The 57,671-nt window shown below is 36.9% G+C and carries 48 protein-coding genes, 1 tRNA gene and 1 other RNA gene (2 of these 50 cut by a window edge); 21 read left to right on the top strand and 29 right to left on the bottom strand.

Annotation, left to right across the window (positions count from 1 at the left end; genetic code table 11):
- The 3 genes from dnaB to ACGH6P_RS07865 form a co-directional block, all read right to left on the bottom strand.
- Positions 1–1,107, bottom strand: the 5' portion of a protein-coding gene (gene dnaB / locus ACGH6P_RS07875; RefSeq protein WP_411597208.1) for a replicative DNA helicase. 303 nt of this gene lie to the left of the window's left edge; 1,107 of the gene's 1,410 nt are visible here — the first part of the coding sequence; the start codon lies at positions 1,105–1,107; its stop codon lies beyond the left edge, outside the window.
- 62 nt (positions 1,108–1,169) lie between these two features.
- Positions 1,170–1,961: a tRNA pseudouridine(38-40) synthase TruA gene (gene truA, locus ACGH6P_RS07870; RefSeq protein ID WP_411597197.1), complete on the bottom strand. Its 792-nt coding sequence runs from the start codon at positions 1,959–1,961 to the stop codon at positions 1,170–1,172.
- Positions 1,948–2,967, bottom strand: a complete 1,020-nt coding sequence (locus tag ACGH6P_RS07865; RefSeq protein ID WP_267350513.1) for an aspartate-semialdehyde dehydrogenase — start codon at positions 2,965–2,967, stop codon at positions 1,948–1,950. The genes truA and ACGH6P_RS07865 overlap by 14 nt, the downstream gene beginning before the upstream one ends.
- Positions 2,968–3,144: 177 nt before the next feature.
- Between ACGH6P_RS07865 and ACGH6P_RS07860 the strand changes: the two genes are divergently transcribed.
- On the top strand, positions 3,145–4,194 hold the full coding sequence (locus ACGH6P_RS07860) for a LacI family DNA-binding transcriptional regulator (protein ID WP_411597196.1): 1,050 nt from the start codon (positions 3,145–3,147) through the stop codon (positions 4,192–4,194).
- 71 nt (positions 4,195–4,265) lie between these two features.
- Here the strand turns inward: ACGH6P_RS07860 and truB are convergent, their stop codons facing one another.
- From truB to ACGH6P_RS07805, 11 genes are all read right to left on the bottom strand, one after another.
- Positions 4,266–5,180, bottom strand: a complete 915-nt coding sequence (truB, locus tag ACGH6P_RS07855; protein WP_411597195.1) for a tRNA pseudouridine(55) synthase TruB — start codon at positions 5,178–5,180, stop codon at positions 4,266–4,268.
- A 67-nt stretch (positions 5,181–5,247) separates the two neighbouring features.
- Positions 5,248–5,625, bottom strand: a complete 378-nt coding sequence (rbfA, locus tag ACGH6P_RS07850) for a 30S ribosome-binding factor RbfA (RefSeq protein ID WP_065559531.1) — start codon at positions 5,623–5,625, stop codon at positions 5,248–5,250.
- A 69-nt stretch (positions 5,626–5,694) separates the two neighbouring features.
- A complete protein-coding gene (infB, locus tag ACGH6P_RS07845) occupies positions 5,695–8,361 on the bottom strand; it encodes a translation initiation factor IF-2 (protein ID WP_411589987.1) in 2,667 nt (888 codons plus the stop codon).
- 17 nt (positions 8,362–8,378) lie between these two features.
- Positions 8,379–9,854: a transcription termination factor NusA gene (gene nusA, locus ACGH6P_RS07840; protein WP_065559533.1), complete on the bottom strand. Its 1,476-nt coding sequence runs from the start codon at positions 9,852–9,854 to the stop codon at positions 8,379–8,381.
- Between the two features lie 16 nt (positions 9,855–9,870).
- Positions 9,871–10,332: a ribosome maturation factor RimP gene (gene rimP, locus ACGH6P_RS07835; protein WP_065559534.1), complete on the bottom strand. Its 462-nt coding sequence runs from the start codon at positions 10,330–10,332 to the stop codon at positions 9,871–9,873.
- A gap of 189 nt (positions 10,333–10,521) precedes the next feature.
- Positions 10,522–10,598: transfer RNA gene (locus ACGH6P_RS07830), tRNA-Met, on the bottom strand.
- A 236-nt stretch (positions 10,599–10,834) separates the two neighbouring features.
- A complete protein-coding gene (gene trpA, locus ACGH6P_RS07825) occupies positions 10,835–11,641 on the bottom strand; it encodes a tryptophan synthase subunit alpha (RefSeq protein WP_411597193.1) in 807 nt (268 codons plus the stop codon).
- Positions 11,638–12,831, bottom strand: coding sequence for a tryptophan synthase subunit beta (trpB, locus tag ACGH6P_RS07820; protein WP_267379270.1), 1,194 nt, complete (start codon positions 12,829–12,831; stop codon positions 11,638–11,640). The genes trpA and trpB overlap by 4 nt, the downstream gene beginning before the upstream one ends.
- Before the next feature lie 22 nt (positions 12,832–12,853).
- Positions 12,854–14,236, bottom strand: a complete 1,383-nt coding sequence (gene trpCF, locus ACGH6P_RS07815; RefSeq protein ID WP_411597191.1) for a bifunctional indole-3-glycerol-phosphate synthase TrpC/phosphoribosylanthranilate isomerase TrpF — start codon at positions 14,234–14,236, stop codon at positions 12,854–12,856.
- A gap of 13 nt (positions 14,237–14,249) precedes the next feature.
- On the bottom strand, positions 14,250–15,881 hold the full coding sequence (gene trpD, locus ACGH6P_RS07810; protein ID WP_411597190.1) for a bifunctional anthranilate synthase glutamate amidotransferase component TrpG/anthranilate phosphoribosyltransferase TrpD: 1,632 nt from the start codon (positions 15,879–15,881) through the stop codon (positions 14,250–14,252).
- Complete coding sequence (locus ACGH6P_RS07805) at positions 15,881–17,443, bottom strand: anthranilate synthase component 1 (protein WP_411597189.1); 1,563 nt, start codon at positions 17,441–17,443, stop codon at positions 15,881–15,883. The genes trpD and ACGH6P_RS07805 overlap by 1 nt, the downstream gene beginning before the upstream one ends.
- Positions 17,444–17,804: 361 nt before the next feature.
- On the opposite strand from ACGH6P_RS07805, the gene ACGH6P_RS07800 reads away from it, so the two are divergent.
- On the top strand, positions 17,805–18,722 hold the full coding sequence (locus ACGH6P_RS07800; RefSeq protein WP_065559539.1) for an SPFH domain-containing protein: 918 nt from the start codon (positions 17,805–17,807) through the stop codon (positions 18,720–18,722).
- 95 nt (positions 18,723–18,817) lie between these two features.
- Positions 18,818–19,279 carry an NfeD family protein gene (locus ACGH6P_RS07795; RefSeq protein ID WP_411597188.1) on the top strand — a complete coding sequence of 154 codons (462 nt, stop codon included), beginning with the start codon at positions 18,818–18,820 and terminating at the stop codon, positions 19,277–19,279.
- A gap of 507 nt (positions 19,280–19,786) precedes the next feature.
- Here ACGH6P_RS07795 and ACGH6P_RS07790 read toward each other — a convergent pair.
- The 6 genes from ACGH6P_RS07790 to dapD all read right to left on the bottom strand — a co-directional run bounded on the left by ACGH6P_RS07790 (position 19,787) and on the right by dapD (position 28,614).
- The gene (locus ACGH6P_RS07790; RefSeq protein WP_411597187.1) at positions 19,787–21,937 is read right to left on the bottom strand and encodes a carbon starvation CstA family protein; all 2,151 of its coding nucleotides are present in this window, start codon (positions 21,935–21,937) and stop codon (positions 19,787–19,789) included.
- A 291-nt stretch (positions 21,938–22,228) separates the two neighbouring features.
- Positions 22,229–22,948 carry a two-component system response regulator BtsR gene (gene btsR / locus ACGH6P_RS07785; RefSeq protein WP_411597186.1) on the bottom strand — a complete coding sequence of 240 codons (720 nt, stop codon included), beginning with the start codon at positions 22,946–22,948 and terminating at the stop codon, positions 22,229–22,231.
- Positions 22,948–24,642 (bottom strand): sensor histidine kinase, encoded by a 1,695-nt coding sequence (locus ACGH6P_RS07780; protein WP_267361046.1) that lies wholly within the window; start codon positions 24,640–24,642, stop codon positions 22,948–22,950. The genes btsR and ACGH6P_RS07780 overlap by 1 nt, the downstream gene beginning before the upstream one ends.
- A gap of 54 nt (positions 24,643–24,696) precedes the next feature.
- Positions 24,697–26,970 (bottom strand): beta-glucosidase BglX, encoded by a 2,274-nt coding sequence (gene bglX / locus ACGH6P_RS07775; RefSeq protein ID WP_411597207.1) that lies wholly within the window; start codon positions 26,968–26,970, stop codon positions 24,697–24,699.
- 225 nt (positions 26,971–27,195) lie between these two features.
- Entirely contained in the window at positions 27,196–27,687 is a 492-nt protein-coding gene (locus ACGH6P_RS07770) for a YajQ family cyclic di-GMP-binding protein (RefSeq protein WP_267350533.1), read from the bottom strand.
- A gap of 102 nt (positions 27,688–27,789) precedes the next feature.
- The gene (dapD, locus tag ACGH6P_RS07765; RefSeq protein ID WP_411597185.1) at positions 27,790–28,614 is read right to left on the bottom strand and encodes a 2,3,4,5-tetrahydropyridine-2,6-dicarboxylate N-succinyltransferase; all 825 of its coding nucleotides are present in this window, start codon (positions 28,612–28,614) and stop codon (positions 27,790–27,792) included.
- Positions 28,615–28,833: 219 nt separating this feature from the next.
- Between dapD and ACGH6P_RS07760 the strand changes: the two genes are divergently transcribed.
- From ACGH6P_RS07760 to ACGH6P_RS07745, 4 genes are read left to right on the top strand one after another with little or no spacing between them, the layout of a single operon-like run.
- Positions 28,834–29,313 (top strand): prepilin-type N-terminal cleavage/methylation domain-containing protein, encoded by a 480-nt coding sequence (locus ACGH6P_RS07760; RefSeq protein ID WP_411590001.1) that lies wholly within the window; start codon positions 28,834–28,836, stop codon positions 29,311–29,313.
- Positions 29,307–29,867, top strand: coding sequence for a prepilin peptidase-dependent protein (locus ACGH6P_RS07755; protein WP_267350539.1), 561 nt, complete (start codon positions 29,307–29,309; stop codon positions 29,865–29,867). The genes ACGH6P_RS07760 and ACGH6P_RS07755 overlap by 7 nt, the downstream gene beginning before the upstream one ends.
- Entirely contained in the window at positions 29,854–30,285 is a 432-nt protein-coding gene (locus tag ACGH6P_RS07750) for a DUF2509 family protein (protein WP_267350541.1), read from the top strand. Before ACGH6P_RS07755 ends, ACGH6P_RS07750 begins: the two co-directional genes overlap by 14 nt.
- On the top strand, positions 30,272–30,598 hold the full coding sequence (locus ACGH6P_RS07745; protein ID WP_411597184.1) for a prepilin-type N-terminal cleavage/methylation domain-containing protein: 327 nt from the start codon (positions 30,272–30,274) through the stop codon (positions 30,596–30,598). Before ACGH6P_RS07750 ends, ACGH6P_RS07745 begins: the two co-directional genes overlap by 14 nt.
- A 3-nt stretch (positions 30,599–30,601) precedes the next feature.
- Here ACGH6P_RS07745 and ACGH6P_RS07740 read toward each other — a convergent pair whose 3' ends face one another.
- On the bottom strand, positions 30,602–31,357 hold the full coding sequence (locus ACGH6P_RS07740; RefSeq protein WP_411597183.1) for an alpha/beta fold hydrolase: 756 nt from the start codon (positions 31,355–31,357) through the stop codon (positions 30,602–30,604).
- A gap of 130 nt (positions 31,358–31,487) precedes the next feature.
- Here ACGH6P_RS07740 and ACGH6P_RS07735 point away from each other — a divergent pair, with 130 nt between their 5' ends.
- The 14 genes from ACGH6P_RS07735 to ACGH6P_RS07670 all read left to right on the top strand — a co-directional run bounded on the left by ACGH6P_RS07735 (position 31,488) and on the right by ACGH6P_RS07670 (position 47,049).
- Positions 31,488–33,431: an exoribonuclease II gene (locus ACGH6P_RS07735; protein WP_411597182.1), complete on the top strand. Its 1,944-nt coding sequence runs from the start codon at positions 31,488–31,490 to the stop codon at positions 33,429–33,431.
- A gap of 228 nt (positions 33,432–33,659) precedes the next feature.
- Complete coding sequence (locus tag ACGH6P_RS07730; protein ID WP_065559551.1) at positions 33,660–33,896, top strand: YecH family metal-binding protein; 237 nt, start codon at positions 33,660–33,662, stop codon at positions 33,894–33,896.
- A 150-nt stretch (positions 33,897–34,046) separates the two neighbouring features.
- On the top strand, positions 34,047–34,712 hold the full coding sequence (locus ACGH6P_RS07725; RefSeq protein WP_267361060.1) for a hypothetical protein: 666 nt from the start codon (positions 34,047–34,049) through the stop codon (positions 34,710–34,712).
- Between the two features lie 18 nt (positions 34,713–34,730).
- Entirely contained in the window at positions 34,731–36,293 is a 1,563-nt protein-coding gene (locus ACGH6P_RS07720; protein WP_411597180.1) for a glucan biosynthesis protein G, read from the top strand.
- Between the two features lie 10 nt (positions 36,294–36,303).
- Positions 36,304–38,661, top strand: coding sequence for a glucans biosynthesis glucosyltransferase MdoH (mdoH, locus tag ACGH6P_RS07715; protein ID WP_411597179.1), 2,358 nt, complete (start codon positions 36,304–36,306; stop codon positions 38,659–38,661).
- A 62-nt stretch (positions 38,662–38,723) separates the two neighbouring features.
- A complete protein-coding gene (gene epmA, locus ACGH6P_RS07710; RefSeq protein ID WP_267361064.1) occupies positions 38,724–39,698 on the top strand; it encodes an elongation factor P--(R)-beta-lysine ligase in 975 nt (324 codons plus the stop codon).
- Positions 39,699–39,700: 2 nt separating this feature from the next.
- A complete protein-coding gene (rmuC, locus tag ACGH6P_RS07705; protein WP_411597178.1) occupies positions 39,701–41,068 on the top strand; it encodes a DNA recombination protein RmuC in 1,368 nt (455 codons plus the stop codon).
- A gap of 130 nt (positions 41,069–41,198) precedes the next feature.
- Positions 41,199–41,444: an exodeoxyribonuclease VII small subunit gene (xseB, locus tag ACGH6P_RS07700; RefSeq protein ID WP_065559557.1), complete on the top strand. Its 246-nt coding sequence runs from the start codon at positions 41,199–41,201 to the stop codon at positions 41,442–41,444.
- Positions 41,434–42,306, top strand: coding sequence for a (2E,6E)-farnesyl diphosphate synthase (gene ispA, locus ACGH6P_RS07695; protein WP_411597176.1), 873 nt, complete (start codon positions 41,434–41,436; stop codon positions 42,304–42,306). Before xseB ends, ispA begins: the two co-directional genes overlap by 11 nt.
- A 15-nt stretch (positions 42,307–42,321) precedes the next feature.
- Entirely contained in the window at positions 42,322–44,184 is a 1,863-nt protein-coding gene (dxs, locus tag ACGH6P_RS07690; protein ID WP_411590082.1) for a 1-deoxy-D-xylulose-5-phosphate synthase, read from the top strand.
- Positions 44,185–44,191: 7 nt separating this feature from the next.
- Complete coding sequence (zapA, locus tag ACGH6P_RS07685; protein WP_065559560.1) at positions 44,192–44,485, top strand: cell division protein ZapA; 294 nt, start codon at positions 44,192–44,194, stop codon at positions 44,483–44,485.
- Between the two features lie 56 nt (positions 44,486–44,541).
- A non-coding RNA gene (gene ssrS / locus ACGH6P_RS07680) (6S RNA) lies at positions 44,542–44,724 on the top strand.
- 24 nt (positions 44,725–44,748) lie between these two features.
- Positions 44,749–45,294, top strand: a complete 546-nt coding sequence (locus ACGH6P_RS07675; protein WP_267379226.1) for a 5-formyltetrahydrofolate cyclo-ligase — start codon at positions 44,749–44,751, stop codon at positions 45,292–45,294.
- Positions 45,295–45,588: 294 nt separating this feature from the next.
- Complete coding sequence (locus tag ACGH6P_RS07670; protein WP_411597175.1) at positions 45,589–47,049, top strand: catalase; 1,461 nt, start codon at positions 45,589–45,591, stop codon at positions 47,047–47,049.
- A gap of 270 nt (positions 47,050–47,319) precedes the next feature.
- Here ACGH6P_RS07670 and rlmB read toward each other — a convergent pair whose 3' ends face one another.
- From rlmB to lepA, 8 genes are all read right to left on the bottom strand, one after another.
- A complete protein-coding gene (gene rlmB, locus ACGH6P_RS07665; RefSeq protein WP_411597174.1) occupies positions 47,320–48,072 on the bottom strand; it encodes a 23S rRNA (guanosine(2251)-2'-O)-methyltransferase RlmB in 753 nt (250 codons plus the stop codon).
- On the bottom strand, positions 48,073–50,502 hold the full coding sequence (gene rnr / locus ACGH6P_RS07660; RefSeq protein ID WP_411597173.1) for a ribonuclease R: 2,430 nt from the start codon (positions 50,500–50,502) through the stop codon (positions 48,073–48,075). It abuts the gene before it with no gap.
- A gap of 199 nt (positions 50,503–50,701) precedes the next feature.
- Entirely contained in the window at positions 50,702–51,994 is a 1,293-nt protein-coding gene (gene purD, locus ACGH6P_RS07655) for a phosphoribosylamine--glycine ligase (protein ID WP_411597172.1), read from the bottom strand.
- 45 nt (positions 51,995–52,039) lie between these two features.
- Positions 52,040–53,632, bottom strand: coding sequence for a bifunctional phosphoribosylaminoimidazolecarboxamide formyltransferase/IMP cyclohydrolase (gene purH / locus ACGH6P_RS07650; protein ID WP_411597171.1), 1,593 nt, complete (start codon positions 53,630–53,632; stop codon positions 52,040–52,042).
- A 384-nt stretch (positions 53,633–54,016) separates the two neighbouring features.
- Positions 54,017–54,922, bottom strand: a complete 906-nt coding sequence (gene era, locus ACGH6P_RS07645) for a GTPase Era (protein WP_411597170.1) — start codon at positions 54,920–54,922, stop codon at positions 54,017–54,019.
- Positions 54,919–55,599 (bottom strand): ribonuclease III, encoded by a 681-nt coding sequence (gene rnc, locus ACGH6P_RS07640; RefSeq protein WP_267350575.1) that lies wholly within the window; start codon positions 55,597–55,599, stop codon positions 54,919–54,921. Before rnc ends, era begins: the two co-directional genes overlap by 4 nt.
- Before the next feature lie 5 nt (positions 55,600–55,604).
- Positions 55,605–56,606, bottom strand: coding sequence for a signal peptidase I (gene lepB / locus ACGH6P_RS07635; RefSeq protein ID WP_411597169.1), 1,002 nt, complete (start codon positions 56,604–56,606; stop codon positions 55,605–55,607).
- Between the two features lie 20 nt (positions 56,607–56,626).
- A protein-coding gene (gene lepA / locus ACGH6P_RS07630; RefSeq protein WP_065559570.1) for a translation elongation factor 4 crosses the window boundary here: on the bottom strand, positions 56,627–57,671 show its 3' portion. The gene runs 752 nt beyond the window's last position; the window shows 1,045 of its 1,797 coding nt (coding positions 753–1,797); the start codon falls outside the window, past its right edge; the stop codon is at positions 56,627–56,629.

Here is a 57,671-nt window from a genome sequence, read left to right as displayed (position 1 = left end):
TTTTGCTAATGCTTTTAATGATCGTGATATTTCAGCAATTTCCAACGTTCGATTTTCAGACATATTCGGTACACGCATCAGCTGTAGATAATCGACCATGATCATACTTAACCCTTTATGTTCCCGATAAATACGTCTGGCACGTGAACGTAATTCCATTGGCGTTAATCCGGAAGAGTCATCGATATAAATATTTTTCTTTTCAAGCAAAATACCCATGGTACTTGAAATACGAGCCCAATCATCATCTTGTAATTGACCAGTACGAATACGTGTTTGGTCTACTCGAGAAAGTGAAGCGAGCATACGCATCATAATTTGTTCTGAAGGCATTTCTAAACTGAATATTAATACCGGTTTTTCTTGCATCATTGCTGCATTTTCACACAAATTCATGGCGAAAGTTGTTTTTCCCATAGAAGGACGTGCGGCAATAATGATTAAATCTGAACGTTGCAAGCCAGCCGTCTTTTTGTCTAAATCAAGAAAACCTGTAGAAACACCAGTCACACCATCATGTGGGCGCTGGAACAGTTCTTCGATTTTAGCAACCGTCGCTTCCAGCACTTCAGTTATGCTTTTTGGCCCCTCTCCTTGCTTGGTACGGCTTTCAGCAATTTGAAAGATTTTACTTTCAGCTAAATCCAATATTTCACTACTGTCTCGCCCTTCTGTCGCATAACAGTTATCTGCAATCTCATTTGATGCGCTGATAAGTTCACGTAATATAGCTTGTTGCCGAATAATATCACTATATGCCACAACATTGATGGCGCTCGGGGTGTTTTTTGATAATTCAGCTAAATAAGCAAATCCCCCCACGTCAGCAAGCAAATCCTTACTTTCTAAACTTTCTGAAAGCGTAATTAAATCTATTGGTGTTCCTTTACCCACTAAAATATGCATTTCAGCGAAGATAAGTTGATGATGACGTGAATAAAAATCCCGTTCGGTTATCATTTCAGCAACGACATCCCAACGCTGATTATCCAGCATTAAACTACCGAGAACAGCTTGCTCTGCCTCTATGGAATGGGGAGGCAACTTTAAGCTATGTAGTTTTGCGTTTTTCGCATTTTGATTATTACCGTCTTTATTGGTAATGATTTCATCAGTATTCATTAGATTCATCTTTTTTAATTTGATTCATATTTAAGCTTATCATTTAGCTAGCTCAAAAATAAGGGGCCTAATGCAAGATTGGGTATTTGATATTCTAGTGGATAATCCACCTGAACTAAATACAAACCTTCCGGTTTTGCTGTTGCTGCCGCCCGTGTTCTATCTTTAGCTTTCAATAAATCATCAATCCATTGCGGCTTTTGATTTTCAGCGCCAACTTCTAGCAAACTGCCGACGATATTCCTTACCATATGATGTACGAACGCATTCGCTTTTATATCCACAATCACATAGTCACCCTGTCTGGTTACACTAATTTGATGAATGTTTCGCCAAGGCGTTAACGACTGACATTGTGCAGCTCTAAATGATGAAAAGTCGTTTTCTCCTAACAGATATTGTGCAGCTTCATGCATGAGCTTTTCATTAAGGGGTAAATAGTAATGCGTAACCCCTTTTGATAAAATTGCAGGACGGTAACGGTGATTATAAATCACATAACGATAACGTCGAGCAGTTGCGCTAAATCTTGCATGAAAACTTTCCGCAACAGGTTGAGACCACCGCACCGCAATATTTGATGGTAAGTGGGAATTGACCCCCATTGTCCAAGCACTGTAAGATCGTTGTGCTTTTGTTTCAAAGTGAATAACTTGTCCTGTTGCATGGACCCCCGCATCCGTTCGACCTGCACAAAAAACCGTAATAGGCTCATCGGCGATAACCGATAAAGCAGACTCTAATCTTTCTTGGACTGAATCAACGGATTGTTGGCGTTGCCAACCAAAATATCCACTGCCATCATATTCAATACCCAGTGCAATTTTAGAGGTAGTCATTAATCAGCATCTCAAGCGTCTGGATGAGCATTATTCCACCTAAATAGCGAATATTATCAGCAACCGACCAAAATTGGATTTGTTCATAATGACCAAAACTATGCCTTAAATTGGATAATTTAATCGTCAAATTAGATTCTGATTCGGCATTAACTTCAGTAACAGGAGTTGAAAGCGTATCCCCTTGTAATTCAACACCATATTCGCTAAAACGTGCCATATCTAATTCAATCGGTAAACTGCTAGAAACATTTACCGCTTGAGCAAGTCCATAAAATACCGGAACAATAACAGATTCAATCGATATTGGTAGCTGATAATTATTGATAACTTTACGAATCTGATTTATCAGTGATTTTTCACCGTATGATGAATTATCAGATTCATGTGAAATAGGCAACAGATTGAAAGCAAGCTGTTTGTCGAATAAGTCATTATCAACAGGCATACCATTTAATAATCGAGCACTTTGACCAGCCAGTTCTTCAACGCCTGGTTTGCCATACATTGAAGAGGGAATGAAACTTGTTACATGCAAATTAGTGAGTAACTCGATATCCGTTAAAGGTGCAACACAGCGAAGTAATTGAGAAACGGGGGCACTGGCTACCGCAATAATGTTTTCGTTACGGTATTCAGCTAAAACATGATTGTTCACTTGTGGCACAATCAGTGGAATATGATCTTGATCAGCAAAGTAGCCACTTGCATCAATCACAATGCATCCTGCTTGTGCTGCTTGTTGAGCATATTTTTCACTGGTTTTCGCACCCGCGACAAAAAAAGCAAAATGGCATTGACTAAAGTCCATTTGAGCACTATCAATAACCGTTAAATTTTTACCTGCAAATCGAATAATCTCGCCAGCACTGTTATCACTGCCGACTAGGTAGAGATTATCAATTTCAATACTATGATTTTTTTGAGTATACTCTTGCAGTAACTCAATGAGCGCAGAACCTACTTGTCCTGTCGCACCAACAATGGCAATATTCCATGCTGACATATATAAACCCAATCAATAAAATTTATCGAAGATTATAACATTATATTTGTGAGGATAGCTGAAAAAAAAGAGCTATTAATTTTGGAAGCGAGATCGACAAATTCATTTTTTATCCGTTACACATTATAAAATTATGATTAAAGTGATGCACCATGTTACACGTTAAAATCTTATTTTATGAATAAAGTTACTTTAGCTGTGATTGCCCAAAAGGCAAATTTATCAATTGCGTCCGTGTCAAGAGTATTAAACACGCCCAATTTAACTTCTGCATTAACACAATCACGTGTTTATAAAGCAATTGAGGAGTTGGGGATTGATACACCCTTTAATACTAAACCCTATCATGTAGAGTGTGAAACGCAAAAAATTTTAATTATTGATAATCAATTATTCTCGCAAAGCTTAATCAATATTGGTTTAGAAAGTGGTTTAAAAGAAGCGGGATACCAATTTTTTTATTTACGCTTCGCCTATTCCAGCCCAAATGATATTCATCATTTAATTCGATATGCAACCCAAAACATTTTTGATGGTATCGTGATCATTAATGATGCTCCCTATTTAGATATCCTCAAAAACTACAAATCCACCTTACCACCTATTATTTTAGTTAACCATTTTTCGCTTGATTTTAATTGCGTTTATTTCGATCACTTGACCATAGCCTATAATATTACTCAATATTTAGTGCATCAAATACATAAAAAAATCGCAGTTATCATCAATGACAGTCATAAAAAGAGTTCAACTCTTTTTTTACAAGGTTATCAGCAAGCCCTTCTGAGGTCTAACATTAAGTTTGATCCTAATTACCTAATTCATCATTGCTTTAGTTATGAGCAAGGGCGATCGGCTATCAAAAAATTAATAGAAAGTAACAAACCACCCACTGCGATTATTTGCTCGGATAATATTCATTTAAATTATTTGGATGAACAATATTATGATCAAAAAAATTCTCAACACCCTTTTGCTGCGGTACTGGGAATATTGCATCAAGTGAATCAAAGCAAGGAGCAGCTAACGACCCCTATCGCTATTACTTATATTAATCATTCAAAAGATCGTCAATATAATGAATTAGATCAGCTTAGCCGAATTTATAAACCTTTAGCTAAAATGGGAAGAAAATCAGCCCGTTTACTTTGTGACATACTCAAACAAAAAACTGCATCAACTTTGCAATACCACCTTGTTGAAACAGAATCCCTATTTATTAACTAGTCTATAATTAAACATCGTCGCTATTATTAATAGTAGCAGAACGTTTATTTCTGTTGGATTCTGTTTTATGACTATGATGATATCAATCGTTTTGGTGAGAGTTTATTTTTTATCTGAACGCCCGCCCCGATAAATGTTTGATCTTGATAAATCCTGACTAACGTTTCTTGAGGTGAAGTTATCTCATCCTTAATGACCGTATCTATTTCTATCGTTCGACCTAATAAAATATGCTTACCTTGTTGTTCAGTGAGTGTGACCTTTGGGTACGCATTCATTGGGCTATCTACTGGCATTAACAAAGTATCTTTATCAGCTAAATTGTGTAGTGCATCTAAAGTTACCATTTGTTGAATGGGATAATTAGAAACTTGCAGACGTCTTAAATAAATGACATGTGCACCACAACCCAGTAATTCTCCTAAATCATCAATAATCGTTCGAATATACGTTCCCTTAGAGCAATGTATTTCTAAAGTTAATTCATGAGTATTGGCATCAAATTGGATAAATTGATTTTCGTAAACGGTAATGGGTCTTGCTTCTCGTTCAATGACAATGCCTTGCCGAGCATATTCATAAAGTGGTTTACCTTGGTGCTTTAATGCCGAAAACATGGTTGGCACTTGTAAAATATCCCCACGAAAATGCGTTAACGCTTCATCAATTTGTGATTGAGTAATATTGACAGGTTTAGAACAGATGATTTGACCGTCTGCATCTGACGTATCTGTTCGTTCACCTAGTTTAGCAATAACTTGATATCGTTTATCAGAATCTAACAAATATTGAGAAAATTTGGTCGCTTCACCAAAACAGATGGGTAACATGCCTGTCGCTAAAGGATCGAGCGCACCTGTATGCCCTGCTTTTTTAGCGTTAAAGAGTCTTTTGACTTTTTGCAAAGCATCATTCGAGGTCATGCCTTGCGGCTTATCTAATAACAAAACGCCGTGAAGTTCACGGCGAATTTTTTTAATATTCATTGTTAATTTCTTTATCTTAAAAAATAAAACCAACTAGATTTAGTTTAAAATCATGGCATTTTTTATGTTAATCTTTATGACGTTCGTTATCCTGTTTGATAACATCAGAGACTAAACTAGACATTTGCATACCTTTAACCAATGATTCATCATAAAAGAATTTGATTTCAGGAATAATGCGTAAACGCATTGCTTTGCCTATTAAAGTTCGAATATATCCTTTCGCATCATTGAGTACGGTTAGACCTTGTTCAATAACTTGCGGATCATCATCATTTAAAAAAGTTACAAATACTTTCGCGTAGGAAAGGTCGCGTGAGATATCAACACCCGAAACAGTAACCATGCCTAGACGTGGATCTTTGATTTCGCGTTGTAGTATGATTGCAATCTCTTTTTGCAATTCATGTCCAACACGAGAAGAGCGATTAAATGCTTTTGCCATATCTATTTTCCTTAAAATATGAATAAGCAAGGCATAAACCTTGCTTATAACATGGTAATGTCATCGTTATTAAATTGTACGCTTGATTTCGATAGTTTCAAAGACTTCGATTGAATCCCCAACACGAACATCATTATAGTTACGTACACCAATACCACATTCCATTCCGTTACGAACTTCATTAACGTCATCTTTAAAGCGACGTAGTGATTCAAGTTCGCCTTCATAAATAACCACGTTATCACGTAAAACACGGATTGGATTATGACGTTTAACCACACCTTCAGTAACCATACAACCAGCGATTGCACCAAATTTAGGTGATTTAAACACATCACGGACTTCGGCAAGACCAATAATTTCTTGTTTGTACTCTGGAGCTAACATACCACTCATGGCTTGTTTCACTTCATCAATCAGATCATAAATAACTGAATAGTAGCGAAGGTCTAAATTTTCTGTTTCAATCACTTTACGAGCTGAAGCATCGGCACGTACGTTAAAGCCTAAAATTATGGCATTAGAAGCCGCAGCAAGCGATGCGTCCGTTTCGGTAATTCCACCAACACCCGAACCAATAATTTTAACTTTAACTTCATCAGTTGAGAGTTTAAGTAGTGAGTCAGAAATTGCTTCAACCGAACCTTGAACGTCGGCTTTTAGCACGATATTAAGTTCAGATACATCACCTTCAGTCATGTTAGTAAACATGTTTTCGAGTTTCGCTTTTTGTTGTCGAGCAAGTTTAACGTCACGGAATTTTCCTTGACGATATAATGCCACTTCACGTGCTTTCTTTTCATCACGTACAACTGTTGCTTCATCACCAGCAGAAGGTACGCCCGATAGACCTAAAATCTCAACAGGAATTGATGGACCTGCTTCAGTCACTTCTTTACCTAATTCGTTGCGCATTGCACGAATACGACCATATTCAAACCCACATAGAACGATATCGCCTTTACGTAATGTTCCTGATTGAACAAGTACTGTAGCAACAGAACCACGACCTTTATCAAGGAATGATTCAATAACCACACCACTAGCCATACCGGTTTCGTAAGCTGTGAGTTCAAGCACTTCCGCTTGTAACAAAATGGCTTCAAGCAGTTGATCTATACCTGTTCCTGCTTTAGCTGATACATGAACAAATTGTGTGTCTCCACCCCAATCTTCTGACATGACACCATATTGTGCAAGTTCACCTTTTACACGTTCTGGATCGGCTTCGGGTTTATCGATTTTGTTTACGGCAACAACCATAGGTACATTTGCAGCTTTAGCATGTTGGATTGCTTCGATAGTTTGAGGCATGACGCCATCATCAGCTGCCACGACAAGAACAACAATATCAGTTGCTCTTGCACCACGAGCACGCATTGAAGTAAATGCCGCATGTCCCGGTGTATCTAAGAAAGTGATCTCACCATTTGCTGTTTTAACATGATAAGCACCGATATGCTGAGTAATACCACCTGCTTCGCCTGAGGCAACTTTTGCTTTACGAATATAGTCAAGCAATGAAGTTTTACCATGGTCTACATGTCCCATAATGGTCACAACCGGAGCCCGTGACACTTTTTCCGCACCCGTATCACGATCACTCATTAAAGATTCTTCTAGTTCGTTTTCACGACGAAGAACGACTTTGTGTCCCATTTCTTCAGCAACTAGCTGAGCTGTTTCCTGATCGATAACCTGATTAATGGTTGCCATTGCTCCCATTTTCATCATCGTTTTGATAACTTCTGAACCTTTTACTGCCATTTTGTTAGCGAGTTCAGCAACGGTAATCGTTTCACCAATAACTACATCTCGGTTAACCGCTTGTACAGGTTTATTAAAACTTTGTTGTAAGGTACTTTTACCTTTCTTTTTATTATTACCACGAGTAACAGCACGGGCTTCTTCACGTTCTGCTTTACCTTCAGATAATTTGCTGCCTTTTTTCTGTTTGGTCTGTTTTGCATTACGACCTCGACCACGTGCGCTTTCAACTTCACGGTCGGTATCGTCTTCTGCTGCGCGTGCAAATTTAGACGTAGTAACATGATAATCTTCTTCATCACCATTGTTGTCATTGTCATTATCATCAGCATCACTATATTGTTCTGCTAATTTTCGCGCTTCTTCAGCCATGCGTTTAGCTTCGGCTTCTAGTTTGCGACGATTTTCTTCTTCAGCTTTACGTTTAATTTCGTTAGCTTCGGCTTCAAGACGCGCTTTTTCTTCTTGTGCTTTTTTTACCTTAGGTGTCACTGGTTGTTCTGCTGCTTTTTCAGCTTCTTTCGCTTTTGCTTCTTGTGCACGTTTTTCAGCTTCGGCCTCTTCACGTTTTTTGGCTTCTTGAGCAGCTAATTGTGCTTGCGCTTCAGCTTCTTTACGTGCTTTTAATTCAGCTTCCTGTTTGGCTTTGCGTTCAGCTTCAAGTCGTGCTTTTTCAAGTTCAGCAGGATCTTGCTTAACAATTGTACGTTTTTTGCGTACTTCTATTTTAATTTCTTTGCTTTTGCCACCGCCACTCGATACATTCAAGGTAGAATGTGTTTTACGTTGTAACGTTAATTTTGTTGGGCCTTGCTGAGGATTTAGATGCGCAAGCAAAGCTTCTTTTTCCTTTTGTGTAACAGTATCTGTTGCAGTTTTTTTAATACCTGCATCAGCAAACTGTTGCAAAAGTGTTTGCACTGGAGTATTTATCTCTTGAGCCAGTGTTTCGATTGATACTTTGGTCATGTATTACTATCCCTCAATTATTCATTTGCAAACCAACAAATATTACGAGCAGCCATAATAAAGTCGCCAGCTTGATTACTTGTTAAACCTTCAATCCCGACTAGATCATCTGTACCTTGTTCAGCTAAGTCTTCCAAGGTGATTACATCATGTTGGGCTAATTGATAGGCTAATTCTTGTGTCATACCTGGCAAATCTAATAAATCTTGCGCAGGTCGTTTATCACCACTATTAGCTAATGCTATTGTAGTTAATGCATCTTTGGCTCTATTTCTTAATGCTTCAACGAGTTCTTCATCAAGTTCTTCAATTTCAAGCAATTCATCAACAGGAACGTAAGCAAGTTCTTCCAGTGAAGTAAATCCTTCTTCTACTAAAAGTTTTGCTAACTCTTCATCAATGTCCAGATGTTTAATCAGATTATTAATTGCTGCAAATGATTCTGCATGATGCTTTTCTTGCAAATCTTCGGTACTCATGACATTTAATGTCCAGCCGGTCAGCTGCGAAGCTAAACGAATATTTTGACCGTTACGACCAATTGCCTGTGGTAAAGTGTCGGCATTGACAGCAACATCCATTGTATGTTTATCTTCATCAACAACAATAGAAACTACATCGGCAGGCGCCATAGCATTAATTACAAATTGTGCCGGATTGTCATCCCATAAAACGATATCAATACGCTCACCACCAAATTCATTGGATACAGCCTGAACACGCGCACCACGCATCCCAACACAAGCACCAACAGGATCGATACGACGATCATTACTGCTTACTGCGATTTTAGCACGTGAGCCTGGATCACGAGCAACACCTTTAATATCAATCATTTCTTCACCAATTTCTGGTACTTCAATGCGGAATAACTCTTCCATCATTTGTGGATTTGAACGACTGATACAAAGTTGTGCCGGTTTATTATCTTGTTCAACTAAATATAAGATCCCGCGAACCCTATCGCCTATACGAAAGTTTTCGCGTGGTAACATATCATGGCGGGACATCATCGCATCAGCATTATTTCCTAAGTCAAGGATAACGCTATCACGATTAGTCTTTTTAACAATTCCCGTTACGATATCGCCGATTCGATTTCTAAACATGTCGATAACCATCGCACGTTCAGCTTCACGAACTTTTTGCACAATCACTTGTTTGGCTGTTTGCGTAGTAATACGGTCGAAGGCAACCGATTCTATCTGCTCTTGAACGTAATCACCAATTTTTACTGAAGGATCTTCGTATTGCGCAGCCTCTAAAGTCATTTCTTTCGTCGGTTGAGTGACTTCGTTTACAACAAGCCAACGACGGAATGTGTCATAATCACCCGTTTTGTGATCAATCTTAACGACAACATCAATATCAACTGTATGTTTCTTTTTGGTTGCCGTCGCTAATGCGGTTTCTAACGCCTCAAAAATTTTATCTCGCGTAAGTGCTTTTTCATTTGATACCGCTTCAACAACAGCTAAAATTTCTTTATTCATCCTTTACACCCGTACTCTATTTAAGGTTAAAATTAGGTACAATGTTTGCTTTTTGTATATTACTAAAAGCAAATACCTCATCATTATTATCAACTGTTAATGTAATCATCTCATTATCAATGGATTTAATATGTCCTTTCCATTTACGACGATTAGCAACAGGGATACGTAAACTCATCGTAATTTCTTCACCAATAAAACGTTTATAATGCTCAAGCGTGAATAATGGTCTGTCCATACCTGGCGATGAGACTTCAAGATTGTAGGCATCTTTGATAGGATCTTCGACATCAAGTACCGCACTAATTTGTCGGCTAACATCAGCACAATCATCAACAGAAATACCCTCTTCACTATCAATATAAACTCGTAACACTGGGTAACGGCCACGGATATATTCAATACCGACTAATTCAAAACCAAGCGCATTAACAGGCTCTTGAATGATATCGGTCAATTGTTGCTCTATATTAGCCAAACAAACCTCCACTGCAGAAAATAAAAAAGGGCATGAAGCCCAACATTCCTTAAAAACTTACGCTTAAATCGAAACGTAAAAAAACCTCGACATGCGAGGCTTACATTTAAAACTAACTATAATGAAGCCACTTGTTTCGAACTTTCATGCAATAATAACAGGATAAATGGTTATGGATGAAAAGTTAAGTGGTTGCGGGGGCTGGATTTGAACCAACGACCTTCGGGTTATGAGCCCGACGAGCTACCAAGCTGCTCCACCCCGCGATAGATGGTTGATGAGTATACTATATTTTGAAAAAAATGCAACTGAAAATCACGCTTTTTTAACAGTTTTACTTGAAGTTATTGAAATATTTCAGATAGTCATTTTGTCTTATTTTTTTAATTACTCACATTAAATTACATTATAATATTTTCTAATGAAATCATAAGGATTTCCGCTGATTTTTCAGCGGAAAAACGTGTTTTTGTGATTAATATTAAATAACGATTTTTGGAGGCTATTTTATAGTTGCATTTTTCATTTTATTGACAAAAATGGCTAATTCATGCAACATTTTTTGAGGGTTATCCAAATGTTGCTCAATAATTTTGACTGTCGCAGAACCAGCAATTGCTCCCGCTGCTCCCGATTTAATTGCTTCACTCACTTGGTTAGGATCAGATATACCAAATCCTTGAATAGCAGGAGGTGCATTAAATTCAATGAGTTTTTTCAATAAATGGGTAAGGGGTTTATTGGCACGATTTTCAGTTCCTGTAACACCAGCGCGAGACACCAAATAAGTATACCCTTTACCATATTTAGCAATATTTTTAATCACTTCATCATCGGCATTAGGTGGACAAATAAATATAGGGGCAATACCATTTTTTTCAGCTGAGCCTATAAACTCTTGCGCATACTCAACAGGTAAATCTGCAATCAATACTGAATCTATCCCTGCTTTAGCGCACTTGGCATAGAAGTTATCAATACCATTTTTGAACACTAAGTTAGCATAGATGAGTAATCCAATAGGAATATGAGTATTATCATGTCGAATTTTGGTTAAAATTTTAAAGCATTTATCAACGGAGATACCGCCTTGAAATGCCCGAATATTGGCGTTTTGAATAGTTGGACCATCCGCCATGGGATCCGAAAATGGAATGCCTAGTTCCAATGCATCAGCACCCGCATCAATTAATGTTTGAATTATTTGTAATGAGAGCTTTGGATTGGGATCACCAACGGGAACAAAAGGAACAAATGCACCTCGTTTTTCTTGCTTTAACTTATCAAATAGTTTTTGATAGCGGCTCATTCGACTTCTCCTTTTGCTTTTAAAATATCATAAACAGTAAAGATATCTTTATCCCCACGACCAGATAAATTGACAATTAATAACTGTTCTTTGTTTGGATTTTCTTTGATCATCTTAATAGCGTACGCTAAGGCATGCGATGACTCTAATGCGGGGATTATGCCTTCACTACGTGATAGAGCTTTAAAGGCCGCTAATGCTTCGTCATCAGTAATCGATACATAATCAGCCCGTCCAATACTGTCTAAATATGCATGTTGAGGTCCTACCGACGGAAAATCCAAACCCGCAGATATCGAATAAGATTCTTCAATTTGTCCTTCATCGGTTTGCATCATTGGCGATTTCATCCCAAAATAAATGCCTAGTTTACCATGTTTTAATGATGCGCCATGCTCGCCACTATCAATACCATGACCTCCCGGTTCAACACCAATTAATCTGACCGATTTATCTTCAATAAAATTGGCAAACATTCCAATAGCGTTTGACCCCCCTCCAACACAAGCAATGACAGCATCAGGCAAGCGACCTTCTTTTTCTAAAATTTGCTGTTTTGCTTCACGGCTGATCATTTGTTGAAACTCTCGGACAATGGTCGGAAACGGATGCGGTCCGGCAGCTGTGCCTAACATATAATGTGCTTTTTCATAACTACCTGACCAGTCTCGTAATGCTTCGTTACAAGCATCTTTCAATGTTGCAGAACCTGTTTCAACAGGAATGACTGTTGCGCCCATTAAACGCATTCTAAAAACATTGGGTGCTTGGCGCTTAACATCTTTTGCCCCCATATAAATGCGGCATTTTAGACCTAATAGTGCGCACGCTAAAGCCGACGCAACGCCATGTTGCCCTGCACCGGTTTCGGCGATTATTTCCGTTTTTCCCATTCTTTTGGCTAGTAAAGCTTGCCCTAATACTTGATTTGTTTTGTGTGCCCCACCATGCACAAGATCTTCTCGTTTTAAATAGAGTTTGGTTTTCGTACCCGCCGTTAAATTTTTACATAATGTGAGTGCTGTAGGTCGACCTGCATAGTTAACTAACAAATTGTTAAACTCTTTTTGGAAGCTGGGATCGTTGATCGCAGAGATAAAAGCATCCTCAAGTTGTTCAAGTACAGGCATCAATATTTGAGGGACATATTGCCCGCCAAATTCACCAAAATAAGGATTTAATTTAGACATAACCATTCCTTTTTAAAATTAATTAAATTTGTTCAAATACGGCTTTAATTTTCTGTTTATCTTTAATACCAGCAGACATTTCCACACCGGAATTAATATCAACGCCAATAACTTTAGTGGCTAATGCAGATTTGACATTTTGTGGATTTATACCACCCGCTAAAATCACATTATTTAAATCCAGTCCATTTAGTAATGACCAATCAAAACGTTGTCCTGTTCCCCCTGCTCCATGATCAAAGATATAGCGACTAATTAGCGGATGATGATGTTCTGGGATGACATCGCTAATACTTAGCGCTTTCCAGATTTGACAGGATTGAGGCAGCTGTTGATGTAAGGTTTGTAAATACTCTTCGTTTTCATCGCCATGTAATTGAACGGCATAAAGTGATAATTGTTTGGCAATTTGACTTACTTGCTCGATGTCTTCATTTTTAAACACACCAACCCAATTAAGTGGAGCCACTGACATAAGCGAACGCGCTTTAATGGGTGAAATATAGCGTGGTGATTGGGGGACAAAAATTAATCCACCATAAACAGCGCCAGCTTGATAAGCCGCAACAGCATCTTCTGTTCGCGTCAAACCACATACTTTATTTTCACCTAACATAACTTTTCGAATCGCTATCGCTAAGTTAGATTCCGACATTAATGCACTTCCAATTAAAAAACCATTAGCAAATTGACTGAGTTCTTTCACCTGATTATGGGTGTATATACCTGATTCACTGATAATGATGCGATCCGTCGGAATTGTTTTAGACAAATTCTTGACCCGATTTAAATCGACACTTAAATCACGTAAATTACGATTATTTATACCGATGACTTTAGCACCAAGTTCAATGGCTCGTTCGACTTCTTTTTCAGTACTCGCTTCAGTTAGTACACCCATATTAAGTTGATGAGCAATCTGACTTAAATGACGATATTCATCATCGGTAACAACAGATAGCATTAATAAAATAGCATCTGCTTGATAATAACGCGCTAAATAGATTTGGTATTCGTCAATAATAAAATCTTTACATAGAACGGGTTGTGTCACTTCGTTGCGAACAATTGGCAAAAATTCAAAACGACCTTGAAAGTATTTTTCATCAGTCAGTACAGAAATAGCCGAAGCATAATCTTTATAGACTTTAGCAATACTCGCTGGATCAAAATCGTTACGAATTAAGCCTTTTGAAGGTGACGCTTTTTTACACTCTAAAATAAACACCGTTTTAGGCTGATTTAAGGCTTGATAAAAATCACGATCACTTGGTTTAATTTCTGATTGAAATGTGTCTAGTGGTTTTTGTTTTTTTTGTTCGATTAGCCATTGCTTTTTATCATCAATGATCTGTTTTAAAACAGTCGCCATTTCAACATTTTCGGTTAATGTATTTACAACCATGTTACTCTCCATTTTACCTTGCTGCTAATTGTTGTAACAGCGTATAGGCTTTGCCACTATGCATCATATCAATTGCTTGCTGCGCATTTTGTTTTAAATCTGACTGACCAAACAGGCTCATTAACATGGCGACATTAGCAGCAATGGCTGCTTCATGCGCCGGTTTACCATGACCTTGTAAAATGGCTATTAACATATCACGATTCATCTCAGGTGTACCGCCTTCAATGTCTTTTAAGGTATACTGTTTTAGCCCAAAATCTTGTGGTGTCAAAGTAAAATAACGAATATTGCCATTTCGAATTTCAGCCACTTGGGTTTCACCATGAATAGCAACTTCATCCATTCCAGATCCATGTACCACGTAAGCATGAGTATAACCTAGCATTTTTAGCGTTTCAGCAATCGGTGTGATTAAATCGGGATGATAAACTCCTAATAAAATACGTTTAGGTCTGGACGGATTTATCAACGGCCCAAGCACATTGAAAATAGTCCTTGTTTTTAATTGCTGACGTACGGGCGCAGCATGACGAAAGCCTGAATGATATTGTTGAGCAAATAAAAAACAGACCCCCAATTCATCTAATGCTTTACGAGATGCTTCCGCAGGCATATTTAACTTTATCCCTAAAGCGGATAATACATCGGACGATCCCGATTTACTTGATACACCACGATTACCATGCTTAGCCACTTTATAGCCTAATGCTGCTGCAACAAAAGCGCTTGCTGTGGAGATATTAATACTATTGGTGCCATCGCCACCGGTTCCCACAATATCGGTAAAGTCATAATCGGGAATATCAAAACTATCCGCATTTTCCAGCAAGGCTTGAGCAGCGCCAGCAATTTCATCAGGTTTTTCACCCCTTACTTTCATGCTAATCACCGCAGTTGCTAAAACGGTTGGTTCAATTTTGCCTTGAATAATAAGATTAAATAGAATTTTACTCTCATTTTGGGTTAATGTTTGTCCTAAATACAATTTATTAATAATAGGTTGAATGTTGTATTCTTGTTTATCAATAATGGCCTCAGGTTTCGATTGTGACTCTGATTGTGGTGGATTGAGTGCCCACTCAATCGTTTGTTCTAACAATTTTACACCTTGAATCGTTAAAATTGATTCGGGGTGAAATTGAAAGCCATAAACCCGATCATGATCATTGCGCACCGCCATTACAATATTATTACAAAGTGCATTAATGGTGAGTGTATTTGGAATATTTTCGCCTTTTAATGAATGGTATCGAGCAACAGGTAGTGGGTTGGGTAACCCTTTAAACATAGCTTGTTCATCGTGTTCAATAAGCGATGCTTTACCATGTAAGATATCACCTGCTGGTACAATACTTCCTCCATAGGACTCGACAATTGCTTGATGACCAAGACAGATACCAATTATTGGCAATTTTCCTTTCAGACGCTTAAGTAGTTCTGGCATGCATCCTGCTTCGCTTGGCGTACCGGGACCTGGTGATAGCATTAAAATAGGATTTTGCATTTGAGATAATTTTTCAATAATGACGTCGGCTGGAATCGTATTACGATAAACAGTGACACAATGTTTGCTATTACGCAGTTGATCGACTAAGTTATAAGTAAAGGAATCAACATTATCAATAAATAAAATATTAGCCATTAAAATACACCTTCTACATGATGTGCTGCCATAATCGCACGAACAACGGCACGAGCTTTATTACGTGACTCATCAGACTCAAATTGTGGTTCTGAATCTAACACTACCCCCCCACCTGCTTGAACGGTTGCAATTCCTGCTTCCACGTAGGCACTACGAATGACTATGCAAGTATCCAAATCGCCATTGGCGGTAAAATATCCAACCGCTCCACCGTAACTACCTCGTTTAATTTTTTCCGATTCAGCAATTAATTGCATGGCTCGAACTTTCGGCGCTCCCGTTAACGTTCCCATATTCATTGTTGCTTGATAAGCATGTAAGGCATCCAAATCATGTCTTAATTGTCCCACCACTCTTGATACCAAATGCATAACAAAAGAGTAACGATCAACTTTTAATAATTCTTTAGTATAGCGAGTACCGGGTTGACATATACGCGCTAAATCATTACGGGCTAAGTCAACTAACATTAAATGTTCTGCTAACTCTTTCTTATCGGTACGCATATCAAGTTCTAATCGACTGTCTAAATCATAATCAATTTCACCATTCGCCGTTAATCCTCGAGGGCGAGTACCAGCAATCGGGTAGATTTCAACTTGATTTGTCGCTTTAGTATATTTAAGCGCGCTTTCAGGTGATGCGCCAAACAAGACAAAATCACGATCTTGCATATAAAACATATATGGACTTGGATTATTATTTTTTAGCACTTGATAAGCCGATAATGGGGCTGGACAAGGTAACGTAAAACGTCTGGAAGGCACTGCCTGAAAAATTTCGCCTTGTTGGATAGCATCTTGCATTTTTTTTACAACCGTGTTGAAATCGTCATCACTTTTATTACACGTAACATCAATGCTTGCCAGTGATTGGGTTTGAATTGGTTTCATCGGCTTGCTTAATGTCGCATCTAATTCAGCTAAACGATGAGTTAAGCGAGATATTTCAATCTGATCTGACGTAAAAGCGGTAGCCTTCAAAATTGATACATGATCTTGATGATTAATTTCTAATAGGGTTTCCGCTAAATAGAAACAAAAATCTTGGCAACGTTGTTCTGTTGGTAAAATAGGTAAGTTTTCAAATCCTGCCACCAAATCATAACAAAATAACCCACCAACAAATATGACATCCGAGCTACTATGTTCAGGGATATTTACTATTTTAAGTAAAGTTCTTAACGCATCGAAAATCGATAGCGACTTTAAACGAGAATCCTCATCTTGCATGCTATTAATCGTTGGAAAACTCAAGGTTAATTTTTGGGAATGATCGAATGTTTTAATGACCTTTTCGTCAAAAGCATGGTGCAATAAAGGTAACAACTTTTCACCATTAGTGGTCAAGGCTTCAAAAGTCACTTGCGTGTTTATTGCCGAGATACGTAATGCACTATCAACAATCATGACACTTTTAATACCTTGCTTATTATCAATTTCAGCCGATTCGAGCAATAACGTTGCAGGACGATTTTCACATAATTGGTTAAATACTAACGTCGGATCTTGATGATAACAAATAGTTTTAGTTAGCTGGGTTAAAGTTGGCTTATTCATTGTCGACTCACTATTATCAAATTTTTATTTAATTTTTTTATCATTAATTCAAAACTAAAAAACCCGCTTTAAGCGGGTTTATGAAAAAAACAGATAATCACATCACCCGAAATAGCTAATGTGCCACCGACCAAAGCCTATGAATGAATAAATAACTAGGTATAAGTACTGTAATGTCATCATCATTATCTGTTTAATATATTTTGTACTATTAAACTAGTTCATTAGTGTGTTGTCAACAATTAAATTTAAGTAAAGTATCGATAATCGTTTTAATATAAATAAGTTAATAATAACTAGTCAAATTAGAAATTTATCATTAAAATAGCCCCGAATTCTAATTACTAAGGAAATGTTGTCTATGCCTACTTTTTACATCGTTATTGGCGTTATCGTTATACTTGCTTTAATTACTGTATTAAAAGCCATTACTATTGTTCCGCAAGGTTTTCAATATACTATAGAGCGCTTTGGTAAATATACCCATACTCTTGAACCCGGATTAAATATCATTATTCCATTTATGGATGGTGTGGGACGAAAAATTAATATGATGGAACAAGTACTTGATATTCCATCACAAGAAGTAATTTCAAAAGATAATGCGAATGTGCAAATTGATGCGGTTTGTTTTATCCAAGTACAAGATGCAGCAAGAGCCGCTTATCAAGTTAATCAATTAGAGCGTGCTGTGATTAACTTAATGATGACCAATATACGTACTGTACTGGGTAGTATGGAACTGGATGAAATGTTATCACAACGTGATCATATTAACTCAAAATTATTGGGTATTGTCGATGATGCAACTAGCCCTTGGGGTATTAAAATTACCCGTATTGAAATTCGTGACGTTCGTCCACCTGCTGAATTAATTGCAGCCATGAATGCTCAAATGAAAGCAGAACGTAATAAGCGTGCTGAAATTCTTGAAGCAGAAGGGGTGCGTCAAGCGGCTATTTTACGTTCTGAAGGTGAAAAACAATCTGAAATTTTGAAAGCTGAAGGTGAAAGAGAAGCCGCATTCTTACAAGCTGAAGCGCGTGAACGTGCCGCTGAAGCTGAAGCAAAAGCGACACAAATGGTGTCCCAAGCAATTGCTGCCGGGAATATTAATGCGATTAACTACTTCGTTGCCCAAAAATATACCGAAGCATTACAACAAATCGGTTCATCAGATAACAGTAAAGTTATTATGATGCCACTTGATGCCTCTAATTTAATCGGCAGTATTGGTGGTATTGCAGAATTAATTAAAGAATCAAAAACTAATTCATAATAATTTTTCGATAATTATGCCTCTAATTTAGCGAATTTATACAGTGCTAAAGCAGAGGCATTATTTTAATTTTTATAAAATGAAAGGTAAAAATAATGGCTGATTTTTTTACAGTTATTTATAACTCTCCTCAATGGATTTTCATTGCCTTAGGCGTTATTTTTCTGATTGCCGAATTATTGGGTATAGGTGGATATGCACTTTGGTGTGGAATTTCAGCCATTTGTGTGGGAATAATAGCTTGGGTAATTCCATTATCTTGGCCAACTTTATGGTTCTTATTTTCAATTTTTACGGTCGTTTCTGTATATCTCTGGTATGTCTGGCTTAAAAACAAAGGAAAACATCGTTCAAGTAAAAACCAAATTAATCAACCTCAACAAGACTTAATTGGTATTAAAACAGTTGTCACTGATGCAATTATTAATGGTACTGGTCGAGTTAAAATTAATGATGGCACATGGTCAGCTAGATGTAATCAAGATTTACCAGTAGGTCAATCCGTTATTGTTACTTCTGTCGATGGAATAATTTTAAGTGTTGAACCTATCATTTAAAATGTTTTCATATCATATTTGAAAAACAAATATCAGAAAAATGACATTGAGAAGATGATTGAAATTTGTAAAGAAAATAAGATTTACATATGGAAAGATGATACCCAAAATGCACCAAAATTTATGCAATCTTTATTGTGTAACAAAGCAGTATCATTGATTCGATACTATTAATCTTAACATTCATTTATCCTATTAGCCAATAATCATTATTGGCTAATTTTTTTAGTTAATAAACCGCAAATATTTGTCATAACAGTTACGATTAATTGTTTACATTCGTTTGACTTATCCATGCGATATGCTATCACACTGGTAATGACATATAGAGAGTTATGCCGACAACGCTAAATTTTTTAATTTAATGAGTTTTATTTAGAATAGTGTAAGCATTTTTTATAGTCAAAATAGAAAAGCCCAACAATGTCTCATTGTTGGGCTTTAACTAAAATAATTGGAGTTTACTATCGAGAGGTAATATCACTATGACATCCCGATTCAGACCACTTAATGTGACATAGAAGTTTTAACACCACCTTCTGGTATAGGAACATAAGCGGTTTCTTTATCTGTTCTTTGTTTATTGTTGCGAACTTTAAGCGCGGTTTTAATACCAAAGAAGATAATCGTGTATACCACAAGTAAGAATAAAATACTTAATCCTGCATTGGTATAATTATTGATAATAATATGATGCATATTATCAATTTGTTGAGCAGTTAACTCTTTACTACCCTCAGCAATTTGACGTTTATATTCATTAGCTAAATAGAAGAAGCCTTCTAATTGAGGATTATCACTGAATAATTTTAGACCTAATGCCCATGTTGTACAGATTAACAACCAAATTGCTGGAATGACCGTGACCCAAATGTATTGCGCACGTTTCATTTTAATCAATACGACTGTTGCTAAAATCAGCGCGACAGCAGCTAACATTTGATTAGATATACCGAATAGTGGCCATAAGCTCTTCACACCACCTAATGGGTCAACAACGCCTTGATAGAGGAGATATCCCCATAATCCTACACACCCCAGCGTACCAATAAAGCCGGCGATAAGTGAGTCTGTTTTTTTCAAGAACGGTACAAAATTACCTAATAAATCTTGTAACATAAATCGACCTGAACGTGTTCCTGCATCAAGCGCCGTTAAAATAAATAGAGCTTCAAACAAAATACCGAAATGATACCAAAAGCCCATATTCGCTCCCGGTAATATTTGGTTGAATACATAAGCAATCCCTACCGCTAGCGTTGGTGCACCACCTGCACGATTCAAGACGGACGGTTCACCTATGTCTTTGGCGGTTTGTAGGATTTGTTCAGGAGAGATCACAAAGCCCCATGAACTCACTGTCGCAGCTGCATGAACGGTGACATCTTTTAATTGCGCCATTATCATTGGTGCATCATCAGTCCCCAATTTATGCAAATCAGGCATTGTAATCCCTAATCCTGCTGGCGGAGTATTCATCGCAAAATAGAGGCCAGGCTCAATAATTGAAGCTGCTACTAACGCCATTATAGCGACAAATGACTCCATTAACATTGCACCATATCCGATAAAGCGTGCGTCTTTTTCGTTAGCTAATAATTTAGGCGTGGTACCAGAAGAAATAAGCGCATGGAATCCAGAAACCGCACCACAAGCTATCGTAATAAATAAGAATGGAAATAATGATCCCTTCCAAACAGGACCAGTCCCATCAACATATTGTGTTACATCTGGCATTTTTAAATCAGGATTTAATATGACTATTCCTATTGCTAAACCAACAATGACGCCAATTTTCAGAAACGTCGCTAAATAATCACGTGGTGCCAATATTAACCATACAGGTAACATCGCAGAGATAAAGGCATAACCGACTAGCACATAAGTGATCGTTGTGTCTTTAAATGTTAACGCTGGTCCCCAGTAAGGATCGTGAGCAATAACGCCCCCAAACCAAATGGATAATATAAGTAAAACAATACCAATGACTGAGATTTCAAGAACTCGACCGGGTCTTAAAAATCGCATATAGATACCCATAAACAGCGCAATGGGTACGGTTGAACACACCGTGAAAACACCCCAAGGACTTTCTGCTAATGCTTTCACAACAATTAACGCTAAAACCGCTAAAATGATAAGCATAATCAAAAAGCAACCAAATAAGGCAATAGCACCAGGAATTGGCCCCATCTCGCTTTTAATCATTTCACCCAGTGAAGAACCATTACGGCGAGATGAAAGGAAAAGCACCATAAAATCTTGTACGGCGCCAGCAAAAACAACACCAGCAAGTAGCCAAAGTGTACCAGGCAAATAACCAACTTGTGCAGCAAGAACGGGACCAACTAGTGGACCTGCACCAGCTATAGCAGCAAAATGGTGACCAAATAAAACATATTTATTGGTTGGAACATAATTTAGTCCGTCGTTATTAATGACAGCAGGCGTTGCTCGAGTAGGATCTAATCGCATAACCTTATTAGCGATATAAAGGCTATAATATCGATAAGCAACTAAATATACAGATACAGCAGCAGCAACAATCCATAATGCACTGATGTGTTCACCTCGCCGTAATGCAACAACTGCTAGACAGCATGCACCAACAAAAGCAAGAATGACCCAAGGAATATGCTTTAATATTTTATTATTCATAATGATTCTCTTTTTGGGTTTTAAGATTATAAAAACGATACTTAACACCATTAAAATGCTATTTGGCTTGGTGTTTGGATAAATAAAAAACAATTTTTTATTATCTTCCACTATTCCTTACCTATTTTATGGTTTTGAGTATACCTTTGTGACTTATATATCAAGCTTATAGTAAATTTTTGTTGATAAGAATGGTATCGCTATTTAAGCCATAGGTTGAATGGCAACAATGAGTGGTTAAAATCAGTCAATGAGCGGTTTAATAAAATTTACATAAATCGATAATTGAAATCATAATCCTAACATTTCTTTGAGTGATTTTAGATATCGACGACTAACAGGGACTGAAATATCGTTATTTAAAATAATACTTACGCCCGTTGATTCATTAAAGCGAATCTCTTTGAGTTTTTTTAAATTAACTAAGTATTGTCTGTGACATCGAATAAGAGGGGTTTTATCTTCTAAGGTCTTTAAAGTTAACTCAGTAAAATATTCATCATTATTTTGATTAAATACATAGATACCACTTATTTTTGAAGCGATATAAAATACATCATCTAAATTTAATAAATAGATACGGTTATGACCAACACAAGGGATATAATCTAAATTTTGATTAACTATATCTAAATGCTTTACATTATTAGGTAATTGATGTTGATGTAAACGGCATAGTGTTTTATTGAGACGGTCTTGTTCTACCGGTTTAAGTAAATAATCAAAGGCTTGTTCTTCAAAAGCTTTAACGGCAAATTCACTGTATGCAGTTAAAAAGACAATGCTAGGCATCGTCTGGGGATCAAGCATCGATAACATTTCAAACCCATTTATTTTGGGCATATGTATATCTAAAAATACCACGTCAGGTTGTAGGCGGTGTATTTTACTGATTGCTTCCATTGCATTATGACACTCAGCAATAATAGCAACATCGGGATCTTTTTCGAGCAAACAACGTAAATTTTCACGTGCAGGGAGTTCATCATCCACAATAATAACATTTAACATTAACTAATTACATCCTCTTGCAATGGTAGTGATAATATCACTTTCGTATATTCGTCTGGTTGACAGAAAATCGCTAAACCATATCTTTCACCATAACGAATATGAATTCTTTTATCGACTAAATTTAGTCCTAATCCTTTCATATCTTTTTTATTTTCTCGATAATTACCCGCATTATCGATGACTTCTAAATACAATGTTAAATCTTTTGTATAAGCATTTATACTCACTTTTCCTTCACCAATCAATTGGGAAGTACCATGTTTTATGGCATTTTCAACGATTGGTTGCAATGAAAATGCAGGAAGACGAGCATTTTCTAAATCTGCTGGGATATGAATATCAAGCGTGAGTTGATCCATAAAACGCATTTTTTCAATTTGTAAATAAGCATTAACATGCTCTATTTCATCTTTGAGCGTAACTATTTCGTCCGTTCTTTTTAGATTTTTTCGAAAAAAAGTTGATAGATTTTGCACCAGCTCAGACGCTTGCACTTTATCACGCCGAATAACCGCGACTAGCGTATTTAAGGCATTAAATAAAAAATGTGGATTAACTTGAGCGTGTAATAACTTAATTTCGGTTTTAGACAATAATTGTTTGTAATGCTCATTTTGACCCGCTAGTATTTGTGCCGATAATAAACTGGCTATCCCTTCCCCTAATGTTCGATTGATTGAACTAAATAAAGTATTTTTTGCCTCATATAATTTAATCGTACCAACGACAGTATTATTTTCACCTCGCAGTGGAATTACCAGCGTTGATCCAAGACGGCAATTTTTATTAATTGAACATTGATACGGTAAATGTGCGCCATCCAGATATTGTACTTCATTTTTTTCAATAGCTTCTAAAGTACTATTTGACGTGATCAGTGTACCCGGTAAATGGTGATCATCTCCAATTCCAATAAAAGCCAAGATTTTTTCTCTATCTGTAATGGAAACCGCACCAATATCCAACTCTTGATAAATAATTTCTGCCACTTTTGTACTATTTTCTTGATTGAAACCATCACGTAACAGCCCCTCAGTGCTCACTGCAATTTGTAATGCTTTTGCCGAAAAAGCCGAGGTATAGCGTTCGAAAATAGCTCGTCGATCCAATAAAATTCGCATAAACATCGCTGAACCAATACTATTGGCAATAATCATGGGCGCTGCAATACTTTTTACCGCATGTAAAACAGTATCAAAAGGGCGTGAAATTAATAATACTAAAATCATTTCAAGCGATTCGACCAATAAACCCAGCACGCCGACTAACAAAGGATTATAGATAAGATCAACCCGACCTTTTTTCATTAACGCGTAATGCAATAATCCACTGATTAGCCCAATTAATATAGTCGATAACATACAACTTTCAGCCGTTATTCCCCCCAATGTATAGCGGTGAATTCCCCCTGTCACACCGACTAAAAAACCAACCATAGGACCACCAAGAAGACCACCTAAGATCGCCCCGATAGCACGGGTATTTGCAATAGTATCTTCAATGTGAAGTCCAAAATAGCTCCCCATAATACAAAACAGTGAGAAGATAAAATAGCAAACTAATTTATGCGGTAAATGCACTGTGACTTGCATGAGCGGAATAACAATTGGGGTTTTACTTAGTAAATAGGCAATAACCAAATAAACACACATCTGTTGTAAAAGTTGTAGAATTAGATCGAATTCAAGCATAATTTAAATCTATTAAGCCTATCCCACTAACGGAGGTTAATGGGATAAAAAAGTTTAGTTATTCAATAAAGTAAAAGTTTGTTTGTTTTGTGTAGTTGAATCCGAGCCAATAAACACATTAAATTTACCTGGCTCTGCCACATATTGCATTTTGTCATTCCAAAATTTTAACATTTCAGGCTTAATAATAAAGTGCACTTCTCCTTTTTCATGTGCTTTCAATGTAATGCTCTCAAAGCCTTTTAGTTCTTTAACGGGTCTACTTACCGAAGCAGTCACATCTTGTAAGTAAAGTTGAACGGTTTGAGTACCTTCCCTGTTTCCTGTATTTTCAACTATTGCTGTCACAATAATTTGACCATTTTGTTGCATTTCTGTCGCTGAAAGAGAAAAAGTGATGTTGAAATCAGTATAACTTAGTCCATAGCCAAATGGGAACAAAGGTTCATTAGGACTGTCCAAATAAGATGTCGTGTATTTCCCCATATTCTCCGTTCCGTGTGGGCGACCTGTGTTTAAATGGCTGTAATAGACAGGTATCTGTCCAACATTGCGTGGAAATGACATAGGTAATTTTCCAGACGGATTATAATCGCCAAACAAGACATCAGCAATGGCATTACCGCCTTCTGTACCTAAAAACCATGTTTCAAGCATAGCATCGGCTTGTTGAAATTCATCGACTAATGTTAACGGGCGACCATTCATTAAAGCAATAACAAGGGGTTTACCGGTTGCTTTAAGTGCTCGAAGTAATCTTTTTTGGCTTTCAGGAAGGGAAATATCTGTTCGACTTGACGACTCATGTGCCATTCCTTGCGCTTCACCAACGAAAGCGACAACAACATCTGCATTTTTCGCTAATTCGACCGCTTCACTAATCATCTTTTCAACAGGTCTGTCATCAAATTTTGCCGTAACTTCGTAAAGATTTAAGAATTTAAATAGTGCGGGATCATCCGAAAGATTAGCACCCAATGCATAACTGACATTTTTGGGGTTGTTTATTGCGTGATTAATGCCTTCCAAGGGAGTCACGGCTAAATTAGCTCGACCTGCACCCGACCAACTCCCTAATATATCGCGTTTGGAGTCTGCTAGTGGACCAATAACCGCAATTTTTTGATCTTTAGATAGCGGTAAAAGCTTATTATCATTTTTTAATAACACAATACTGCGTCGTGCCACTTCTCTGGCTTCTTTTCGATGTAATCGATTATCAGCAAACATCGTTTCAATGTCTAAGTTTGGATCTAAATTACGATGAGGATGACGAAACAATCCCATATCATATTTAAGCGACAACACGTGTCGACATGCATTGTTAATATCATCTTCACTCAATGCCCCTTCTTTGACCAGTTGGGGGATAAATTGAAGGAAATATTCATCATTCATACTAACATCAATACCGGCTTTAATTGCAATGCGAACAGCATCTTTGGCATCACTGGCAACACCATGATTAATTAGTTCCCGAATTGCACCATGATCGCTAATGACTACGCCATTAAAATGCCATTGATGACGTAGCACATCGGTCAAAAGCCAATGATTTGCGGTAGCCGGAACACCATTTACCGTAACCAGCGATACCATAATAGCTTGGCTTCCTGCATCTATTGCCGCTTTGTAGGGAACCAGATATTCTTGAAACATTTTTCGTTCACTCATATCGGTACTATTGTATTCTCGCCCACCTTCAACCGCACCATAAAGCGCAAAGTGTTTAACGGTTGTCACCAACGAATTTTTTTCCGCCAAAGACGGCTTTTGCATTTGTTCAACAAAAATCCGCCCAGCTTCTGAAGTAAGATAAGGATCTTCACCAAAACCTTCAGAAACTCTCCCCCATCGTGGGTCTCGGGTAATATCGACCATAGGAGCCCAAGTAATATTAAGTCCATCAGAAGTAGCTTCATCAGCGGAAACTTGTGCGACAAGAGCCATTGCTTGGCGATCCCAAGTAGAGGCAATACCTAAATTGATTGGAAACACAGTGCGATGACCATGCACAATGTCAAATCCTAATAATAACGGGATCTTGTTAGGTGAATTTAAAGCACGATCTTGCATTCGTGACAAGTCAGGCTCGACAACAGTATTAAATATCCCCCCAATTTCGCCAGCTTCAATTTGATCTAAGACTTTATCGAGTGTGAGTTCTCCCCCCACACTGATTAAACGCAATTGTCCAACCTTCTGTTCAATGGTCATTTTTGATAATAGTGCATCAATAAAGGCTTTTTTATCCTCGCTATTTTCATTTTGCGCAAGAATAGAAGAAGAGAAGAGACACATGAATAACAATAAGATTAATTTTTTCATCATTAGGTTCGCTGTCACTGTCGTTGTGAGGATTAAAATAAGAATAGAATAGCTGAATCGCTAAAAAAAATCTCAATCTTTACTAAATTTGTGAAAATCAACTTTATGATAGTATGGTGAAATTTTTTAGTAATAATAAGAAAAAATGAGGATTATGCTAAAATGAAGACCGGATATTCAATAAGCAAACTTGCCGACAACATTATCGGCAAATTTAAGCGTTGTTTAGTCTCGAAAATTGGTAAATTGAAAAGGTTGTCCTAATTCACCATTCTTGACTAAAGCCATTGTCGCTTGTAAATCATCACGAGACTTACCAGTTACACGAACTTGATCACCTTGAACTTGAGCTTGAACTTTAATTTTACTATCTTTAATTAATTTCACTATTTTTTTAGCTAACTCTTTATCAATACCTTGCTTCAGTTTGACAGTGATACTGTAAAGTTTACCGCTATGCTCCAATTCTTCAGGAATGTCTAAAGCACCGCCATCAATACCACGTTTAGCCAATTTATCTCGTAAGATATCAAGAAGTTGCTGAACTTGAAACTCAGATTGACTGGTGGCTTTAATTGTCTCGTTTTTTTCGTTCAATTCAAACGAAGCTTCAACATTTTTAAAATCCCAGCGTGTGGTCAATTCACGTGACGCGTTCTCGACGCCATTTTTCACTTCTGGCATTTGGATTTCTGATACGATATCGAAAGAAGGCATAAACTCTCCTCTTCAAAAGATTAAAAATATAAATAGAATTCTAAGAAAAATACAAAGATATATGCCACTTAGTTAGTGGCATTTTTAAGTGTGATTAAAAAATTAATCGATAGTGCGAAGTAACTCATTGATACCCACTTTTCCTAAAGTTTTGGCATCCACTTTCTTAACAATAACGGCACAATAAAGGCTATATTTACCATCTTTAGTTGGTAAGTTACCGGAAACAACAACAGAACCTGCAGGCACACGACCATAATGAACTTCACCGGTTGCACGATCATAAATTTTGGTACTTTGCCCAATAAATACGCCCATTGAAATAACCGAACCCTCTTCAACTACCACGCCTTCTACAATTTCACTACGGGCACCGATAAAGCAGTTATCTTCAATAATCGTTGGATTTGCTTGTAATGGCTCTAAGACTCCACCAATACCTACACCACCAGACAAATGAACATTTTTACCAATTTGGGCACATGAACCAACTGTAACCCATGTATCAACCATTGTTCCTTCATCAACATAAGCACCAATATTAACATAAGATGGCATTAATACGGTGTTACGAGCGACATAAGCCCCTTTACGCGCAATGGCAGACGGAACAACACGAAAACCCTCTTGCGCAAATCTAGCTTCATCATAGTCAGCAAATTTTAACGGCACTTTATCGTAATAATTAGTTGGACCAGCATTGATCAACTGATTTTCGTTAATACGAAACGAGAGCAATACAGCTTTTTTCAACCATTGATGGGTGACCCACTCACCATTAATTTTTTCAGCGACACGCATTTTTCCGCTATCTAATAGATGAATACATTGATTAATTGCATCACGTGTAACAGCATCTACATTGGATGGTGTGATTTCCGCACGACGTTCAAATGCGGCGTCAATAATAGTTTGTAATTGTTGCATCTCTTGTTTCCTTTAACTTTTAAGTCCGTTGGCAAATTTAATCAGGATTGACAGTATAATATAATATCCGGCACTTTTTAAGCGGTTTGTCATATCATCTTAATACTGTTTAATAAAAAGGACATTAATTTGTGAAATGTGTTCCAATTTTGACAATAAAAAATCGTTATTTGAATGTCATTATTTACTATCATCATATCGCTAATTTAACCAATATATATGATGCAAAATTCAGGATTTTCTTTATTAGAGTTGATCGTTGTTGTGGGCATTTGTGCCATATTTGCTTCCATTGGTGTAACACAATGGAAAACGTTACAATTTAAAGAAGAATTACTTACCACCACTAAACAATTAACGCATTTTTTTAACGAAGTGCAAATTAACGCATACACTTATAATCATACTTATCATTTCTATCTTTTTTCCTCGCCTTGGTGTTTAGTTGCCAGTAAAGGCGATAAACCCAATTCCTGTATGGAGGGTGAATTACGATATATTAAACCCAACAATTCGGTGGAAATAAGCGGTTTAACCAATAAAAAAATCATTTCCTTTTGGGGACGAAGAAACATGGCACAAACAGCTTCTTTAAAACTTCATAATCAGATAGGCGAAACAAAAATTTTTATCTCATTTCGAGGAAGGGTTCGCTTTTGTTATGAGCAAGGTTATCTATCCGGTATGCCTCCATGTTAAAACAATCAGGATTTTCACTATTTGAAGTATTAATCTGTTTAATGATAGCAAGTTTAATTTTGATTGGCACAAGTCAATGTTATCAACAACTCCAAATGCGGCTAAGTGATGATTATTTAAAATCACATTTACAACAAACAGTTCATCAAGCACTGGCTGGCTTATCTAAAGATATTAAGCGTGCTGGGTTTACGCATCATATTTCTACAGAAATAAAATTTAAACCCATTGAAATTAATGATCGACAAGATTGTATTGTTATTCGTTATGACAGTGGATTAGGTGATAATGGGAGTCGCAACTCTTTATATTCTACTTATTTTGATGTCTTTACTTTTCGCTATCACCAAAATAATCTTGAATACAAACACGCAGCCACAAAATGTGATGGTTTGAATTGGCAACGCCTGTTTGATCCAAATGATGTGAACGTCACTCAATTTAGTATCAAGCAACGCAGTCAGACAATTGAAATAAAGTTAACTGCTGAATTAAAAAAACATGCTCATATTCAGTATCACCTTACCAAGATAATCAAAAATGAAAACAGGTAATCGTTTTGTTAATCAATCGGGATTTAGTGCTATTGTTATGGTGATTATTTTAATGATAATAGGCTTATCTTTATTGTTCGGATTTCATATTTTAGTTGCATCATGGCAAAAAATTGCCATGACAGAAAGACGATACTATCAACAATTTAATACCGCCAGTTCATCATTAAGTTGGGCAATAACGCAACGTTGGCAGCGCCCTAAACCCCATTGGCAATGCCAACATGAGCTAAATTTACAATTAAAAGTTTGTATTAAACAATCGAACTTGAGTCACGATAATGCCATTTTAGTACGAGGAGAAGCTAATGGATTTTTTCTTTATACTTTAGCGCATTTAGACAATGGCAAACTCATCGTTCATAAAGGACAGTGGCTTGATTATTGCCCAGAGAAAAGAAGTCATGATTGTGAATAAACATGCTGGCGGTTTTAGTTTGATTGAAGTATTGATCGCCTCACTACTATTTTCAATCATTCTTCTTAGTTTTATGCAGTTGGAAAAAGCCTTATTTCATCAGCGCCATTACATTACCAACAAACTACATGCTGATCAGGTTATCTTCCAATTACTCGATAGCTATCCTGATATTGCCCAACATATTATTCCAACACATTGGACATACCTCGTACAAAATAAAACCTATAATAATCAATGTACACTGGTAATCATAACCGTTACTATACCTAATTATGATAAAAGTGAGCAACAACGATTATTTTGCCAATAACAATTAAATCTTATTTTCGATAAACTCATGCAATACCATTAACACTTGAGCCGTTTTTTCAGCATGAACATTGTGACCGGCTCCTTCAATAGTTACAATTTTAGCCTGTGGAAATTGCGAAAACAGTGTATCCAAATATTGATCAGCTATGTATGTTGAATTCCCACCACGAATAAATAAAATGGGTTTCATACTGGGCGCGTCTGCTTGCCAATCACTTAAATCAGAATAATTTTTAACAATAATGTTAGCATTAAATAGCCAGTGATCGTTTTTAAATGATTTTAATAAAAAATAGATAGTCGCTGTATTCACACCTTGTTGCTCCATAATATGCATAATCTGTTTTTTATCAGTAATATGCTGTGAACAACACTTTTCTAATGATTGAATAACATCAAAATTAGGCGACTGTAAATATTTAACGGGTGCAATATCCATGACGACAACTTTCTGAATAATTTCAGGCACAATTCGAATTAATTGCATTGCTACTTTTCCACCCATTGAATGGCCGACAATTATAAGATTTTTCAATTGTAATTCATGACAAAGCTCAGCAACATCATTAGCCATAGCGTCATAATTCATTTCATCTGACCACGGCGAAAGTCCGTGATTACGCAGATCGACCTGAATAGTTTGATAATGCGGAGCAAAATCTTTTGCTAGCATATTCAAATTATCCAAGCTACCAAACATACCATGCAAAAATAAAATAGGCTGTCCTTCGCCCTGAATTTTATAGTTTAGTTTCATATTTCCACTCTAATATTTATGTTTAAAATTTATTCCAATAGTTGATAATAATTTAGTGATTAATTCTGTAACAATATAAGCTATAAATGTGTTAGAATTCAGCACTTATTTTCATTATATATTAAGTCATATGTTTCAAAATAACCCATTACTCGCACAACTAAAGCAAGAGCTTCATCAACAAACGCCACGCATTGAAGGCACAGTCCGAGCCCATGAGAAGGGATTCGGTTTTTTAAACGTTGATAACAAAACCAGTTATTTTATACCAATGGCTAAAATGAAAACCGTTTGTCATGGCGACAAAGTTTCTGGAATCGTTGTCAAAAACAACGATAAAGAATCTTTTGAACCTGAAGTATTACTTGAAAGCGCATTAGAATCATTTATTGGAAGAATAGGTTTCCAAGACCGTTCAATGGTTATCTATCCAGAAAACATGCCTAGTAGTTTTTCGATCCCCTGCAAAGTAAATAGTCAACTTCCACAAAAATTGAAAGAAAATGACTGGGTCGTTGCAACACTAATTTCACATCCTTTGAACGCAGACAAAAAAAAATTTGTTGCAACCATTACCGATTTCATCGTTGAAGATGATTCAAAATACAAATTATGGCTTAAAACACTAGCACGTTATAATTTAGAAACAACAGTACCGCAAGCTGATACTTTATCGATTATTGAAAAAGAGCTTGAAAATCGTCAAGATTTAACTGACATCTGTTTTTTTACCATAGATAGTGAAAACACTCAAGATATGGATGATGCGATTTCGGTTAATATGGATGAACAAGGTAATTTTAATCTTCATGTCGCCATTGCCGATCCCACAGCATTTGTCTTGAAAGATAGTGATATTGATAATATTGCAAAAATGAGGAATTTTACGACCTACCTTCCCGATTTCAATATCCCAATGTTACCTAAAGAGTTAGCCGATGATTTATGTTCTTTGCAAGCGAATGTAAAACGCCCGGCAATGGTCTGCAAGCTAAAACTTGATTCATCAGGGAATATCTTATTTGATAGCATCAGTTTTACCTCTGCTTGGATAGAATCGAAAGCCAAACTTGCTTATCACAATGTTTCTGACTTCTTGGAAAACAATGAGCAATTATCTTCAAGTCATTCATCTTTACCCGAACAACTTAATATTTTAGCCAATTTAGCTAAGGTCAGAATAAATTGGCGACAAGAAAATGCACTTGTTTTTAAGGATGTAACCGACTACCGTTTCGTACTTGATGAAAATCGCCAAGTTGAAGCTATTATAAAAGAACCGCGTCGCATAGCTAATCAAATTGTTGAAGAAGTCATGGTGATTGCAAACCAAGCATTAACCACGATGTTAAATGAAAAAATTGGTTTTGGTATTTATAATATTCACACCGGTTTTGATACCAAATATCTGGATCAAATATTAAAAATTCTAGCCGACAACGGGATAACTGAGTTTGATAAAACGTCACTAACTTCGTTTGCAGGTTATATAAAACTTCGTCGCATCATTGATAATGATCCGTTTTTAGCCATGCGATTACGAAAATTCCAAAGTCCGGCTGATTTTTCAATTGAACCTCAACCTCATTTTGGATTGGGATTTGACGCTTATGCAACTTGGACATCACCAATTCGTAAATATGGCGATATGGTTAATCATCGTTTATTGAAAGCTTATATGCGCCAGGAAGCGTTAACACCACCGGATACAAATCAACTCAAAACCATGAATGAACGGCGAAAAATGTTAAGATTGGCAGAACGAGATATGGCCGAAAATCTATTTGCTCAATACTTATCAGATAAAATTGGTCAAACATACACAGCTGAAATTGTGGATATCAATCGTGGCGGTGCCAGAGTTCGTCTTACCGATATTGGTGCTTATGCTTTTTTACCTTTATCCATGCTACATTCTGTAAGGGAAGAAATCGTTTCATTACCCGATGAAGGCGTGATTAAAATAAACGATAACATCGGTTATAAACTCACAGATATTATCCCTGTTTCTATCTTTCAAGTAAAAAATGAAAATCAATCAATTATCGTTAAATTAACAAATATTAATGAATAATTAAAAATATGATGCCTTGCAGATTAATGATAATTAATCTTTACCTAATGCTGTAATTATTTAGCATCAAGGCATCATATATTGACAATATCTTAACGATTAAATCCTTTTGTTTCGTGATAAGATCTGATATCTTTCCCAACCTTGTTAAAACATTGCTTTTATAAGATAAATGGGTTATAAAAGTGTCGTTGTTATAGCATTAATCGGTAACATCAAGAGGGATTTATGGTATCAATTCATGGTCATGAAGTTTTACAAATGATGGAAGGGAATAGCTACACAGAATTATCTCTACTGGCAGCTATTGAACAACGATTTGGAAAACATGCTAAATTTCATACTTGCTCTAAAACAGATATGAATGCATCTGAACTGATTGCTTTTTTGAAAGCGAAAGCAAAATTTTCACCTGTAACAAATACGCAATTTACAGTTAATATTCAGAAGATCTGTCACCACTAATGATAAAGTTGTAAGTTCTATCACATTTTTTACAAAAAAATACGTCGTTATAAAGTGTTATTATAAAAAAAAGTATATAATTTTTTTAATAATAGCTATATAGCATCCTATTGAATTATAACTCAAGAATAAGTTCATGGAATTTTATATATGAAAATAAGTAATATTTTAACATGTGCCATTGTTGCTATTCTTGTTTCAAGTTGCGCACTTCGATCTGATTTGTCACAGAAAAAAGCTGAAGGGAATACTGAAACAGATCAATTATTGGCTTTACAAAATAAAACTGAATATAACAATCCCTATGTTGTTAATGCAAAAAATCAACTAGCTCAATTAATTGGCAACAAAAATTTTAATAACTATGTTATTAAGCGAGGATTGCTAACGTGTAAAAATGATAATAATTCAGCCTTTTGTGTTTTAAATTTTTATTTGACTGAATATTATAAGCTGAAATCTGATCTGCAACTCAAAAAAATAACTGAAGAAAACGAAGCTGAGCGTCAAATTGAACTGAATAAAATCAAGGCATCTCGCAGCAATATCAAAAATTATTGTGATCTTTCTGCTGATTTTGTCTCGGCAATTTATACAAAAGATACAACCAAGATTGCCAACTACTATCAACCCTTATTTAAAATGTCTGAGCAAGATATGTCAGCACTCTATTCTAAAATCAATAAAGATAATTATGCTCACTTTTTGATTGACCAAAACCCAAGTATTATTTTAGAAATGAAAAACGATTATGTTGAAAAGTGTTTAGGCAATCCAAAAGATAATATTATTAATTATTTCAATATATTTAGATAAACCCAATGTGAGTATTTTATGCACAATTTATTGCCAAACAGCCAATTTTATAAAACAGTCACATGCAAAATATTTTGCGTGTGTGCTGTTTCGTTAATTAGCTTTTCTTCTTGGGCATTTTCGTATGAGGATGTGATAAACAAAGCTAAAGACTTGTCAAAAAAAGCTTATCAGCAACCATCCAAAAATATCCCGAGTGAACTTGCATCATTACAATTTGCAGACTATCAGAAAATTCAATTTAATCATCAAAAAGCTTATTGGAATGATGAAGATACTCGTTTTAAACTTGAGTTTTATCATGAAGGCATGTATTTCGATACCCCCGTTAAGATTAATGAGGTCGTCAATAATCACGCTCAAGAAATAAAATATGATCCTAGTTATTTTGATCTTAGTCAGATTCACTTAGATAAATTAGATACTAAAAATTTAGGCTTTGCGGGATTTAAAGTACATTATCCTATCAATTCGCCAACCAAAACCGATGATGAAGTTTTTACTGCACTCGGTGGTAGTTACTTTCGGGCAATAGGTAAAAACCAAATCTATGGTCTTTCAGCGAGAGGGCTTGCTATCGATACAGGTGAAATATCGGGAGAAGAGTTTCCACGTTTTAAAGAATTTTGGATAGAAAGACCCGAACCGAATCAGAAACATTTAGTGATTTATGCGCTTCTTGATTCATCTAGTGTAACAGGTGCATACAAAATAACGTTAATCCCAAGTGTTGATACCACTGTCACGGTTGAAGCTAAAATTTTCTTCCGTACATCGGTAAAAAAACTTGGTGTTGCACCTTTAACCAGTATGTTTTTATACGGGCCAAATCAACCTTCGCCAATTTTGAATTATCGCCCTGCTATGCATGATTCCAATGGGTTATCCATCTTAACCAACAATAATGAATGGATTTGGCGTCCGTTAAATAATCCTAAGCGTCTGTCGTTTTCATCTTATAGCTTGGAAAACCCTAAACAATTTGGCTTGATTCAACGTGATAATGGTTTTCAAGATTACCAAGACCTTGACGACCATTATGAGCAAAGACCAAGTGTTTGGACAGAAATTCTTGGCGATTGGCAAAAAGGTCGTGTGGAACTCGTTGAAATACCGACCGCCGATGAAACTAACGATAATATCGTAACGTTCTGGGTTCCGAAAAAACAGTACAATGCTGGTGATGTTCTTGATATTAGCTATCGATTACACTATACGTTAAATGATCAGCAACGTTATCCAAGTAATGTTGCCAGAGCAGTTAGTACGCGTTTATCGCTAGGCGATATCAAACAGGCAAATCTAATTCGTAAACTTGATGGTTCTAATGCTTACGTCATTGATTTTGCAGGACCTCAATTATCCAATAAAATACCTGTTAAGGTGATTTCAAGTATCACCAATGGATCGATTGTTAGCACAGACTCACAATATAATTCAGTCACTAAAGGATGGCGTGTCATTGTAAGGTTTAATGTTGAAGATAACAAAAAAGCCACTGATATTCGTATTCAATTAGCTTCTGAGAAAACTAACGAAATTTTATCCGAAACATGGAGTGGTCAATACCCTGCACAATAGTGATAATCCTATGAAAAATGATTACTTTTCACATCTTTCTGACGCCGATAACTGGTGTCAGAAATCAAATGAACAGGAAATGCCTTCTGATGATGTGGCATTTTTGAAGTATCGCTTGCATCAAATTAGTGATACTCGTGATTTTAATGATGACAGAAAGCAACAACCTACCTATCCAGACATTGAGCGTGTAGCAATCCAACCTCAAATTTGGAATAAACCTTTCAAAGCAAAATCCAAGCCAAATAGAAGTTTTATTGCCACAATTCGGCGTTTGATCATGTTTTTGTTGATTGCCATTCAAACTTATTTAGGCACAAATTATTTATCTTCTTTGCTACCCTATCAAAGTTGGGACAAAATTAATTTTATGGCTAATTGGCAGCTAAATCCTGAACTGGCAATATATAACGTGATTCCCTATATTATTCAAGGAATTATAATAGTCCTGTTTGCTATCTTGTTTTGTTGGATCTCAATTGGTTTTTGGACAAGTATTATGGGATTAATTTTGGCGGTCATAGGTAAAGATCGATTCACCATACCGATTCCAACTGATCCTGCATCCCATATTGACAATACGCATCGCACTGCTTTAGTTATGCCAATTTGTAATGAAGATGTGGCACGTGTTTTTGCCGGATTAGAAGCAACTTACCAATCACTCGTCGAAACCGGTCATGCCGCATGTTGTGACTTTTACATTTTAAGTGATACCAATGATCCCGATCTTTATGTTAATGAACTGAAAGCTTGGGCTGATTTCAACGCTAAAAAAGCCGATAACGGATGTCAAATTTTTTACCGTCACCGCAAACGTCGTGTAAAACGTAAAAGTGGTAACATCGATGATTTTTGTCGTCGTTGGGGTCATTTATATGAATATATGATGATTCTTGATGCAGACAGTATTATGACTGGCGACTGTATTTTAAAAATGATTGCCATGATGGAAATGACACCTAATGCAGGTATTTTGCAATCCCCTCCGAAGTCAGTCAGAATGAAAACACTCTATGGGCGTATTCAACAATTCGCTAATCAAATATATAGTGATATATTTTGTTCAGGTACTCACTTTTGGCAATTGGGTGAAGCACAATATTGGGGACATAATGCGATGATTCGTTTAAAACCTTTTATTGAACACTGTATTTTGTCGCCTTTACAAAAACGTAAAGGGCCTCTTCATATATTGTCACATGATCTTGTGGAAGCGACATTGATGCGACGGGCTGGTTATGGAGTTTGGATTGCTTATAATCTTAATGGTAGCTATGAAGAGCTTCCTGGCAACATGATTGAAGATCTTAAACGAGATAATCGCTGGTGTATGGGAAATCTAATCAATTTAAGATTAATCTTTAAAAGTGGAATTACCTTCACCCACCGCATTATGTTTTTGACCAGTGGTATGGCTTATATATCGTCACTTTTATGGTTGATCTTTTTAATCTTTTCTACATTATTATTATTGGTATTTAACATTTCAGAACCACAATATTTTTACCAATCCAATCAATTTTATCCTACTTGGCCTAAATGGGATGAACAGTTAGCAATAAGACTATTATCGACAACGTTAATATTATTATTTGCGCCAAAATTTTTTAGCTATGGTATTATCATTGCCAAAACCAGAGCAAAAGACGTAGGTGGAATTTTTAAATTAACCTTATCTATCCTTATTGAAATGATATGGTCGATGATTTTAGCCCCTATCCGCATGATATTTCATAGTAAATTTGTGGTAAAAGCATGGTTGGGTAGTAAAATCCAGTGGAAATCCCCTTCACGAAATGATGACGCGTTAACATGGGGCGAGTCATTCTATTTTTGCTGGCCACTGTCAATATTAGGCATTATTTGGTTAGCGATAATAATTTGGCTCAACCCGCAATTTACCTATTGGTACATTGCAATCCTGATACCGTTAACTATTTCTCCATTGGTTATTCGTGTTTCGGGTCTTTCTAGTGTGGGAATCAAAGCTCAAAAAGCAGGTTTATTTTTAACCCCTGAAGAAACGCATCCAACTCGTGCCGTCACATTGACAGACGATTATTTACAACAAACCGAGGCTGCTTTTGTGCAACATGGCTTTATTATGGCACTTGTAGATCCGGTTTATAATGCGCTGGCATGTGCATTATCTACTTCACGTCATTTAGCGAATGAAAAAAATCAATTAGTACGTGACGAATTAGTTCATCACTATTTACACACAGATCTTGAAAAAATTACTAAAGAACAACAATTAGCAATTTTAGAAGATCCTTTCATCCTTTCTCAATTGCATCGCCATATTTGGCTGCAACAAGAAAAATACGACAATTTGTTCCAATTATGGCAAAATGAGCGTCAATAGTAATTTATAGGGCTTTAGCCCTATTTCTTTTTTATGAATTATCAACCCTCATGGATTTTTTTATGACTTGGCAACCTTCTGCATCTATCACTAACCTTCTTAAGCGCGCAAAAATCGTTTCTCAAGTAAGACAATTCTTTGCTGACCGATGTATTTTAGAAGTTGAAACTCCAACTTTAAGCCAATATGCTGTCACGGATGTGCATTTAAGTTCCTTTGATACCACTTTTTATAAACCAGGCGAATTTGAACTATCTCAAGGACAAAAAATGACGCTCATTACCAGTCCTGAATACCATATGAAACGCTTACTGGCTGCGGGCAGTGGTCCTATTTATCAAATCTGTAAATCCTTTCGTAATCATGAAGAAGTGAGTCGAATTCACAATCCCGAGTTTACTATGCTTGAATGGTATCGAATTCAATTTGATATGATGCAAATGATCAACGAAGTCGACGATCTATTACAATACGTCTTAGATTGTGAGCCAGCTGAAAGAATTTCATACCAAAAAGCTTTTCAACGTCATTTAAATATCGACCCGCTCGAAGCAGATCACCAAACATTAATTACTGCTGCAAATCAACTCAACATGGGTATTAAAACTGAAGATTATGATCGAGATTCATTATTACAGTGCTTGTTTACCTTAGGCGTTGAACCGCATATCGGGAAAGATAGACCCATAGCTGTCTTTAATTTTCCTGCTTCTCAAGCAGCATTAGCCACTATCAGTTCCGAAGATCATCGTGTTGCAAGTCGTTTTGAGTTCTATTATAAAGGTGTAGAACTTGCCAATGGATTTAAAGAACTGACAAATGCGCAAGAACAAAAGCTACGATTTGAACAAAATAATCTGGATCGCACCAAATTAAACTTACCACAACAAAATATTGATGTTGAATTATTAGCAGCAATGGAAGCAGGATTGCCTGATTGTGCAGGCGTTGCGGTAGGATTAGATCGCCTAATCATGCTAGCGCTTGAGTCACAAAGCTTAGCGGATGTGGTATCATTTACTTTTGAAAGGGCTTAATTATGCTTGCTGCGTTGGGATTAATTGATTGGATTGCAATTATTTTTTGTTGTGTATCCTTAATTTTATTGATAATCGTTTTTAAGTACCAATTTACCAGCCATAATCTCAAACAATTATTTGATATTCAATTGTCACAGAAAAAAGAGGAATTGCAGACTCTTGTCAAACAAGTCATGCAGTTAGAAAATGAACTTAATGCGTATCGACAACAACACGTTGCTCAAAATATGAAAATTAGCGAACTGAAAACTCGCTTAGAAGAAACGCTTAATTCTGCGCATGAACGTCAAACTATTCTTGAACAAAGCGAGCAACGTCTTACAACCCAATTTGAAAACTTAGCTAACCGCATATTTGAACACAGTGGTAAAAAAATTGAACAACAAAATAAACAAAGTTTAGATTTTTTATTGTCACCACTTAAAGAGCAGTTAGAAGGCTTTAAAAAACAAGTTCAAGATAGTTTTGGTCAAGAAGCGAAAGAGCGTCATACACTGACACACGAAATTCGTAATTTGCAGCAACTCAATGAGCTTATGACTAAAGAAGCGATTAATCTTACCAATGCCTTAAAAGGAAATAATAAAACTCAAGGAAATTGGGGTGAATTTATCCTCAGTCAAATTTTGGATAATTCTGGATTACGTTTAGGTTATGAATATGAAACACAAGTAAATCTAACCAATGACGATAATCGACGATTACAGCCTGATGTTATTGTACATTTACCTCAAGGTGGTGATGTTGTGATTGATTCAAAAGTCACCCTTGTTGCTTATGAGCGCTATTTTAATGGCGAAGATGAGGTCATCAAAGCTAAAGCCATGTCAGACCACTTGATAGCAGTCCGTAATCATCTTAAACAACTTAGCCAAAAAGACTATCATAAACTTATCGGCATTAATTCGTTAGATTATATTCTGATGTTTATTCCCGTCGAACCCGCTTTTTTATGTGCCATAGATCAGGATCCCTCATTAATCAATGAGGCACTAAAAAATAATATTATGATAGTCAGTCCAACCACGCTTTTAGTGGCATTGCGAACTATTCATAATCTATGGCGATTTGAATATCAAAATCGTAATGCCGAATTAATTGCCGATAGAGCAAGTAAACTTTATGATAAAGTCCGTGGTTTTGTTGAGGATATGGAAAATTTGGGTAACTGTTTAGATAAAGCACAACAAACATTTCAAAATTCAATGAATAAATTGGCTAAAGGACGAGGTAACGTCATTGGTCAAATTGAAAAATTTCGGGAATTAGGTGTTGAAGTTAAAAAACCGATCGATCCTGATCTTGCTTTAGTGTCACTAGATGAATTGGAGCAGAAGCAAGAGACTATTTTAAATCAATCATTATAAGTAGGTATTGTATTGATAATGAAGAACGTCAGGCATTGAAGATCGCTAAATGCTAGAATATACAGATAAAGTGTCATTCACCATTCTTAAAATAACGTGTATACTCACTGAGTAAAAAGAGGATTACCTTATGCCCAAAAAAACGACTAAAGAACCGAGTTTTGAAGAAACACTGAAACAGCTTGAAACTATCGTCACACATTTAGAAAATGGTGACCTCCCCCTAGATGAAGCATTGAATGAATTTGAAAAAGGGGTCAAGCTTGCCAGAGCGGGTCAAAAACAGTTAAAACAAGCAGAGCAACGGATACAAATTTTATTATCTGAAAATAGTGATGCTGAATTGTCAGATTTTTTAGTGGATGATGATGAATAACTTAAAAACGTTGCAAGATCGTATTGATGCTTTTTTAACGTCGTATTTATCAGAAAAATCGGCATCGACTTTGCAACAAGCTATGAGTTACAGTTTACTTGCTGGTGGTAAGCGAATACGCCCTATTTTAGTCTATTTAACAGGTCAAATGTTTGGTTGTCCACTTGCTAATTTGGACGAACCGGCAGCCGCAATTGAATCAATCCATACCTATTCGCTTATTCATGATGACCTTCCTGCTATGGATAATGATGATTTACGGCGAGGTAAACCTACTTGCCATATTCAATTTAATGAAGCACAGGCTATCTTAGCCGGAGACGCATTACAATCATTAGCATTTACATTATTAGCTGAAAGCCAATTCATCGATGATCAAGCCAAAATTAGAATGATAACCGAGCTGGCACAAGCAAGTGGTTTAGATGGGATGTGTTTAGGACAATCACTTGATTTACAAGCTGAACACCAATCGATATCACTTGAGCATTTACAAAAAATTCACTGCTACAAAACTGGCGCTTTGATAAAAGCAGCGATACGCTTGGGCGCCTATGCGAGCGGTAATCAAGCTATCCCTTATTATGCTAATTTAGATCATTATGCAAAGGCAATTGGACTTGCTTTTCAAATTCAAGATGACATTTTAGATATTATTGGCGAACAAGCCATTATGGGAAAACCACAAGGTTCAGATATTGCGCATGAAAAAAGCACTTATCCGGCCTTAATGGGATTAAAAAATGCGCAACAGTTGACACAACAACTTTATCAACAAGCTATCGATAGTGTGAAGCAAATACCTTATAATAGTAAGCCATTACAAGACCTTGCTAGTTATATTATTAATCGTAATAGTTAACACACTCACTCAATAATAAAGATGAATTTAGATAATTATCCGCTATTAAAACAAATTAACTCTCCAACCGATCTTAGGCGCTATCCGCTTTCGCAATTATCTGCGATTTGTCGTGAGCTTAGGCAATTTTTGTTAACTAGTGTAAGTCAATCCAGTGGACATTTAGCTTCCGGTCTTGGCGTAGTTGAATTAACGGTCGCCCTCCATTACGTTTATCATACGCCATTCGATAAAATTATTTGGGATGTTGGACATCAAGCCTATCCACATAAAATTTTAACGGGTCGCCGTGATCAGATGCTGACTATTCGCCAAAAAGACGGCATACATTCTTTTCCACATCGAGAAGAAAGCGAATATGACGTATTAACTACAGGACATTCTTCAACTTCAATCAGTGCAGCATTGGGTATTGCCATTAGTGAACAAAAAAAACAATCAGGTCAAAAAGTTGCAGCCATTATCGGAGACGGTGCATTAACAGCAGGCATGGCATTTGAAGCAATGAATCATGCAGGTCATATCAAACCCGATATGTTAGTGATTATAAATGATAATGATATGTCCATTTCTGAAAATACCGGAGCATTAAATCAACATTTAACGCAAATTCTATCCAGTAAGGCCTATACTTCTTTTCGAGAAAGTGGCAAACGTGTTCTTTCCAATATTCCGCCATTAAAAGAGTTAGTTAAAAAAACAGAAGAACATTTAAAAGGTTTAATCACTCCTGCCATTTTATTTGAAGAACTGGGTTTTAATTACATTGGCCCCATTGACGGACATGATATTGAAAATTTAGTCTCCACATTACAAAGAGTGCGACAATTAAAAGGTCCTCAGTTATTGCATGTCATTACACAGAAAGGGAAAGGCTATGAGCCTGCTGAAAAGAACCCGACACTCTGGCATGGTGTACCAAAGTTTGATCCTATTGATGGAACTTTCCCGTTAGATAAAAAAATTGCACCCACCTATTCGCAAGTTTTTGGTGAATGGCTGTGTGAAATGGCAGAAAAGGACGAGCGATTGATCGCTATTACCCCCGCAATGAGTGAAGGTTCTGGTATGACTGAATTTGCTAAACGTTATCCCAACCAGTTTTATGATGTGGCTATTGCTGAGCAACATGCGGTAACGTTAGCGGCAGGTTTTGCTATTAGTGACTTTAAACCGATTGTGGCAATCTATTCTACTTTTTTACAACGTGCTTATGATCAAGTTATTCATGATATTGCAATACAAAATCTGCCTGTTTTGTTTGCGATAGATCGTGCGGGGATCGTGGGTGCAGATGGAGAAACCCATCAAGGGGCATTTGATTTAAGTTTTTTAAGATGTATACCAAATCTAGTTATCATGACACCAAGTGATGAAAATGAATGTCGTCAAATGCTATATACTGGCTATCTTCATCAAGGGCCTGCAGCGGTACGTTATCCTCGAGGAGAAGGAACAGGAACACCGCTAGCACCTTTAAATGCCATTCCATTAGGTCAATCTAAGGTATGCCGAGAAGGCGAAAAAATAGCTTTACTCAATTTTGGCACATTACTCCCTGAAGTTTTACAAGCTGCCGAGCAAATTAATGCTACAGTTATTGATATGCGCTTTGTAAAACCATTAGATGAGAAAGTACTTTTGCAGATTAGCCAAACCCATAATATACTAGTCACAATAGAAGAAAATAGTATTAAAGGCGGAGCAGGAAGTAGCATCAATGAATTCCTGTTATCGAAAAAAATAAAATGTGATATTTTAAACATTGGATTACCTGACAGGTTTATTCCACAAGGATCACAAAGTGAAATTAGGGCTGAAATGGGATTAAACTCAGAACATATTATCGATAAAATCAATAAATTTATAAATCAATAGGTAAAATATGGAAACTCAAGCTGTCACTATTCAAATTTTTGGACGAACGTTGAAATTTAATTGTCCAGTTGATGAAGTGGACGCCCTCAATAATGCTGCGAGAGATCTCGATCTACGCTTGACAAATTTACGTGAAAAATCACCACAAGTTGGAAGTGATCAACTAATTATGACGGCTGCACTGAATATCTCTTACGAACTGACTAAAGAAAAAGAAAAGAGTGATCAGTTTAGTGGTCGCTTAAAATTATTACAACAGTTACTTGATTCAGCTTTAAACTCGAACAATGAATCACTCTAATTGTAAATTTAATAAAAATACTATTGTATGATTTTTCAAATTTTGTATTATGTTACCCATCTCTGGGATGTTCGCGATTAAGGGTTAGTCCCCTGAGCCGATATTCTTTACTTTAGAATGATGTGACTTTTAATTGGTGTGTATGCCTTAATATTAAGGAAACCTAAAAATTAAAACACGTTGTTCACCTTGAACCTTGGGTTCAAGGGTTACGACCCTAACGACATCTTGGAGTTTTCCTTTTCTTCATAAGTGATAACTTAATGAACATCCGACAGATTATTCGCCAAAAAAGGCGTCAATTATCGCCTCATGAACGTCAAATTGCCCAGCAACGTATTTACCAAAAAATTGCTGATCATACTGCGATTGGTCAAGCCAAGAATATCGCAATATTTCTCTCTTTCGATGGCGAAATTGAAACTAAACCTATTATTGAATATTTATGGCAGCAAAATAAAGCTGTCTATTTACCGATAATTCATCCTTTTGTACCTACTCACTTACTTTTTATTCAATACACCCCTTACAGTCAATTAATCAAAAATAAGTATGGTATCTTAGAACCCGCTTTAAATGTATTAGATGTCATTCCCCATCAAAAATTGGATATTGTTTTCACTCCTTTAGTTGCATTCGATGATCGAGGTTATCGTTTAGGAATGGGTGGCGGATTTTATGATCGTTTGTTAGCTAATTATAAAGCAGACCAAATTTTACCGATTGGTTTAGGGTTTGCCTGCCAAAAAGTTCAGCAACTAAGCAATCAACCTTGGGATATCCAATTACCTCAAATCATTTATGCCTGAATCACCTTTACAATTATATTAAAAAAAGTGATTGAAATTTGTATCATTTAAAATTGAATAGTTGTATACTTATTTACGCTTCATTTCTTAACTTTGTTTTTTTAAACAATGGCTATTCAAAAGTAATAATTTGTAAATTACAATCTTTCTTTTTACAGTATGTTATTCATCCTTTTAGTTCTTTTTTTGTTTTGTATTATTGTTTCATACTCAAGTCTTAGGGAATAAATATTCTAACTCATGGTGGAATTTTATTTCTTAAGACTTTTTTTTATAATAAAAAGGAGTGTAGCAATGTCAGAAAAAAAAGCCTTAACCACCAACAATGGAGCACCAATAGCCGATAATCAAAATTCCCGTACCGCAGGTCCTCGAGGCCCTGTATTAATTGATGATTATCAGCTTATTGAGAAACTTGCACAATTTAATCGTGAGAACATTCCTGAAAGACGTGTACATGCCAAGGGATCGGGTGCGCATGGTACATTTACCGTGACTAATGATATCACTCAATATACTTATGCCAGTATTTTTACCAAAGTGGGGAAACAAACTCCCGTGTTTGCCCGATTTTCAACTGTTGGCGGTGAACGAGGTTCATCCGATACAGCCCGTGATCCTAGGGGATTTTCTGTAAAATTTTATACCGATCAAGGTAACTGGGATATTGTTGGCAACAATACACCGGTATTTTTTATACGTGATGCCCTCAAATTCCCGGATTTTATTCATACCCAAAAACGTGATCCTAAAACCAACTTAAAAGATCCGCAAATGATGTGGGATTTTTGGTCTTTGTCACCGGAATCACTTCATCAAGTCACCATTCTGTTCTCTGACCGTGGTATTCCTGACGGCTTTAGACATATGCATGGTTTTGGTAGTCATACTTACAGTATTATTAATAAAGATAATGTTCGCACTTGGGTTAAATGGCATTTTAGAACGGAACAAGGTATTAAAAATATCCATCCTAAAAAAGCAGCCGAATTAGATGGTAGTAATCCCGACTCAGCACAAGAAGACTTATTTAATGCAATTGAACGCGGTGACTACCCTAAATGGCGCCTTTACATGCAGGTAATGACTGAAGAACAAGCCAATCATCATCCTGAAAACCCTTTTGATGTGACAAAAGTGTGGTCACAAAAACAGTATCCATTAATTGAAGTGGGCGTAATGGAACTTAATCGTAATCCAGAAAACTATTTTGCTGAAGTTGAACAAGCCGCATTTGAACCAAGTAATGTCGTGCCTGGAACGGGGTTATCGCCAGATAAGATGTTACAAGGGCGAATTTTTGCTTATGCCGATGCACATCGTTATCGTATAGGCACAAACTACCAACAATTACCGATCAATGCGCCGAAATGTCCGGTACACAATTATCAACGTGATGGAGCTATGCGCTTTTATACACCAGATAATGCGCCTAATTATGAGCCAAATAGTGTTGATAGCGCACCTAAACAACAACCACAATATGCTGAGCCACCGATGCATGTGCCTGCTGGTACAATGGATAGACATGATCATCGTGTTGACGATGATTACTATTCACAGCCACGCGCATTATTCAATTTAATGCGTCCCGATCAAAAACAGCTCCTGATTGATAATATTGTCGGTTCAATGAAAAACGTTGATCGTGATATCCAAATTAGACAGCTTAAACACTTTTATAAAGTCCACCCTGATTATGGTTCCGGTGTTGCCAATGGGTTAGGAATTGAAATCGATCTTATCAAAAGTTAGTTCACCTTATAACCACAGTGCCGACTTTGCTTAATCGGCACTGTATGGTTAATACATTTAGCGCTAAGTTAAATAAACAGGCTATTTATTTGTATTTACTCTTATTTTGGCTGGCGAACAGGACTTAACTCTATTGTTGAAAATTCATAGATAAATATAAAACTGTTTTGATGGTTATTTGGAAGAATTTCTTGAGAAAACAATCAAATATTGTTTTATTTACAGCTTGGTTAGTGGTTTAACTAAACCAAGCTTATTGTCCTTTTTTAACTACTTATTTTTTTGTCTGACTATCTCAAATAAGCAAACGCCCGTTGCTACCGAGACATTCAGCGATGACACAATTCCCGCCATTGGAATACTGACCAATTCGTCACAATGTTCTTTGGTTAAACGTCGCATACCTTCCCCTTCTGCGCCCATAACCAGAGCCAATGGAATATTTGTTGATGATTTGTAAAAGTCAGTTTGATAAAGTGTGCGTTCTGCTTCTCCAGCTGTGCCCACAATCCACACATGATACTCATCTTGTAACATTCGCATAGTACGAGCTAAATTGGTTACCCGAACAACAGGGATACTTTCAGCTGCTCCACAAGCCACTTTTTGTGCCGTCGAATTAAGCGGAGCCGAACGATCTTTCGGGACAATAATAAAATTAACCCCTGCGGCGTCTGCTGTTCTGATGCAGGCACCAAGATTATGTGGATCTGTTACGCCATCTAAAATCAGAATAACGGGATTGGGTTGCTGTTCAACTAGTAATGGAATGTCATTTTCTTGATAGGTACGACAGGGTTTTACTATTGCTAAAATACCTTGATGTACACCATTTTTAGATTTGTCATCTAACCACTGGCGATGGGTTATTTTCACGATTAAACCAAGTTGTTCTATTTCATGCACAAGACTATTAAGACGTTTATCTTCCCGCCCTTTGGCGATGTAAACCTCAATAATTCTTTCAGGGGCACGTGTTAAAAGTGCTTCTATAGCATGGATACCGTAAACTGTTTCACTCATCTATTTTTTACTCTTTACTTTCTTACTTTTAGCCGTTTTACTTGTTGATGTCGATGCGATTTGAACCGCATTTTTATCTACCTTTTTGCGCTTTCCTTTATTTTTATTTGTCGCTTTCACCTTTTTTCTAACGCTGCCACTCACTACTTGTTTTTTGCTTTTACGCTTTTTAGCCGGTGCAATATCGTTATTATTTTTATCATTTAGCTGTTTAGCCTTAGTTTTTGCGGTTTTACCATGACGCTTAGGCTTATTATTACTACTGACCAAGGCAAAATCAATTTTTCTTTCTTCAGGATTAACATTTTCTACTTTAACGCTAACTTTATCACCTAAACGGTAACTGTAATGGGTATTTTCACCAATTAAACGATTTCGAGATGCGTCATATATATAATAATCATTTTCAAGCGATGAAACATGTACCAAACCGTCTATAAACAGATCATCTAATCTGACAAAAAACCCGAAGTTCACAACACTTGATATGGTACCATTAAAGACTTCACCCACATGATCTTGCATATAATCGCACTTGAGCCAATCAACCACATCACGCACTGCCTCATCGGCTCGACGTTCAGTCAGTGAACAATGTTCGCCAAAATAGAGCATTTCGTTAATGGTATAACGATGCCCGCCTGTCTTACTGGTTTTATGCTGTTCATTGGCTAATATCCACTTAATAGTTCGATGTAACAGTAAATCAGGGTAACGTCGAATTGGCGAGGTAAAATGACCATACTCTTCAAGTGCAAGCCCAAAATGACCCCGATTTTCTGGATCATAAATCGCTTGTTTCATCGAACGTAAAATAACTGTCTGTAACATATCACTATCAATACGATCTTCAATCGCTAGCATCAATTCGGCAATATCTTTTGATTTTGGATTACCACCGCCACCTAACGATAATCCTAGTTCTTGTAAGATGCTACGTAAGTTATTCATTCGCTCTTCATCAGGACGATCATGAACACGAAACAAAGCAGGTACGTCCGCTTCAATCACCAGTTTTGCTGCTGCAACATTAGCTAAAATCATACACTCTTCAATAATTTTATGTGCATCATTACGTTGTGCTAACTCAATACTTTCGATCCGTTTATCGGCATTGAAAATGAATTTCGGTTCTTCCGATTCAAAACCAATCGCTCCACGAGCAATTCGTGACTTATCCAATATTTTGGATAAGCCATATAGGTTTTCTAAATGTGGCACTAAATCATGGTAATGTTGACGGAGTTCTTTATCACCGTCTAAAATTTTTGCAACTTTCGTGTAAGTCAATCTGGCATGTGAATTCATCACAGCGTCGTAAAATTGATAACCGGTCAAACGACCTTTGTTTGATATGGTCATCTCACAAACTAAACATAGTCTATCTACCTGTGGATTAAGCGAACAAAGACCATTTGATAACGCTTCTGGCAACATCGGCACGACACGAGAAGGAAAATACACCGATGTACCGCGTAAGCAGGCTTCTTTATCAAGTGCTTTATCGGGTCTGACGTAATAGCTAACATCAGCTATTGCCACCCATAATCTATAACCTCCACCACGATTTTTTTGGCAATACACGGCATCATCAAAATCACGTGCATCTTCACCATCAATGGTAACTAAAGGTAGATCCCGTAAATCTTTACGCCCTTTTTTGGCTTTTTCGGGCACTTCATCACCAAATTTACTCACCTCTTTTTCAACGGCTTTAGGAAATTCATATGGGATTTCATGATTACGAAGAGCAATATCTATGGCTAAGTTAGTCCCCATGATTTCACCAAGGACTTCTTTAATGACACCGACCGCTTTTTGACGACGTTCTGGGCGTTGTTGTAACTCAACAACGACGACCGTTCCCATGCGTACTGTGCGTTTCGGTTTACCAGTGATTAAAATATCAAAATTTAAGCGACTATCATCAGGCACCACAAATCCAACGCCTTGTTCAATAAAGTAACGACCAACAATTAAATTACTGCGAGGTTCTAAAATACGCACAACACGTGCTTCTGTTTTTCCACGATATTGATTACTCAGTGGTTGGGCTAAAATTACATCACCTTGTAAGACTTTTTTCATCTGTTCTGGCGATAAAAAGTAATCTTCAGGTTTTCCTTCAACACGTAAAAAGCCAAAACCATCACGATGTGCAATCACCTTCCCCTTAACCATATCTAACTTTTCAGGCAATGCATAACATTTACGGCGTGTAAACACGACTTGACCATCGCGTTCCATTGCACGTAAGCGGCGATGTAGTGCTTCTTTTTGTTCTTCAGTTTTAATGGAAACGGCTTGGGCAATTTTTTCTAAATTAGCAGGCTTCGCCTCTTTGGTTAGGTAATCTAATATTAATTCGCGACTGGCTATCGGTGAATCATATTTCTGCGCTTCTCGTTCATAGAATGGATCGTTTATCATAAGGAATATCCAGAGATCATATTTAATCGGTAGCATAACATAGAGTTATGTAACTTAAAATAAACATTCCTTTTTACTACTAATCTTTATCGATATAATTTACATAGCTAAACAAAACTAAATTATTAACATCAAAACCGAATCTAATTCGCCATTTCTAAGCCTATAAATGATATAAATTCAATTATGTTTTATTCATCTATTTAGTGTTTTTTTCACGCTCAATGGCGCGATAACCGATATCATGACGATAAAAACAGCCGTGCCAATGGATTTTATCAACTTGTTGATAAGCACGTTGCTGAGCGTCCAATACCGTATCTCCTAAAGCAGTGACACAAAGTACACGACCACCGTTAGTTAACACATGCCCTTTTTCAAAACTCGTACCTGCATGGAACACTTTACAATCAGCTGTCGATTCAGTAGGTAAACCAATGATTGTATCTTGGGTATTATATTCACCCGGATAACCACCAGCAGCCATAACGACACCTAATGCAGGTCTTCGATCCCAGTTGGATTTAACCGTACTTAATTGACCATTTACCGCCGCCAAACATAACTCAATCAAGTCTGATTGCATACGCATCATAATGGGTTGGGTTTCGGGATCGCCAAAGCGACAATTAAATTCAATTACTTTAGGATTACCCTGTTTATCAATCATTAAACCTGCATACAAAAAACCAACATAAACATTGCCTTCTTGAGCCATGCCATTTACGGTTGGATAGATAATTTGTTCCATAACTTTGGTAAACACCTCATCTGTCACAACAGGTGCTGGAGAGTAAGCGCCCATTCCTCCCGTATTTAAACCCGTATCACCGTCACCGACTCGCTTGTGATCTTGACTTGTTGCCATTGGCTCGACATGCTTGCCATCAACCATGACAATAAAACTAGCTTCTTCGCCCGTTAAAAATTCTTCGATAACCACTCGATGACCCGCATCACCAAATGCATTACCCGCTAGCATATCGCGTACAGCATTTTCAGCTTCTTCAAGGGTCATGGCAACAATAACCCCTTTACCGGCCGCTAGCCCGTCGGCTTTAATCACAATGGGGGCGCATTTTTCACGTATATAGGCAATGGCAGGATCAATTTCAGTAAAAGTTTGATATTCAGCAGTGGGGATTTGGTGACGCGCTAAAAAATCTTTAGTAAAAGCTTTAGAACCTTCTAGCTGAGCTGCCGATTTAGTTGGCCCAAAAATGTTTAATCCGGCTTTTTGAAAACTATCAACAACACCAAGTACTAATGGGACTTCAGGCCCCACTATGGTTAAATCAATTTGCTGTTGCTGGGCAAAATTAAGTAATCCACTAATATCATTTGCTTTGATATTAATATTTTCTAAATTAGGCTCAAGTGCTGTACCTGCATTACCCGGTGCGACAAAAACTTTTGTAACCAAGGGGGACTGTGCCGCTTTCCATGCTAAAGCATGCTCACGACCACCATTACCAATAACCAATACTTTCATACCCATTCCTTTAATTTGTTCTTAACTGACATTTATATTATACGATCAATGTCTAAAATGACGCATATTAGTAAAAATCATTGCAATATTATGTTCATTTGCAGCTTGAATAACCTCATCATCACGGATAGAACCACCTGGCTGAATGACACAAGTTACCCCTACTTTAGCCGCCGCATCAATACCGTCTCTGAATGGAAAAAATGCATCAGATGCGACCACACAGCCTGCTACTTCTAAATTTTCATCTTGCGCTTTAATACCGGCTATTTTAGCTGAATAAACACGACTCATTTGTCCTGCTCCAATTCCAATGGTCATGTTGTCTTTGGCATAAACAATGGCATTTGATTTAACAAACTTAGCCACTTTCCAGCAAAACAGTGCATCAGATAGTTCTTTTTGAGTTGGTTGCCGTTTGGTCACCACTGTCAATTGATTTTCGGTGACCATACCTAAGTCATGTTCTTGAACTAACAGTCCACCATTTACTCGTTTAAAATCTAAACGACTATTCGATGATTGCGACCATTGACCACATGCTAATACCCGTACATTTTTTTTCGTCTGCATTATGGCAAGTGCATCTTCATTAATTGACGGTGCTATAATCACTTCTACAAATTGGTTTTCTATAACTCTGGTTGCCGTTTTTGCATCTAAAGAACGATTAAAAGCAATAATCCCACCAAAAGCAGACGTTGGATCGGTTTTAAACGCATTTAAGTAAGCATTCAAAAGGGTGTCACTCACAGCCACTCCGCAAGGATTAGCGTGTTTGACAATCACACACGCTGGCTCATCAAATGATTTAACGCATTCAAGTGCTGCATCCGCATCCGCAATATTGTTATAAGAAAGTGCCTTACCTTGTAATTGTTTAGCTGTCGCAATTGATGCGTCGTTTATATCTTCATCAATATAAAAAGCTGCTTTTTGATGTGCATTTTCACCATAACGCATGTCCTGCTTTTTGATAAATTGAAGATTCAATGTTCGTGGAAATTGTCCAGACACTTTATCGGTTTCACCATAATAAGGCGGCACTAACTTCCCAAAATAGTTGGCAATCATGCCATCATATTTTGCTGTGTGTTCAAAAGCTTTAATCGCCAAATTGAAACGATATGGGTAGCTAAGAGAATTATCTTGCTGATCCAGCAATTCAATAATGGTCGAATAGTCATTGTAATCAACAACAATAGCGACATCTTGATGATTTTTAGCCGCGGCACGTACCATGGTGGGGCCACCAATATCAATATTTTCAACGGCATCTTCTAAACGGCAATCTGATTTAGCGACGGTGTCAGCAAAGGGATACAAGTTAACCACGACCATATCAATCGGTGCAATTTGATGTTGATGCATCACATCATCATCGAAACCTCGCCGCCCTAAAATTCCACCATGAATTTTAGGATGAAGCGTTTTGACTCTTCCTTCCATCATCTCAGGAAATCCGGTATAGTCTGAAACCTCAATGACGGGAATATTGTGTTTCATAAGCAATTTAGCTGTACCGCCGGTGGAAAGTAGTTCAACGTTTCGTTGATGAAGAGCTTGGGCAAATTCGATAATACCGGTTTTGTCAGATACGCTAAGTAAAGCGCGATGAATAGGTCGAAACTGCTGCATGATGGGGCTCCGAAGTTAATACTTTAAATCCAAATCAATTGAATCGGTATTATATATAAAAGCATCATCGATGTTTAGTGATTAGTTTATATTCTGATAAATTTAATTATATCGCGCGAAGCGAATCTAGCATTTTAAGCGTAGTGTATGGAGCATTTAAAAATTTACCTTGAAAAATAGAACAAGCTTTTTTAGCTATAAAAGTGATCTGATTTTAAAAAATAAAGAGTATTGTTTGATTGGTAGTAACCGAAAAATTGATAAATAGGTAGTTTTAATGTATTCCTATCGCAATAAAATTTATTTGGTTAAAAAATGAGTTATCAATAAAGCGGAATAACCTAAACTAAATTGATAACTCATTAAATAACCAAGCAATAAGGTTTAATCGTCACTATAGCCAAGACTGCGTAATGCACGCTCGTCATCAGCCCAACCCGCTTTGACTTTAACCCATAACTCTAAATGAACCTTGGTATCAAAAAAAGATTGCATATCTTTACGCGCTTCAATCCCAATTTTTTTGATCTTTTCACCTTTATTGCCAATAACCATTTTCTTTTGACCATCACGTTCGACCAATATTAGACCATTGATTCGATACATGCCTGTTCGTTCATCAACTTTGAATTGTTCAATTTCAACGGTTACCGAATAAGGCAATTCATCCCCTAAAAAACGCATTAATTTTTCACGAATGATTTCAGATGCCATAAACCGTTGCGATCGGTCAGTAATGTAATCTTCTGGAAAATGGTGTTCACCAACCGGTAAATGTTTTTTCACAATATCTTTGATGATATCAATGCCTTCACCCTTTTCAGCGCTAATTGGTACGACATCAAGAAAATTGATTTTTTGGCTGATTTCTTGAATATGAGGTAACAATTGGGTTTTATCGGTAACATTATCAATTTTATTGATCACTAATAAGACTGGCGACTTACAATCTTTCAATTTGTTAGCAACCATTTCGTCATCATCGGTCCAGTGTGTCCCCTCAACGACAAAAATCACCAACTCTACATCACCAATAGAGCTACTTGCCGCTCGATTCATAAGGCGGTTAATCGCTCTTTTTTCTTCAATGTGAAGACCGGGTGTATCGATATAAATTATTTGGTCATTACCTTGAGTATCAATGCCCACTATACGATGACGTGTTGTTTGAGCTTTACGCGAGGTAATAGAAACTTTTTGACCTAATAATTGATTTAATAATGTTGATTTGCCGACGTTTGGTCGACCTACGATGGCAACGAATCCACAATGTTGTGTTGTTTCTGTCATTTTATACCTAATTGATTGAGTGCTTGTTGAGCAGCAGCTTGTTCGGCTTTACGGCGACTAAGTCCTCGCCCTAAATATTGATGATCATCATTTTCAAGTTTGCATTGAATCAAAAATTCTTGCTCGTGTTTATCACCTGTAACTTCAAGGATCAAATAACAAGGACGTTCTTGATGGATTCCTTGTAAGTATTCTTGAAGTCTTGTTTTTGAATCTTTTTGTTTCACGCCCGGTTTAATTTCTGCTAACCGGCTCTGATACCAAGACAGTATTAACCGCCTGACATTTTCAATATTACTATCTAAATAGATCGCACCAATAATGGCTTCAACTGCATCAGCGATAATTGATTCCCGACGAAAACCACCGCTTTTTAATTCACCTTGTCCTAAGGTCAGATAATTTCCTAAATTGAATGCTTTACCTATTTCAGCCAATGTTGTGCCACAAACTAAGCTTGCTCGCATCTGACTTAAATCGCCTTCATCTTGCTGCTTAAATCGATGAAAAAGATCGTCTGCAATGGCAAAGCTTAAAATAGAATCGCCTAGAAACTCTAGGCGTTCGTTATGTCGTTTATTCGCACTTCGATGAGTTAAGGCTAATTCAAGTAACGAAAGGTTTTGAAACTGATAGCCAATCGACTGTTGCAAAGATTTTAAATTTTTAATACTCATGGCGACTAGTGTATGCCTCCAATACGGCTAAAGCGAATCCCCGTAGGCCATTCATCGGGTTGTTTTTCAAAGCTAATCCATATTGCTGTCGCTTTACCAACGAAGTTTGATTCAGGCACGAATCCAAAATAACGGCTGTCGCCACTGTTATCACGATTATCACCCATCATAAAGTAATTGCCTTCCGGTACAACCCAAGTCGCAAGCGGTTGTCCATTTTGATGGAAGAAATATTCAGGTTTTTCAATTATGTTTTCCGTTGTTAAAATATCGTGTGGTTCATCACCCAGTGTTTCTTGTTGTATGTTTAAATTTAATGATACGACAGAGTTTGAATCAGCAATCCCTTTTTCTTTATACTGTTCTAAAGTATAAAAATTAGGCCCTGATTTGAATTGCTGATGAACTTGTTTCCAATTACTTAATTTTGGTTCACTGTAATGTAAATCCAGTGGTTGCGTTTTTTGCCCTACACAGTTGGTATCACTACTTTGGCAAGCAGGATAAATAAAGAGTTTTTTGTCTTGAACTGAGTAAACAATTTTATCACCTGGCAAGCCAACTACACGCTTAATTAAATCAATTTTTGAACCATCTGGGTGTTTAAAAACAGCAACATCTCCTCTTTTAGGATGCCCTGTCGATATAATGACCGTATTAGTAATGGGATCACGCAATCCATAAGAATATTTCTGAACAGCAATAAAATCACCAATCAAAAGTGTCTGCATCATCGAACCAGACGGAATCTGAAACGGTTCATATAGAAACGAGCGAATGAAAAAGACAACAAAAAGAACAGGAAAAAATGAGGCTAAATTTTCTACCCAACCTTTAGGTTTACCGACTTGAGCCAGCACTTTTCCATCGATTTCGCCATTGCACTGTTTACGGACTTCCTCAACTTTACGCTGTCTTGCAGGCTTCCAGCGGTATTTTTCTAAAAACCAAAACATACCTGTTATCAATGTTACTATTGTTAATATGATGGCGAATGTATTAGCCATTTTTTTTCCTCTTTTACTGGTTAATCTTTACCGACATGTAAAATAGCTAAAAACGCTTCTTGTGGTAATTCAACATTACCCACTTGTTTCATGCGTTTTTTACCCTCTTTTTGCTTTTGTAAAAGTTTTTTCTTACGACTAACGTCACCACCATAACATTTTGCTAATACATTTTTACGTAATTGCTTAACGGTTGAACGAGCAATGATATGATTTCCGATTGCTGCTTGAATAGCAATATCAAATTGTTGACGTGGAATTAAATCTTTCATTTTTTCAACTAATTCGCGACCGCGATAAGGTGCATTGTCCTTATGAGTGATTAACGCTAACGCATCAACACGTTCTCCGTTAATAAGTACATCTAACCTGACCATATCGGCAACTTGGAAACGTTTGAAACTGTAATCCAATGAAGCATAACCACGAGAAGTTGACTTTAACTTGTCAAAGAAATCTAAAACCACTTCGGTCATAGGGATTTCATAGGTTAGCGCCACCTGATTTCCATGATAAACCATATGCGTTTGTACCCCACGCTTTTCAACACAAAGTGTAATAACATTGCCAAGATAAGTCTGTGGTACCAAAATGTTACACTCGGCAATAGGCTCACGCAATTCTTGAATATTGTTAACAGCAGGTAGTTTAGCAGGGCTGTCAACATAGATTATCTCGTTTGACGTTGTCAGCACTTCGTAAACTACTGTTGGCGCTGTCGTAATCAAATCTAAGTTGTATTCACGCTCTAACCGCTCTTGAATGATTTCCATGTGTAATAATCCAAGGAAACCACAACGGAAACCAAACCCTAATGCACCTGAGTTTTCTGGCTCATAAAATAGCGATGCATCATTTAGGCTTAATTTTCCAAGTGCATCACGAAAGGCTTCATAATCATCCGAACTAGTCGGGAATAACCCAGCATAAACCTGTGGTTTTACTTTTTTGAACCCCGGTAATGGGTTTTCTGCTGGCGTTTTAGCAGATGTTAATGTATCACCAACAGGAGCCCCTAAAATATCTTTAATTGCACAGACAACCCAACCTACTTCACCACATTGT

Source organism: Gilliamella sp. CG25, from assembly GCF_046635705.1.
GTDB lineage: Bacteria > Pseudomonadota > Gammaproteobacteria > Enterobacterales > Orbaceae > Gilliamella > Gilliamella apicola_I.
Note: the sequence above shows the minus strand (reverse complement) of the source record. Positions and strands in the feature narration are given on the sequence as shown.

Coding starts and splice junctions, on each gene's coding strand:
- truA (WP_411597197.1), bottom strand. CDS start 1,961: ATGACTACCTCTAAAATTGCACTGGGTATTGAATATGATGGCAGTGGA.
- ACGH6P_RS07865 (WP_267350513.1), bottom strand. CDS start 2,967: ATGTCAGCATGGAATATTGCCATTGTTGGTGCGACAGGACAAGTAGGT.
- ACGH6P_RS07860 (WP_411597196.1), top strand. CDS start 3,145: ATGAATAAAGTTACTTTAGCTGTGATTGCCCAAAAGGCAAATTTATCA.
- truB (WP_411597195.1), bottom strand. CDS start 5,180: ATGAATATTAAAAAAATTCGCCGTGAACTTCACGGCGTTTTGTTATTA.
- rbfA (WP_065559531.1), bottom strand. CDS start 5,625: ATGGCAAAAGCATTTAATCGCTCTTCTCGTGTTGGACATGAATTGCAA.
- infB (WP_411589987.1), bottom strand. CDS start 8,361: ATGACCAAAGTATCAATCGAAACACTGGCTCAAGAGATAAATACTCCA.
- nusA (WP_065559533.1), bottom strand. CDS start 9,854: ATGAATAAAGAAATTTTAGCTGTTGTTGAAGCGGTATCAAATGAAAAA.
- trpA (WP_411597193.1), bottom strand. CDS start 11,641: ATGAGCCGCTATCAAAAACTATTTGATAAGTTAAAGCAAGAAAAACGA.
- trpB (WP_267379270.1), bottom strand. CDS start 12,831: ATGTCTAAATTAAATCCTTATTTTGGTGAATTTGGCGGGCAATATGTC.
- trpCF (WP_411597191.1), bottom strand. CDS start 14,236: ATGGTTGTAAATACATTAACCGAAAATGTTGAAATGGCGACTGTTTTA.
- trpD (WP_411597190.1), bottom strand. CDS start 15,881: ATGGCTAATATTTTATTTATTGATAATGTTGATTCCTTTACTTATAAC.
- ACGH6P_RS07805 (WP_411597189.1), bottom strand. CDS start 17,443: ATGAATAAGCCAACTTTAACCCAGCTAACTAAAACTATTTGTTATCAT.
- ACGH6P_RS07800 (WP_065559539.1), top strand. CDS start 17,805: ATGCCTACTTTTTACATCGTTATTGGCGTTATCGTTATACTTGCTTTA.
- ACGH6P_RS07795 (WP_411597188.1), top strand. CDS start 18,818: ATGGCTGATTTTTTTACAGTTATTTATAACTCTCCTCAATGGATTTTC.
- ACGH6P_RS07790 (WP_411597187.1), bottom strand. CDS start 21,937: ATGAATAATAAAATATTAAAGCATATTCCTTGGGTCATTCTTGCTTTT.
- btsR (WP_411597186.1), bottom strand. CDS start 22,948: ATGTTAAATGTTATTATTGTGGATGATGAACTCCCTGCACGTGAAAAT.
- ACGH6P_RS07780 (WP_267361046.1), bottom strand. CDS start 24,642: ATGCTTGAATTCGATCTAATTCTACAACTTTTACAACAGATGTGTGTT.
- bglX (WP_411597207.1), bottom strand. CDS start 26,970: ATGAAAAAATTAATCTTATTGTTATTCATGTGTCTCTTCTCTTCTTCT.
- ACGH6P_RS07770 (WP_267350533.1), bottom strand. CDS start 27,687: ATGCCTTCTTTCGATATCGTATCAGAAATCCAAATGCCAGAAGTGAAA.
- dapD (WP_411597185.1), bottom strand. CDS start 28,614: ATGCAACAATTACAAACTATTATTGACGCCGCATTTGAACGTCGTGCG.
- ACGH6P_RS07760 (WP_411590001.1), top strand. CDS start 28,834: ATGATGCAAAATTCAGGATTTTCTTTATTAGAGTTGATCGTTGTTGTG.
- ACGH6P_RS07755 (WP_267350539.1), top strand. CDS start 29,307: ATGTTAAAACAATCAGGATTTTCACTATTTGAAGTATTAATCTGTTTA.
- ACGH6P_RS07750 (WP_267350541.1), top strand. CDS start 29,854: ATGAAAACAGGTAATCGTTTTGTTAATCAATCGGGATTTAGTGCTATT.
- ACGH6P_RS07745 (WP_411597184.1), top strand. CDS start 30,272: ATGATTGTGAATAAACATGCTGGCGGTTTTAGTTTGATTGAAGTATTG.
- ACGH6P_RS07740 (WP_411597183.1), bottom strand. CDS start 31,357: ATGAAACTAAACTATAAAATTCAGGGCGAAGGACAGCCTATTTTATTT.
- ACGH6P_RS07735 (WP_411597182.1), top strand. CDS start 31,488: ATGTTTCAAAATAACCCATTACTCGCACAACTAAAGCAAGAGCTTCAT.
- ACGH6P_RS07730 (WP_065559551.1), top strand. CDS start 33,660: ATGGTATCAATTCATGGTCATGAAGTTTTACAAATGATGGAAGGGAAT.
- ACGH6P_RS07725 (WP_267361060.1), top strand. CDS start 34,047: ATGAAAATAAGTAATATTTTAACATGTGCCATTGTTGCTATTCTTGTT.
- ACGH6P_RS07720 (WP_411597180.1), top strand. CDS start 34,731: ATGCACAATTTATTGCCAAACAGCCAATTTTATAAAACAGTCACATGC.
- mdoH (WP_411597179.1), top strand. CDS start 36,304: ATGAAAAATGATTACTTTTCACATCTTTCTGACGCCGATAACTGGTGT.
- epmA (WP_267361064.1), top strand. CDS start 38,724: ATGACTTGGCAACCTTCTGCATCTATCACTAACCTTCTTAAGCGCGCA.
- rmuC (WP_411597178.1), top strand. CDS start 39,701: ATGCTTGCTGCGTTGGGATTAATTGATTGGATTGCAATTATTTTTTGT.
- xseB (WP_065559557.1), top strand. CDS start 41,199: ATGCCCAAAAAAACGACTAAAGAACCGAGTTTTGAAGAAACACTGAAA.
- ispA (WP_411597176.1), top strand. CDS start 41,434: ATGATGAATAACTTAAAAACGTTGCAAGATCGTATTGATGCTTTTTTA.
- zapA (WP_065559560.1), top strand. CDS start 44,192: ATGGAAACTCAAGCTGTCACTATTCAAATTTTTGGACGAACGTTGAAA.
- ACGH6P_RS07675 (WP_267379226.1), top strand. CDS start 44,749: ATGAACATCCGACAGATTATTCGCCAAAAAAGGCGTCAATTATCGCCT.
- ACGH6P_RS07670 (WP_411597175.1), top strand. CDS start 45,589: ATGTCAGAAAAAAAAGCCTTAACCACCAACAATGGAGCACCAATAGCC.
- rlmB (WP_411597174.1), bottom strand. CDS start 48,072: ATGAGTGAAACAGTTTACGGTATCCATGCTATAGAAGCACTTTTAACA.
- rnr (WP_411597173.1), bottom strand. CDS start 50,502: ATGATAAACGATCCATTCTATGAACGAGAAGCGCAGAAATATGATTCA.
- purD (WP_411597172.1), bottom strand. CDS start 51,994: ATGAAAGTATTGGTTATTGGTAATGGTGGTCGTGAGCATGCTTTAGCA.
- purH (WP_411597171.1), bottom strand. CDS start 53,632: ATGCAGCAGTTTCGACCTATTCATCGCGCTTTACTTAGCGTATCTGAC.
- era (WP_411597170.1), bottom strand. CDS start 54,922: ATGACAGAAACAACACAACATTGTGGATTCGTTGCCATCGTAGGTCGA.
- rnc (WP_267350575.1), bottom strand. CDS start 55,599: ATGAGTATTAAAAATTTAAAATCTTTGCAACAGTCGATTGGCTATCAG.
- lepB (WP_411597169.1), bottom strand. CDS start 56,606: ATGGCTAATACATTCGCCATCATATTAACAATAGTAACATTGATAACA.